Origin of the sequence: Bacillus sp. NSP9.1 (assembly GCF_000465465.2) — a bacterium.
In the GTDB taxonomy this organism is placed as follows: domain Bacteria; phylum Bacillota; class Bacilli; order Bacillales; family Bacillaceae; genus Bacillus; species Bacillus sonorensis_A.
In genome coordinates, this window is sequence record NZ_CP048273.1 from 3,330,539 (window position 1) to 3,388,209 (window position 57,671).

General features: G+C 47.2%; 56 protein-coding genes, 1 tRNA gene, 1 riboswitch and 1 other annotated feature (1 of these 59 cut by a window edge). Of the genes, 7 read left to right on the top strand and 50 right to left on the bottom strand.

What is annotated here, in order from left to right; all coding sequences use genetic code 11:
- The 6 genes in view from hemL to hemA are tightly spaced (at most 36 nt apart) and all read right to left on the bottom strand, a layout consistent with a single transcriptional unit that may run on beyond the window.
- Positions 1–214 carry the 5' end (the start) of a glutamate-1-semialdehyde 2,1-aminomutase gene (hemL, locus tag M654_RS17405; RefSeq protein ID WP_026588132.1) on the bottom strand. It extends 1,082 nt beyond the left edge of the window, so only the first 214 of its 1,296 coding nucleotides appear in the window; its start codon is at positions 212–214; its stop codon lies beyond the left edge, outside the window.
- Between the two features lie 25 nt (positions 215–239).
- Positions 240–1,214, bottom strand: coding sequence for a porphobilinogen synthase (gene hemB / locus M654_RS17410; RefSeq protein ID WP_026588133.1), 975 nt, complete (start codon positions 1,212–1,214; stop codon positions 240–242).
- 3 nt (positions 1,215–1,217) lie between these two features.
- A complete protein-coding gene (locus M654_RS17415) occupies positions 1,218–2,012 on the bottom strand; it encodes a uroporphyrinogen-III synthase (RefSeq protein WP_026588134.1) in 795 nt (264 codons plus the stop codon).
- On the bottom strand, positions 2,002–2,943 hold the full coding sequence (gene hemC, locus M654_RS17420) for a hydroxymethylbilane synthase (RefSeq protein ID WP_026588135.1): 942 nt from the start codon (positions 2,941–2,943) through the stop codon (positions 2,002–2,004). The genes M654_RS17415 and hemC overlap by 11 nt, the downstream gene beginning before the upstream one ends.
- Positions 2,944–2,979: 36 nt before the next feature.
- Positions 2,980–3,810 (bottom strand): cytochrome C assembly family protein, encoded by an 831-nt coding sequence (locus tag M654_RS17425; protein ID WP_026588136.1) that lies wholly within the window; start codon positions 3,808–3,810, stop codon positions 2,980–2,982.
- Between the two features lie 5 nt (positions 3,811–3,815).
- Positions 3,816–5,171, bottom strand: coding sequence for a glutamyl-tRNA reductase (gene hemA / locus M654_RS17430; protein ID WP_026588137.1), 1,356 nt, complete (start codon positions 5,169–5,171; stop codon positions 3,816–3,818).
- A gap of 180 nt (positions 5,172–5,351) precedes the next feature.
- Between hemA and M654_RS17435 the strand changes: the two genes are divergently transcribed.
- Positions 5,352–5,846, top strand: coding sequence for a hypothetical protein (locus M654_RS17435; protein WP_410207089.1), 495 nt, complete (start codon positions 5,352–5,354; stop codon positions 5,844–5,846).
- A 43-nt stretch (positions 5,847–5,889) separates the two neighbouring features.
- On the opposite strand, the gene yihA is transcribed toward M654_RS17435, so the two are convergent.
- The 14 genes from yihA to ilvE all read right to left on the bottom strand — a co-directional run bounded on the left by yihA (position 5,890) and on the right by ilvE (position 24,329).
- Positions 5,890–6,477 (bottom strand): ribosome biogenesis GTP-binding protein YihA/YsxC, encoded by a 588-nt coding sequence (gene yihA, locus M654_RS17440; RefSeq protein ID WP_026588139.1) that lies wholly within the window; start codon positions 6,475–6,477, stop codon positions 5,890–5,892.
- Complete coding sequence (lon, locus tag M654_RS17445) at positions 6,474–8,798, bottom strand: endopeptidase La (RefSeq protein WP_026588140.1); 2,325 nt, start codon at positions 8,796–8,798, stop codon at positions 6,474–6,476. Before lon ends, yihA begins: the two co-directional genes overlap by 4 nt.
- Positions 8,799–9,019: 221 nt before the next feature.
- Positions 9,020–10,675 carry an ATP-dependent protease LonB gene (gene lonB, locus M654_RS17450; RefSeq protein ID WP_026588141.1) on the bottom strand — a complete coding sequence of 552 codons (1,656 nt, stop codon included), beginning with the start codon at positions 10,673–10,675 and terminating at the stop codon, positions 9,020–9,022.
- Positions 10,676–10,807: 132 nt separating this feature from the next.
- Positions 10,808–12,073, bottom strand: a complete 1,266-nt coding sequence (gene clpX, locus M654_RS17455) for an ATP-dependent protease ATP-binding subunit ClpX (RefSeq protein ID WP_026588142.1) — start codon at positions 12,071–12,073, stop codon at positions 10,808–10,810.
- A 261-nt stretch (positions 12,074–12,334) separates the two neighbouring features.
- The gene (gene tig / locus M654_RS17460) at positions 12,335–13,609 is read right to left on the bottom strand and encodes a trigger factor (RefSeq protein ID WP_026588143.1); all 1,275 of its coding nucleotides are present in this window, start codon (positions 13,607–13,609) and stop codon (positions 12,335–12,337) included.
- 207 nt (positions 13,610–13,816) lie between these two features.
- A complete protein-coding gene (gene ddcA / locus M654_RS17465) occupies positions 13,817–14,824 on the bottom strand; it encodes a DNA damage checkpoint antagonist DdcA (RefSeq protein WP_026588144.1) in 1,008 nt (335 codons plus the stop codon).
- A 132-nt stretch (positions 14,825–14,956) separates the two neighbouring features.
- On the bottom strand, positions 14,957–15,556 hold the full coding sequence (leuD, locus tag M654_RS17470; RefSeq protein ID WP_026588145.1) for a 3-isopropylmalate dehydratase small subunit: 600 nt from the start codon (positions 15,554–15,556) through the stop codon (positions 14,957–14,959).
- 15 nt (positions 15,557–15,571) lie between these two features.
- Entirely contained in the window at positions 15,572–16,990 is a 1,419-nt protein-coding gene (gene leuC, locus M654_RS17475; protein ID WP_026588146.1) for a 3-isopropylmalate dehydratase large subunit, read from the bottom strand.
- Positions 16,991–17,023: 33 nt separating this feature from the next.
- On the bottom strand, positions 17,024–18,136 hold the full coding sequence (gene leuB / locus M654_RS17480) for a 3-isopropylmalate dehydrogenase (protein WP_026588147.1): 1,113 nt from the start codon (positions 18,134–18,136) through the stop codon (positions 17,024–17,026).
- A gap of 28 nt (positions 18,137–18,164) precedes the next feature.
- Complete coding sequence (locus M654_RS17485; RefSeq protein ID WP_026588148.1) at positions 18,165–19,721, bottom strand: 2-isopropylmalate synthase; 1,557 nt, start codon at positions 19,719–19,721, stop codon at positions 18,165–18,167.
- A complete protein-coding gene (gene ilvC, locus M654_RS17490; protein WP_026588149.1) occupies positions 19,708–20,736 on the bottom strand; it encodes a ketol-acid reductoisomerase in 1,029 nt (342 codons plus the stop codon). The genes M654_RS17485 and ilvC overlap by 14 nt, the downstream gene beginning before the upstream one ends.
- 22 nt (positions 20,737–20,758) lie before the next feature.
- Positions 20,759–21,277, bottom strand: a complete 519-nt coding sequence (gene ilvN / locus M654_RS17495; protein ID WP_026588150.1) for an acetolactate synthase small subunit — start codon at positions 21,275–21,277, stop codon at positions 20,759–20,761.
- Positions 21,274–22,998, bottom strand: a complete 1,725-nt coding sequence (ilvB, locus tag M654_RS17500; RefSeq protein WP_026588151.1) for an acetolactate synthase large subunit — start codon at positions 22,996–22,998, stop codon at positions 21,274–21,276. The genes ilvN and ilvB overlap by 4 nt, the downstream gene beginning before the upstream one ends.
- Before the next feature lie 152 nt (positions 22,999–23,150).
- Positions 23,151–23,411: a binding site (T-box leader), on the bottom strand.
- Positions 23,412–23,414: 3 nt separating this feature from the next.
- Positions 23,415–24,329, bottom strand: a complete 915-nt coding sequence (gene ilvE / locus M654_RS17505) for a branched-chain-amino-acid transaminase (RefSeq protein WP_026588152.1) — start codon at positions 24,327–24,329, stop codon at positions 23,415–23,417.
- Between the two features lie 459 nt (positions 24,330–24,788).
- On the opposite strand from ilvE, the gene M654_RS17510 reads away from it, so the two are divergent.
- Positions 24,789–25,046 carry a hypothetical protein gene (locus tag M654_RS17510; RefSeq protein WP_236251148.1) on the top strand — a complete coding sequence of 86 codons (258 nt, stop codon included), beginning with the start codon at positions 24,789–24,791 and terminating at the stop codon, positions 25,044–25,046.
- A gap of 26 nt (positions 25,047–25,072) precedes the next feature.
- On the opposite strand, the gene gdhA is transcribed toward M654_RS17510, so the two are convergent.
- Positions 25,073–26,455: an NADP-specific glutamate dehydrogenase gene (gdhA, locus tag M654_RS17515; RefSeq protein WP_026588154.1), complete on the bottom strand. Its 1,383-nt coding sequence runs from the start codon at positions 26,453–26,455 to the stop codon at positions 25,073–25,075.
- A gap of 57 nt (positions 26,456–26,512) precedes the next feature.
- Here gdhA and M654_RS17520 point away from each other — a divergent pair, with 57 nt between their 5' ends.
- Positions 26,513–26,749 (top strand): hypothetical protein, encoded by a 237-nt coding sequence (locus M654_RS17520; RefSeq protein ID WP_152520982.1) that lies wholly within the window; start codon positions 26,513–26,515, stop codon positions 26,747–26,749.
- Between the two features lie 118 nt (positions 26,750–26,867).
- The gene (locus M654_RS17525) at positions 26,868–27,125 is read left to right on the top strand and encodes a hypothetical protein (RefSeq protein WP_026588155.1); all 258 of its coding nucleotides are present in this window, start codon (positions 26,868–26,870) and stop codon (positions 27,123–27,125) included.
- A gap of 39 nt (positions 27,126–27,164) precedes the next feature.
- Here M654_RS17525 and M654_RS17530 read toward each other — a convergent pair whose 3' ends face one another.
- From M654_RS17530 to M654_RS17595, 14 genes are all read right to left on the bottom strand, one after another.
- Entirely contained in the window at positions 27,165–27,683 is a 519-nt protein-coding gene (locus M654_RS17530) for a hypothetical protein (RefSeq protein ID WP_026588156.1), read from the bottom strand.
- Positions 27,684–27,828: 145 nt separating this feature from the next.
- Positions 27,829–27,902 (bottom strand) — tRNA-Arg (locus M654_RS17535).
- Positions 27,903–28,004: 102 nt separating this feature from the next.
- The gene (locus M654_RS17540; protein ID WP_026588157.1) at positions 28,005–28,526 is read right to left on the bottom strand and encodes a YfcE family phosphodiesterase; all 522 of its coding nucleotides are present in this window, start codon (positions 28,524–28,526) and stop codon (positions 28,005–28,007) included.
- Positions 28,523–29,122 (bottom strand): XTP/dITP diphosphatase, encoded by a 600-nt coding sequence (locus M654_RS17545; RefSeq protein ID WP_026588158.1) that lies wholly within the window; start codon positions 29,120–29,122, stop codon positions 28,523–28,525. Before M654_RS17545 ends, M654_RS17540 begins: the two co-directional genes overlap by 4 nt.
- Positions 29,123–29,143: 21 nt before the next feature.
- The gene (gene rph, locus M654_RS17550) at positions 29,144–29,884 is read right to left on the bottom strand and encodes a ribonuclease PH (protein ID WP_026588159.1); all 741 of its coding nucleotides are present in this window, start codon (positions 29,882–29,884) and stop codon (positions 29,144–29,146) included.
- A 135-nt stretch (positions 29,885–30,019) separates the two neighbouring features.
- Complete coding sequence (locus tag M654_RS17555) at positions 30,020–31,129, bottom strand: GerMN domain-containing protein (RefSeq protein ID WP_026588160.1); 1,110 nt, start codon at positions 31,127–31,129, stop codon at positions 30,020–30,022.
- 180 nt (positions 31,130–31,309) lie between these two features.
- Positions 31,310–32,131 (bottom strand): glutamate racemase, encoded by an 822-nt coding sequence (gene racE / locus M654_RS17560; RefSeq protein WP_142246095.1) that lies wholly within the window; start codon positions 32,129–32,131, stop codon positions 31,310–31,312.
- Positions 32,132–32,138: 7 nt separating this feature from the next.
- On the bottom strand, positions 32,139–32,582 hold the full coding sequence (locus M654_RS17565; RefSeq protein WP_026588162.1) for a MarR family winged helix-turn-helix transcriptional regulator: 444 nt from the start codon (positions 32,580–32,582) through the stop codon (positions 32,139–32,141).
- 161 nt (positions 32,583–32,743) lie between these two features.
- A complete protein-coding gene (gene gerE / locus M654_RS17570; RefSeq protein WP_003184172.1) occupies positions 32,744–32,968 on the bottom strand; it encodes a spore germination transcription factor GerE in 225 nt (74 codons plus the stop codon).
- Between the two features lie 197 nt (positions 32,969–33,165).
- Positions 33,166–33,864 carry an SDR family NAD(P)-dependent oxidoreductase gene (locus tag M654_RS17575; RefSeq protein ID WP_026588163.1) on the bottom strand — a complete coding sequence of 233 codons (699 nt, stop codon included), beginning with the start codon at positions 33,862–33,864 and terminating at the stop codon, positions 33,166–33,168.
- Positions 33,865–33,900: 36 nt separating this feature from the next.
- Positions 33,901–34,347: an acyl-CoA thioesterase gene (locus M654_RS17580; RefSeq protein WP_026588164.1), complete on the bottom strand. Its 447-nt coding sequence runs from the start codon at positions 34,345–34,347 to the stop codon at positions 33,901–33,903.
- Between the two features lie 62 nt (positions 34,348–34,409).
- Entirely contained in the window at positions 34,410–35,174 is a 765-nt protein-coding gene (sdhB, locus tag M654_RS17585; protein ID WP_026588165.1) for a succinate dehydrogenase iron-sulfur subunit, read from the bottom strand.
- Positions 35,171–36,934, bottom strand: coding sequence for a succinate dehydrogenase flavoprotein subunit (gene sdhA / locus M654_RS17590; RefSeq protein ID WP_026588166.1), 1,764 nt, complete (start codon positions 36,932–36,934; stop codon positions 35,171–35,173). The genes sdhB and sdhA overlap by 4 nt, the downstream gene beginning before the upstream one ends.
- A gap of 33 nt (positions 36,935–36,967) precedes the next feature.
- Positions 36,968–37,576: a succinate dehydrogenase cytochrome b558 subunit gene (locus M654_RS17595; RefSeq protein WP_026588167.1), complete on the bottom strand. Its 609-nt coding sequence runs from the start codon at positions 37,574–37,576 to the stop codon at positions 36,968–36,970.
- 302 nt (positions 37,577–37,878) lie between these two features.
- On the opposite strand from M654_RS17595, the gene M654_RS17600 reads away from it, so the two are divergent.
- On the top strand, positions 37,879–38,322 hold the full coding sequence (locus tag M654_RS17600) for a YslB family protein (RefSeq protein ID WP_026588168.1): 444 nt from the start codon (positions 37,879–37,881) through the stop codon (positions 38,320–38,322).
- 111 nt (positions 38,323–38,433) lie between these two features.
- Here M654_RS17600 and M654_RS17605 read toward each other — a convergent pair whose 3' ends face one another.
- The 14 genes from M654_RS17605 to zapA all read right to left on the bottom strand — a co-directional run bounded on the left by M654_RS17605 (position 38,434) and on the right by zapA (position 54,259).
- On the bottom strand, positions 38,434–39,432 hold the full coding sequence (locus tag M654_RS17605; RefSeq protein WP_026588169.1) for a site-2 protease family protein: 999 nt from the start codon (positions 39,430–39,432) through the stop codon (positions 38,434–38,436).
- A 95-nt stretch (positions 39,433–39,527) separates the two neighbouring features.
- Positions 39,528–40,760, bottom strand: coding sequence for an aspartate kinase (locus M654_RS17610; RefSeq protein WP_026588170.1), 1,233 nt, complete (start codon positions 40,758–40,760; stop codon positions 39,528–39,530).
- Between the two features lie 151 nt (positions 40,761–40,911).
- Positions 40,912–41,093: riboswitch (Lysine riboswitch) on the bottom strand.
- Between the two features lie 64 nt (positions 41,094–41,157).
- Positions 41,158–42,930: an excinuclease ABC subunit UvrC gene (gene uvrC, locus M654_RS17615; protein ID WP_026588171.1), complete on the bottom strand. Its 1,773-nt coding sequence runs from the start codon at positions 42,928–42,930 to the stop codon at positions 41,158–41,160.
- A gap of 130 nt (positions 42,931–43,060) precedes the next feature.
- Entirely contained in the window at positions 43,061–43,375 is a 315-nt protein-coding gene (gene trxA / locus M654_RS17620; RefSeq protein WP_026588172.1) for a thioredoxin, read from the bottom strand.
- A 186-nt stretch (positions 43,376–43,561) separates the two neighbouring features.
- Entirely contained in the window at positions 43,562–44,539 is a 978-nt protein-coding gene (locus tag M654_RS17625) for an electron transfer flavoprotein subunit alpha/FixB family protein (protein ID WP_026588173.1), read from the bottom strand.
- A 39-nt stretch (positions 44,540–44,578) separates the two neighbouring features.
- The gene (locus M654_RS17630; RefSeq protein WP_026588174.1) at positions 44,579–45,352 is read right to left on the bottom strand and encodes an electron transfer flavoprotein subunit beta/FixA family protein; all 774 of its coding nucleotides are present in this window, start codon (positions 45,350–45,352) and stop codon (positions 44,579–44,581) included.
- A 31-nt stretch (positions 45,353–45,383) separates the two neighbouring features.
- The gene (locus M654_RS17635; protein ID WP_026588175.1) at positions 45,384–46,160 is read right to left on the bottom strand and encodes an enoyl-CoA hydratase; all 777 of its coding nucleotides are present in this window, start codon (positions 46,158–46,160) and stop codon (positions 45,384–45,386) included.
- 2 nt (positions 46,161–46,162) lie between these two features.
- A complete protein-coding gene (locus tag M654_RS17640) occupies positions 46,163–46,762 on the bottom strand; it encodes a fatty acid metabolism transcriptional regulator FadR (protein WP_026588176.1) in 600 nt (199 codons plus the stop codon).
- A 153-nt stretch (positions 46,763–46,915) separates the two neighbouring features.
- Positions 46,916–48,595, bottom strand: coding sequence for a long-chain-fatty-acid--CoA ligase (locus M654_RS17645; RefSeq protein ID WP_026588177.1), 1,680 nt, complete (start codon positions 48,593–48,595; stop codon positions 46,916–46,918).
- 217 nt (positions 48,596–48,812) lie between these two features.
- Entirely contained in the window at positions 48,813–49,217 is a 405-nt protein-coding gene (locus M654_RS17650; protein WP_026588178.1) for a DUF350 domain-containing protein, read from the bottom strand.
- A gap of 19 nt (positions 49,218–49,236) precedes the next feature.
- On the bottom strand, positions 49,237–51,594 hold the full coding sequence (locus M654_RS17655) for an endonuclease MutS2 (protein ID WP_026588179.1): 2,358 nt from the start codon (positions 51,592–51,594) through the stop codon (positions 49,237–49,239).
- Positions 51,595–51,610: 16 nt separating this feature from the next.
- Entirely contained in the window at positions 51,611–53,326 is a 1,716-nt protein-coding gene (gene polX, locus M654_RS17660; protein ID WP_026588180.1) for a DNA polymerase/3'-5' exonuclease PolX, read from the bottom strand.
- A gap of 130 nt (positions 53,327–53,456) precedes the next feature.
- Positions 53,457–53,993 (bottom strand): CvpA family protein, encoded by a 537-nt coding sequence (locus M654_RS17665; protein WP_026588181.1) that lies wholly within the window; start codon positions 53,991–53,993, stop codon positions 53,457–53,459.
- An 8-nt stretch (positions 53,994–54,001) separates the two neighbouring features.
- A complete protein-coding gene (gene zapA / locus M654_RS17670) occupies positions 54,002–54,259 on the bottom strand; it encodes a cell division protein ZapA (RefSeq protein WP_026588182.1) in 258 nt (85 codons plus the stop codon).
- Between the two features lie 151 nt (positions 54,260–54,410).
- Between zapA and rnhC the strand changes: the two genes are divergently transcribed.
- A complete protein-coding gene (gene rnhC / locus M654_RS17675) occupies positions 54,411–55,343 on the top strand; it encodes a ribonuclease HIII (protein ID WP_026588183.1) in 933 nt (310 codons plus the stop codon).
- Between the two features lie 348 nt (positions 55,344–55,691).
- Here the strand turns inward: rnhC and M654_RS17680 are convergent, their stop codons facing one another.
- Positions 55,692–56,024, bottom strand: coding sequence for a hypothetical protein (locus M654_RS17680; protein ID WP_026588184.1), 333 nt, complete (start codon positions 56,022–56,024; stop codon positions 55,692–55,694).
- A 763-nt stretch (positions 56,025–56,787) separates the two neighbouring features.
- On the opposite strand from M654_RS17680, the gene M654_RS17685 reads away from it, so the two are divergent.
- Positions 56,788–57,588 (top strand): zinc-dependent metalloprotease, encoded by an 801-nt coding sequence (locus M654_RS17685; RefSeq protein ID WP_026588185.1) that lies wholly within the window; start codon positions 56,788–56,790, stop codon positions 57,586–57,588.
- The last annotated feature ends 83 nt before the right edge of the window (positions 57,589–57,671 follow it).

A 57,671-nucleotide genomic window follows, 5' to 3' on the forward strand; every position in this document is an offset into this window, starting at 1 on the left:
CATTGCTGTGCCCTAAAATAAGCGGACCCCATGATAAGACGTAATCGATATATTCGTTTCCGTCAATATCATATATTTTTGAGCCTTTTCCCCGCTCCATAAAAATCGGGTCCATATTTACTGATTTAAAGGCGCGAACCGGACTGTTCACTCCGCCCGGCATGACTCGTTTCGCCTCTTTGAAAGCCGCATTAGACTTTTCATAGCTGCGCATCCTCTAAAACCCCCAGTTCATAATCTTATTCTGCCAGCCATTTGGCCGCATCTTTTGCGAAGTACGTAATGATGAGATCCGCGCCGGCCCGTTTCATGCTTGTCAGCATTTCCAGAACAAGCGCTTTTTCGTCAATCCAGCCGTTTTGGGCAGCCGCTTTAACCATGGCGTATTCCCCGCTGACATTGTATCCGACGACAGGCAGATTGAATTCATTTTTCACCTCGCGGACAATATCGAGATAGGAAAGCGTCGGTTTGATGATCAGGAAGTCGGCGCCTTCTTCCACGTCAGACTGCGCCTCCCTAAGGGCTTCACGGCGGTTGGCATAATCCATCTGATATGTCTTCCGGTCTCCAAACTGCGGACTGCTGCCGGCCGCATCGCGAAAAGGTCCGTAAAAAGCGCTCGCATATTTAACAGCGTACGACATAATCGGCACATTTGTAAATCCTTCCTGATCAAGCGCTTCCCTGATCGCGGCAACAAATCCGTCCATCATATTTGACGGAGCGATAATGTCCGCGCCAGCGCGAGCTTGGCTGACCGCTGTTTTCGCCAGAAGGACGAGCGATTCGTCATTTAAAATTTCCCCGTTTTCAACAAGGCCGCAGTGGCCGTGGTCCGTATATTCGCAAAGACATGTGTCAGCGATGACGACCAGCTCAGGAAAGTCTTCTTTAATTTTTGAAATCGCTTTTTGGACAATGCCGTGGTCATGATATGCTCCACTTCCGACATCATCTTTGTGCACAGGCACACCGAAAACAATCACCGATTGAATGCCGAGACGAACGACTTCCTCCATCTCTTCTTTGAGGTTGTCTAAAGACAGCTGATATACTCCCGGCATGGACGGCACTTCGTGTTTCGCGTTCTGTTCCTCCGTCACAAAAATCGGGTAGATGAAGTCTGCGGCCCCCAATTCGGTTTCTCTTACTAATTTTCGCATGCCTGCCGTCGTCCGCAGACGGCGGTGTCTGTGAAATGATGCTTCCATTTGTCATTCTCCTTTTCTTGAAATGCTGCACATCGCTTCCAGCATTCCGTCAATTGTGTATACTTCAGACATCAAGGAAGGGATTCCGTATTCCGCAAGCGCCTTCTTCGTCAAAGGGCCGATGCTGATAAACACGGTATGGCCCCGTTCGGCCCAATCCTTGCTTTCCTCTTTCAGAATGCTCATAAATGTATGTACCGTCGAGGAACTCGTAAACGTCACAAAATCAAATGCTTCGCGTTTTGCCACGCCTTTCAGATCACGAATTCCCCGCCGGTCAGGGACGGTTTCGTACAGCGTCCATTCCGAAACGTCAATCTCGAGGGGAGAAAGGGTTTTTTTGATCACATCGCGGGAGAGATTGCCTTTTATCACCGCGACTTTTTCACCCCGGTTCAGCTGTTGTTTTAAAGCTTCCGCCAGCTGTTCAGCCACATAAAGATCCGGTATGAGGTCGATGTCAAGGCGCCTGTCCCGCAAATACCGGGCGGTCTTTTCGCCGACGGCGGCCACTTTTACCCGCGGTGCCTCCGGCAGGTTGATTCCGTGATCTTCCAAGTATGAAAAAAAGAATTTGGCCCCGTTTACGCTTGTAAAGACCAGCCAGTCAGCGGCTTCAAGGCCCGCTTGAAAGAGAGACGCCTGCTCTCTTGGCAGGGCGGGGCGGAATGAAATCAATGAAGTTAAAACCGCTTCTCCCCCCAATTCCTCCACTTTTTTTGCAAAAGAGCGGGCCTGCGTTTTATTGCGGGTGATGAGCACCTTTTTCCCTTTTAAAGGAAGATGATCATCCTTCATGTTCATCAAGCTCCTGTTTGACGCGGTCAATTAACGCCTTTGCGCCTTTTTTAGACATGGCCAGCGCACATTCCCGGCCGACAGCCTCAGGATCCGTTCCCCTCGCTTTTTCTCTGTAGACCGTTTTGCCGTCGGGAGAGGCGACAAGTCCGGTCAGTTCGATGACATCTTCTTCATCCATCATCGCAAAGCCTGCAATCGGAACCTGACATCCGCCTTCCATCGCATGAAGGAAGCTGCGCTCAGCCATAACGGTCCGTTCGGTATAGCGGTCATTCAGCTTGGAAAACAGAGACAGCAGCTCCTTGTCGGACGCTCTGCATTCAATCGCCAAAGCGCCTTGTCCAACGGCGGGGAGACAGCTTTCCGGATCAAGAAATTCGCTAACGACATCGTCCTGCCACCCCATCCTTGACAGGCCTGCCGCCGCCAAAACAATCGCGTCGTAATCTTCCGTTTCCAGCTTTTTCAGCCTTGTATCGATATTACCCCTGATCCACTTGATCTCAAGGTCCGGGCGGATTTGCAAGAGCTGCGCGCTTCTCCGCAGGCTGCTCGTTCCTACCGCCGCTCCTTGTTTTAGATCCGCGAGCTTTTGATGTCCTTTGGAAATCAGCGCATCCCGGACATCTTCCCGCTTCGGAACACAGCCGATCATGAGCCCTTCAGGAAGTGCGGACGGCATGTCCTTCATGCTGTGAACCGCCATGTCGATTTCCCCAGCGAGCATCGCCTGCTCGATTTCTTTGACGAAAAGCCCTTTCCCGCCAACCTTTGACAAGGTGACATCCAATATACGATCGCCTTTGGTCACCATTTCCTTTATGTCAAACGTCATTTCGGGATTGAATTCCTTCAGTTTGCTGATCACCCATTTTGTCTGGGTCATCGCCAATTTGCTTCTTCTTGAGCCTACGATGATGTTTCTCATGTTTTTTCCTCCCACTTCACTACGGCCAGCCCGTTTTCAACTAAACCAATGAAATTGCGAAAAACTGCCGAGCAAAAAGAAATTGATCAAGAGAACAAGAAAAGACGCGGTATTCCACATCGCCGCAATCCGTCCCTGCAGCTCTTTGACAATCCTGATAAATAAATAGTATCCATATAAAAAAAGCAGCACGATTGAACCGAGCACCTTCGGATCCGTCCAGTAGAGCGTTTCAAGTGACACATAGGACCATATTATCCCCAGTATCAGGCTCAAAAGCAGCATCGGAACCCCGATAATGTTGAGAATGTATGCCATATGATCAAGCTTTGACAAGTCTTCAATTCTGAGGAGCCATTTCCCCCATTTTTTCCGTTTCAACAAACGGTACTGGAACAGGTAAAGCACCGAAAAGACGAAAGACAGAGAAAACGCTCCGTACGAGAGTATCGCCATTGTAATATGGATGATCAAAAGCTCTGATACAAGCCTCCCTGAAAGCTCCGCCGATTGCTGAGCAGTCGGTGTAAACGTATGAATCGCCACCATTGAAAATCCGATCACATTTGTAAAAAAGACAAGAAAATCCACCTTCAAAAGCTTTGTCAGCACAAGCGACAACGTGACAAGCACCCACGCGTAGAAATACAGACCCTGGACATTGTTCAAAACAGGAAATGCATCCGTATACCGCATGAAATAAAAAAGGTAGAACGTCTGAAGAATCCAGACAATAGAAAGCAACCAGAAGGCCATTTTCCCTGCCTTCCGGTTGTGTTGTAGAAAATCTATAAAATAAAAGAGAACACTGAGCGCATAAAACACGATTGTCACTTCATTAAGCCTTGCCAGCAATGTGTCCGTCATAACCGTCACTCACTCGCGATGGAAGTGATCCCCTGCAGCCTTTTAAAAACAGCAGCAGGCTGACGCTCATCTTGTTCCTGTGCAGCCGGAAAAGCCGCTTCTTCGATATCAAAGATTTGCATAAACAAAGCGAGCTTTTCTTCGGCAGCCGGTTCTGACGCCAATTCCTTCACCTTTAAAATCGGATCGCGCAAAAGCTGATTGATAATGCTTTTCGTATGCTTGTTTAAAAGCTTTTTCTCCCTCGTGCTCAAATGAGGAAGTTTTCGTTCGATGCTCTGCATCGTTTCCGACTGAATCGTCAAAGCTTTTTCCCTCAGAGCCGAGATAACCGGAACGACGCCGAGCGTATTCAGCCACTCCTTGAAGGCGACGATTTCAGACTCGATGATCAGCTCCACTTCCTCAGCAACAGCCTGACGCTCCTTCAAGTTTTCCTCTACGATGCCTTCGAGATCGTCGATGTCATACAAAAAGACGCCTTCCGCTTCGCTCAGTGCCGGGTCAAGATCACGCGGAACGGCAATATCCACCATAAAAAGCGGACAACCTTTGCGAAGCTTGTTGACTTGTTCGATCATGTCCTTTGTCACGACATACCCGTTTGCCCCAGTTGAGCTGATGAGTATATCGGCTTCCATTAAAGCGCACTGCAGCTCATTCAAGCTTTTCGCTTCACCTGAAAAACGGCCGGCAAGCTCTTTTGCCTTTGAAAAGGTTCGATTGATGACCGTAACCTGTCCGATTCCTTGGCCGTGAAGGTTTTGCACCGCAAGCTCCCCCATTTTGCCGGCGCCGAGAATAAGCACATGCTTATCGGAAAGATCACCGAAGATTTTTTTGGCGAGCTCAACAGCGGCATAGCTGACAGATACGGCATTGGAAGCGATATCTGTTTCAGAATGGCAGCGTTTGGCGACGGTGACGGCCTGCTTAAACAAATAATTGAAAACGGTGCCAATCGTTTTCTCTTCCTGAGCCAGCTTGAAACTTGAACGAACTTGGCCCAAAATCTGCGTTTCGCCGATAACCATCGAATCCAAACCGCAGGCTACCCTGAACAGGTGTTCAACGGCCCCGTCGTTTTCATAAAACTTTAAGTAAGGGGAAACTTCTTCTTTCGCCAGTCCAAACCAGTTCGCCAAAAACATTTTCATATAGTAACGTCCGGTGTGCAGCTGATCTACGACTGCATACAGCTCTGTCCGGTTGCATGTCGACACGATAATGTTTTCCAGTATGCTTTTTTCTTCTTTTAACTGCGACATGGCCTGCCCCAGCTCACTCGGCTGAAAGGTCAGCTTTTCGCGTATATCAACAGGGGCTGATTTGTAATCCAATCCCACGACAAGTATATGCATATTCCTGCTTGCACCCCCAACATCTATCTAAATTAGAATCATTATAATATAGAATTTATTATTCAAAACGATTATAACATATATTCACTATTTTCTCTTCACAAAATGTGAACAGATTTTAAAAAATTGATGTGATATAGTAGAAATTGCTTTCCTAGTTCTATTTACAACATCAAGAAGGTGATAACGTTGAAAAAGAAATCTGTTTTGCTTCCATTGCTGCTGCTCGCCGTATCCATTTACGCCTTTTTGCGAACGGGACAGATCAACCTGTTTGAAGGACAAGCTGAATGGTCTGTCCTGTCGGGATTGATCGGTCTGGCCTTTTTATATCAGGGCCAAAAAGAAGCCGATTCCGCCCACTTCTTTGCCGGCCTGCTGGTGACCGCCATCAGCGTTTATTTTACCTTTAAACAGGAGCTGTTTGGACATGCGGATGATTTTGCGGTGATCGTGCTGATTGTCGGAGCGGCCCTTCTCGTTAAATCAATGCGGACGAAGGAATACCAATATGAGAGTCTCTTGATGATCGCCGTCGCTTTATACCTCTATTTCTTTCAGCAGATTATCAGCTGGCTCCGTTCGCTGAAAATCGAGACGGCGTATGTGGAAACGTATTGGCCGGCCGCTTTCATACTCATCGGCCTCTTCTTATTATTCTTGAAAAGAAAGTAATTTATTCCAAAAAAGCACTTGCTCTGACGGCAAGTGCTTTTTTTCAGCTGTTGATCATGTGTTCAATGGCAGACCACGCTTCCTGTTTGCCCTTTTTCGTTTCCGAAGAAAACAAAATCAGCTGGTCTCCCTGTTCAATATTCAAGGTCTGTCTGACGACTTTGGCATGCTTTTCCCATTTTCCTTTCGGGATTTTATCCGCTTTTGTCGCGATCACGATCACAGGGATTCCGTAATGCTTTAAAAAGTCGTACATCATGACATCATCTTGAGAAGGAGCGTGCCTGAGGTCGACGATTTGGACGACCGCTTTCAGCTCTTCGCGTGATGTCAAATACGTCTCGATCATCCGGCCCCATGCTTCACGCTCTGTTTTTGACACTTTTGCAAATCCATAGCCCGGGACATCGACAAAATGGAGGACGTCATTAATAATATAAAAGTTCAATGTCTGTGTTTTTCCGGGCTTAGAAGACGTCCTCGCTAAGTTTTTCCGGTTGATCATCGTATTGATGAATGACGATTTTCCGACATTCGACCTTCCGGCAAGGGCGATTTCCGGCAGCCCCCCTTCAGGGTACTGCTCGGGTTTCACCGCACTGATGACGATTTCTGATTTTGTTACTTTCATTTCTCTTCTCCTACTAATGCATGCTTGAGGACTTCATCCAGATGGGCGACGGGTATGAATGTCAAGCCTTCCCGCACGCTTTTTGGAATATCCTCTATGTCTTTTTCGTTATCTTTCGGCATAATAATCGTTGTCAGGCCGGCACGATGCGCCGCCAGCGTCTTTTCCTTGAGACCTCCGATCGGCAGCACCCGGCCTCTCAGCGTGATTTCCCCTGTCATACCGACGCTGCGGGAAACCGGACGATCCGTCAGCGCGGATACGAGAGCGGTCGCCATCGTGATGCCTGCGGATGGGCCGTCTTTTGGAACTGCGCCCTCCGGCACGTGAATGTGGATGTCTTGTTTTTCATGAAAATCCGGGCTGATGTTTAATTCTTCCGCTTTTGAACGTACATAGCTGAAGGCAGCCTGTGCGGATTCTCTCATGACATCGCCGAGCTTTCCGGTTAAGATCAGCTTGCCTTTCCCAGGGGACAGCGACACTTCGATTGACAGCGTATCTCCGCCGACCGCCGTGTACGCAAGGCCCGTGACAACGCCGATTTGATCATCGAGCTCAGCCTGTCCGTATCTGAACATCCGTTTTCCAAGGTAGTCTTCAAGGTTGTTTTCCGTGACCGTGATCCTTTTTCTTTCGCCTGAGACGATCAGCTTTGCCGCTTTTCTGCATATCGATGCGATCTGGCGTTCAAGACTCCGCACACCGGCTTCCCTCGTATAATAGCGAATAACATCACGGACAGCGTTGTCGCGGATTTGCAGATTGGTTTTCTTCAATCCGTGCTCCTTCAGCTGTTTTGGAAGCAGATGGTCCTTTACAATTTCAACCTTCTCGACCTCCGTATAGCCCGCAATCGTGATAATCTCCATCCTGTCCCTCAGCGGGCCGGGGATCGTCGCTAAATTGTTCGCCGTTGCGATAAACAATACTTTTGATAAGTCAAATGTTTCTTCAATATAATGATCGCTGAATGTATGGTTTTGCTCAGGATCGAGCACTTCCAGCATCGCTGACGCCGGATCTCCCCTGAAGTCAGAAGCCATTTTGTCGATCTCGTCCAAAAGAAATACAGGGTTGTTCTTGCCGGCTTTTTTCATTCCTTGAATGATCCGGCCCGGCATCGCACCCACATATGTGCGGCGGTGACCGCGGATCTCCGATTCATCTCTGACGCCGCCCAGCGAAATGCGGACGAATTTTCGGCCGAGCGATTTGGCGATCGATTTGGCCAGCGACGTTTTCCCGACTCCCGGCGGTCCGGCCAAGCACAAAATCGGCCCTTTCAAAGAACGGGTCAACTTTTGCACGGCTAAATATTCGAGAACCCGTTCCTTCACTTTTTCAAGGCCGTGATGCTCTTCATCGAGTATTTTGCCGGCCAGTTTAATATCGAGCCTGTCTTCTGTCGCCTCATTCCACGGGAGGGAAACGAGCCATTCGATATAATTGCGGATCACCGAGCTTTCAGCGGAGCTTGACGGGATTTTTTCGTACCGGTTCAGCTCTTTAAATGCCGTCTCCTTTACATTGTCGGGCATCCCGGCCTGCTCGATTTTTTCAGTCAGCTTTTGGACTTCGCCGGTTTTTCCTTCCTTGTCGCCGAGCTCTTTTTGTATGGCTTTCATCTGCTCGCGCAGGTAGTACTCCTTTTGCGTTCTTTCCATTGAACGCTTCACACGCTGCCCGATTTTCTTCTCAATCTCAAGGACTTCTTTTTCATTGTGAATCAGGTCGATCACTTTATTTAATCTGGCTTTCACATCGATGGTTTCCAGCACTTCCTGCTTGTCTTTTAACTTAAGCGGAAGATGGGAGGCGACGATATCCGCCATTCGTCCGGGCTCTTCGATATCTGTCACTGCCGCAAATGTTTCAGCCGATATTTTTTTAGAAATCTTTATGTATTGATCGAAGTGGTCAAGCAGCGTACGCATAAGCGCTTCGTCTTCCACGTCTTTTTCGGTTTCTTCTTCGATTCGCTCGATTTTTACAGATGTATAGTCATCCATTTCATGATACTCGAGGATGCGGGCGCGCTGAATGCCTTCAACGAGCACGCGGATCGTTCCGTTCGGCAGCTTGAGCATCTGCTTGATTTTCGTATAGGTTCCGAACGTAAAGATCTCTTCTTCACTCGGTTCGTCTATGGATATGTCCCGTTGTGTGGCCAAAAAGATCATATGATCATTCATCATAGACTGTTCAAGCGCCTCAACCGACTTTTCACGCCCTACATCAAGGTGCAGAACCATCGTCGGATAGACAAGTAAACCTCTTAAAGGGAGGAGCGGGATGTTTCGTTTCGTTTCATCTGCCATTTTGACTGACACCTCCGTAGCTTTAGTATGAACCATTATAATATACTTTTTTTATCCCTGTACAATTGTAAGCCCGAAATAAAAGGGTCTACTGTAGTATACCCTTTCTTTCACTTCTGAAAAAGGAAAAGATGACCTTTGGAAAGAAAACTTGCCGCTTCCGAAAGGCTTTTGAAAACGCCTCTGACGCCGTTAAAAAAATCCCCATCTGATGATGAGGATTATACGGATTCTTTTTTGATTTGAGCTCCTTCCGGCATTTCCGTCGGCGGGTCCACTAAAGCGAGATCAAGGACTTCCTGCAAGGTTTTGACCGGTATGATATGAACGCCTTCAATCCGATTTAAGATCGACTGCACATTCTCATGCGGAATGATGACGGTTTTAGCGCCCGCATGTTTGGCGGCTTTTATTTTCGGAATCACACCGCCGATCGGCTTTACCCGGCCGTGCAGGCTGATTTCGCCCGTCATGGCAATCGTATGGTCAATCGGGATTTTATGGATGGCTGAAAAAATGCCGACCGCCATCGCAATCCCAGCCGACGGCCCGTCCACCGGAATTCCGCCCGGAAAATTGATGTGAATGTCATAGTCGGAAGCTTTCACTCCCATTGTTTTAAGGACGGTCATGACATTTTCAACAGACCCTTTCGCCATGCTTTTGCGGCGGATCGATTTTGACTGATTGCCGATATTCTCTTCCTCGGCTATGCCCGTAATATTAATCGTCCCTTTATCAGCCGCCGGATTGACGGTCACTTCAATTTCCAGAAGCGAGCCGCTGTTTGGACCGTGGACGGCAAGACCGTTGACAATACCGACTTGTGGTTTTTGAGCGATTTTTTGTTCGTATTTTGGTGTCAGCTGGCTTGAATGGATCACCCATTCGATATCCTCAAGGGTCACATCGCTGCGTTCTTCCGTTAAAGCCATTCCGGCGGCGATCTGCATCATATTGACGACTTCACGGCCATTACGTGCATAGCGCGTCAACAGGTCCAGCCCCTCATTTGCGACTTGTTTTTGGATTTTTTCAGCTGCTTTTTTTGCGACTGTTTTCAATTCGTGTTTTTCCAGGTCCCGGAAAAACACTTCCAAGCAACGCGAACGAATCGCGGGCGGGATTTCCTCAGGCATTCTCGTTGTTGCACCGATCAGCCTGAAATCAGCGGGCAGTCCGTTTTGAAAGATGTCGTGAATATGTTTTGGAATTTGCGTGTTTTCTTCACTGTAATAAGCACTTTCCAAAAATACTTTTCGATCCTCAAGGACCTTCAGCATTTTATTCATTTGAATCGGGTGAAGCTCGCCGATTTCATCGATAAATAAAACACCGCCATGGGCGTGTGTGACGGCGCCCTGCTTCGGCTGCGGAATACCCGCCTGTCCCATCGCCCCGGCTCCCTGGTAAATCGGATCATGGACCGAGCCGATTAACGGATCGGCAATCCCCCGTTCGTCAAAACGGGCCGTTGTCGCATCAAGCTCGACAAAGACGGAATGTTCCTGAAAAGGGGAGCGCTTATTTTTTTTCGCTTCCTCCAACACAAGCCGAGCGGCAGCCGTCTTTCCCACTCCGGGAGGGCCGTAGATGATCACATGCTGCGGATTCGGCCCGCAAAGCGCGGCTTTCAGCGCTTTAATCCCGTCCTCCTGGCCGACAATATCTTTAAATGTTGCAGGCCTTACCTTTTCTGACAAAGGTTCTGACAAATGGATCGATCTCATTTTCCGGAGCTGTTCCATCTCTTTTTTGGACTCTCTGTCTATTGTAACCTTTTGCGTTCTTTGGTTTTTAAGCAAATTCCAAAAATATAAACCGATGATGATTCCGAAAAATAGTTGTACAAAAAGTGCAATGCTCGTCCAGCTCAACTGATGGTCCCTCCTGAAATGGTTTCGTATCTTAAGTATGTCAGTTAGTATTTCCTGAACAGGGAGGGAATAAACGTAAGGACGGGATAATTTTGCAAAAGAAAAAACCCCCTGAAATCAAGGGGTTTCATCTTAAGCAGATGTCTTTTTATCTTTGTTGACGACAGTGCCGTCTTTCATAATCAGACGCGGCGGTTCGCCGTCAGTGACGGTTTTGCCTGTAATCACGCATTTTTCGATGTCTTCGCGTGACGGCAGGTCAAACATCACATCGAGCATGATTCCTTCGATAATGGAACGAAGTCCGCGCGCACCTGTTTTGCGTTCGATTGCTTTTTTGGCGATCTCCGTGAGAGCTTCATCTTCAAACACAAGCTCCACATTATCCAATTCAAGCATTTTCGAATATTGCTTCACGAGTGCGTTTTTCGGTTTTGTCAAAATATCGACCAACGCTTTTTCATCCAGCGGCTCAAGGCTGGCGATGATCGGCAGACGTCCGATGAATTCCGGAATCAGACCGAAGCGAAGCAGGTCTTCAGGAAGCACTTTTGAGAGCAGCGCTTCTCTTTCAAGATTGTCATGCTTGTTATCAGAACCGAAACCGATCACCTTTTGTCCGAGGCGGCGCTTGATGATTTGCTCAATACCGTCAAAGGCCCCTCCGCAAATGAACAGGATGTTGGTTGTGTCAATTTGAATAAACTCTTGATGAGGGTGCTTTCTTCCACCTTGAGGCGGAACGCTTGCAACCGTACCTTCAAGAATTTTAAGCAGCGCCTGCTGAACACCTTCACCCGACACATCGCGTGTGATGGAAGGGTTCTCGGATTTTCTCGCTACTTTATCAATTTCATCGATGTAAATAATGCCTTTTTCGGCTTTTTCAACATCGTAGTCAGCAGCCTGGATGAGCTTCAGCAAAATGTTTTCCACGTCTTCACCGACATAGCCTGCTTCTGTAAGAGATGTGGCATCCGCAATGGCAAACGGCACATTTAAGATGCGGGCCAGCGTTTGCGCAAGAAGCGTTTTCCCGCTTCCGGTCGGACCGATCATGGAAATATTGCTCTTGGACAGCTCGACATCGTCGACTTTGCTGTTGGAGTTGATCCTTTTGTAGTGATTGTAGACGGCCACGGCAAGGGATTTTTTCGCCTGATCCTGGCCGATGACATATTCATCAAGAATTTCGCGGATTTCCTTCGGCTTCGGAACGTCTTTAAACTCCACTTCTTCTTCTGAACCGAGTTCCTCTTCTACAATTTCAGTGCAAAGTTCGATGCACTCATCACATATATACACGCCTGGTCCGGCGACAAGCTTGCGTACCTGATCTTGAGTTTTACCGCAAAACGAGCATTTCAATTGTCCTTTTTCCTCGTTGAATTTAAACATTCTTTCACCCCTTATATCCTTGTCATTCCGTTTCTTCGCCTGAAAGAAACATACGCTGTAACATTCGTTCCATTATGTATTGCATTTTACCACACTTTCCGAAAAGGCGATAACGTTGTGTTTGCCTATCCGGCATATTCAATATGTATGTTCATCCGCTTGACATTATCCTTTCCCAAAGAAAAGCTGATAAGTCAAAATTGTATAAAACAAGGCACGAAACATTCGCGCCCTGTTTTATTATTATGATTATGAAACATATTAACGGTTTTCTACAAGAAAATCAATCGCTTTGCGAACTTTCAAATCCTCTTTCATTCCATCTGTAGAACCGATTGCTTGTTTGATATTTTCAACAGGCATATTGTAAGCTTCAGCCATTTTTGAAAGCTCTTCTTCGACTTCTTCATCCGTCACTTCAAGATTTTCAGCTTTGGCGATGGCTTCCAGCGTCAAGTTTGATTTTACGCGCTTTTCGGCATCTTCTTTCATTTGCTCTTTCAGCGCGTTTTCATCTTGGCCTGAGAATTGGAAGTAAAGCTCAAGATTCATGCCCTGCATTTGCAGACGCTGTTCGAATTCTTTCATCATGCGGTCAAGCTCTGTGTCGATCATCGCTTGAGGAATATCGGCTTCGGCATTTTCAGCAGCTTTTGTTACAAGCTCTTCGCGAAGTTTAGCTTCCGCTTCGTTTTCCTTTGCTTCTTCAAGACGTTTTTTCGTCTTTTCAGTCAGCTCGGCAAGCGTTTCGACTTCTTCGTCGACATCTTTCGCGAAATCGTCATCAAGCTCTGGAAGCTCTTTCGTTTTGATTTCATGGATTTTCACTTTGAATACAGCAGGTTTGCCCGCTAATTCTTCAGCGTGGTATTCCTCAGGGAATGTCACTTCAACGTCTTTTTCAGCACCTGCTTCAAGGCCTACAAGCTGGTCTTCAAAGCCCGGAATGAATGAGCCTGAGCCGACTTCAAGGGAATAGTTCTCCGCTTTTCCGCCTTCGAATGCTTCACCGTCAACGAATCCTTCGAAATCAAGAACAACGGTGTCTCCCTCTTCCACTTTTCCGTCTTCTTTCACGACCAGTTCAGCCTGGCGCTCTTGAAGGGATTTGAGTTCGTTTTGAACGTCTTCATCCGTTACGGCCGTATCGTCTTTTTCAACGCCAAGCCCTTTGTATTCGCCGAGCTTCACTTCAGGCTTAACCGTTACCTTCGCAGTGAAGATCAGGCTTTCGCCTTTTTCGATTTTTTCGACATCGATTTCCGGACGATCTACAGGCTCAATGCCCGCTTCTTCGATCGCTTTTGGATATTCGACAGGAAGCAGGATGTCCAATGCGTCCTGATAAAGAGCTTCAACACCGAAGCGCTGTTCGAACAAACCGCGCGGCACTTTCCCTTTACGGAATCCAGGAATGGATACTTGCTTCACAACTTTTTTAAATGCATCATCAAGGGCTTTATTAAAGGTATCGGCATCTACCTCAACCGTTAAAACGCCTTCGTTTCCTTCTTGTTTTTCCCATTTTACTGACATTTGTTTCCCTCCAAAATCTATTCAGGTTGTGTCGGTTTTCCATTTTAAAACAAGCAAACGGCTACGTCCATCAAAAGCTTCGCTCTAATGTCAGCCATCATTATGTATACAAAGATAAATAATGAATCTTTAGCGGCAAACGGATCAGCTCCGTTTTTCACAAATGCAACCACTATATTATAACACAATGCCTGCTGCTTTCAACAATTACAAATAAGAAATTTCTTCTATATCTTTGATCATCGCGCAGGCTTCTTCCAGCTGACTGTCATTGAATTCATAAAGCATATGAAGCTCCGCTTTATCGATGTCGATGCCATGCATTTCATATCCGACTTTATGAAGCGCGGCAGCCCAAAGTTCGCGGTTTGCGTATTTCGGCTGAAACGGATACAGCACATAAATATGCCTGCGCCACAGCTCTTCCACCGCCTGGTAAAGCGAGGGATTTTCATTCCCGAGCGTGTCGTCCAGCACATTCAGTACAGCTTTGAGAATCGTCATGTCTTCCGGTTTTACCGTTTCCTTCGGGTTGATTGTCATCGATTCGCCAAACTTTGCGACAAGCGTCGGTTTTTCATGGTCTGATTCTGCGAGCAGCTGCAAAATCATCGTTTTCACGACGGGATGCCCGTTCGGGTTTTGCAGAATCGTTTTCAATAAGCCGATGTAGTTCGTCAGATTGCGGTCTTTGAGCCCGTGAATCAGCTTTAACTGCTCGCCGGTGTCGGACAAAATCGTCTCCTGGTCGAGTTCTTTTGTCTCCGGCAGGTCTTCCATGACATCCTCCTGGCCGGGATCTTCCGTCATCTTGCGGCTGAAATCGAGCAATTTATAAAACTGTTCGGCGCTTTCCGGCGGCAGCTTGTTTTCTTCGAGAACAGCTTCGATCGTCTCTTTTACTTTTTCATACTGCCTGAGCTGGATTAAAATCGTCAGGTAGACCTGTAAAACCGTAAAATAGTGTCCGTGGCCTTCCTTCAGCATTTTTTCACAGATGTTCTTCGCTTCCTCAAGTTCGCCTATCTCCAAAAGGCAGATGGCCATTCCGAGATAAATGTCCGACTCCTCATCATCGTAGTGCTTCGCTTCTGAAAACAGCCGCAGCGCCTCGTGATAATCTTTTTCTTTAAGCGCGGACATCCCTTTATGCACCAAACGCTCCTTTACGTTGGGGAACGGGATGACTTTTGAGTTTTTCTTGTCATGCTTCATGCTTAAGTTCCTTTCAGGCACTTATTTTTTACAAGTGTATCAACCCGGCCCGCTAAAAACAAGAAAGAACCGATGACAATGTGTTTTGCCCCTTTAGCAAAAAAAGCCTCCGAAAAGGATCGGACAGCTTTTTTATGCTTGAAGCCAGGAGCTTCTTTGCTTCTCAAATTGTTCGATTTCTTCTTCGAGGAGCAATGTTAATGAAATTTCATCATGCCCGTTCAGCAGCATCTCCCGCCAATGCGGATCGACTTCAAAGGTGATCTGCTTTCCTCTGTGATCTGTAATCGTCTGTTTTTCAAGATCGACGGTCATGTTCAAAGACTGGTTTTCGTACTGTTCGGCAAGCCCTTTCCACGTCTCATAAGGAAGGCGGATCGGCAGCATTCCGTTTTTAAAACAGTTTTGATGAAAAATATCGGCGAATGACGGCGCGATGATGATTTTAAATCCATAGTCACCAAGCGCCCATGGCGCATGCTCCCGTGATGAACCGCAGCCGAAGTTTTCACCGGCGATGAGAATCGATGCTCCCTTATATTCGGGCTGATTGAGTTCAAATTCAGGGTTTGGCTCACCGCTTTCCAGGTATCTCCAATCAAAGAATGCAAAGCGGCCGTACCCGGTTCTTTCAATCCGTTTTAAAAATTGCTTCGGAATGATCTGGTCTGTATCTACATTAATTCTGTTTAATACCGCCGCTATTCCGATATGCGTCTTTAAAGGCTCCACTTTCGTTTCACTCCTTTACACAGCTGTTGTCTCTTGATAATGTTTTCTGACATCTACAAAGCGGCCGTGGATTGCGGCCATCGCCGCCATTGCCGGACTGACGAGATGGGTTCTCGCTCCTTTGCCCTGTCTTCCTTCAAAATTGCGGTTGGAAGTGGAAGCGCAGCGCTCACCCTCAGGTACAACATCGTTGTTCATGCTCAAGCACATGCTGCATCCGGATTCTCTCCATTCAAAGCCCGCTTCGATAAAAATCTCGTGAAGGCCTTCTTGTTCCGCCTCGATTTTGACGCTTTGCGAACCCGGAACGACGATCGCTCTCACGCCTTCTGCGACTTTCTGTCCTTTGATCATTTCGGCCGCCTGGCGGAGATCTGTCATGCGCGAGTTCGTGCATGAGCCGATAAAGACGTGTTCAATTGTAATGTCTTCAATTTTTTTATGAGGTTCAAGACCCATATATTCATAGGCGCGCAGCGCTTCTTTTTGATCGTCTTCCTGTGCGAATGCCTCAGGTCCCGGAATCGCTGCATCAACCGGGAGGACCATCCCCGGATTGATTCCCCATGTCACCATCGGTGAAATGTCATTTCCGTCCATTACAATTGAGCGGTCGTATTGAGCGCCGGGATCGGTTCTCAAACTTTTCCATTCTGCGACAGCCTTTTCAAATTCCTCGCCTTTTGGTGCGTATTTTTTCGATTTTACATATTCAAAAGTCGTTTCATCAGGTGCGATCAGCCCTGCCCTTGCCCCCGCTTCGATCGACATGTTGCAGACGGTCATCCGTTCGTCCATCGACATGTTTCGGAATACTTCGCCGGTATATTCAATCACATAGCCCGCGCCGAATTTGACTCCGTATTTTCCGATGATGGCAAGAATGACGTCCTTGGCGGTCACACCTTTTTGCAGCTTGCCGTCCACGCGGATTTCCAGCGTTTTAGGTTTTTTCTGCCAGAGTGTCTGTGTTGACAGAACATGTTCAACCTCGCTCGTTCCGATCCCGAATGCGAGTGCACCGAATGCCCCGTGTGTCGATGTATGACTGTCTCCGCAGACGATCGTTTTGCCAGGCAGTGTTAATCCAAGCTCCGGACCGATGACATGAACGATCCCCTGATCAACGCTTGACAGGTCGGCTAAGCGGATCCCGAACTCTTCGCAGTTCCGTTCAAGTGCGCTGACCTGCCGCTTTGCGACTTCATCTTTAATCTCAAACCGGTTCACAGTCGGAATGTTGTGGTCCATCGTAGCGAACGTATTTTCGGGCCTTCTGACTTTTCTATTTTTCTGTCGTAAGCCTTCAAAGGCCTGAGGCGAAGTGACCTCGTGTATCAAATGCAGGTCGATATATAAAAGGTCAGGCTTTCCTTCTCCTTTTTTAATGACGTGCTGATCCCAAATTTTTTCGATGATCGTTCGAGGCATCATCTTGTTTCCTCCCTCTACCAATATCCATTTTCCTTAAACGTAAGCGGTCATGATGTTTGAAATGGCATTGTCATCCGCCAATGCGGCTTTTACTTCCTCCGTGATCGACGTTGTCGTGCAATGCTCAGACCCTCTTGCGAGATCCTTCGTTCTTTTTCCTGAGCGGAGCACCTGATCGACCGCGTGTTCAACGGCTGTTGCTTCCGCTTCAAGACCGAATGACGTCCGGAGCATCATCGCAGCAGACAAAATCGCAGCAAGCGGATTGGCGATGTTTTGCCCCGCGATGTCAGGAGCTGAACCGTGCACAGGCTCATATAAATGAAGACCAGAACTTGACAGACTCGCTGACGGAAGCATGCCGAGCGATCCGGTCAGCATGGAAGCTTCATCACTTAAAATATCGCCGAACATGTTCTCTGTGACAACGATGTCAAATTGTCCGGGATTGTAGATGAGCTGCATTGCGGCATTGTCGACAAGCATATGCTCAAGCTTGACATCCGGAAAGCCTTGGGCGACTTCTTCGGCTGTTTTCCGCCAAAGTTTGCTGGATTCAAGGACGTTTGCTTTATCGACAGATGTGACTTTCCCTTTGCGCCCTTTGGCCATTCGAAAAGCTTCCCTGACAACCCTTTCGATTTCTGATTTTTGATACAGCAGCGTGTCGACGGCTTCCCGTTCACCGTCCTGATTCTCATACTGCATGCTCGGCTTTCCGAAATATAAGCCGCCCGTCAGTTCGCGAACGATGACAAAATCAACGCCTTCAATATGTTCGCTTTTTAAAGGGGATGCTTCAGCCAAGCTCTCGAACACCTTAACAGGCCGCAGATTGGCGAATAGGTCGAGCTGTTTGCGAATCCCAAGCAGCCCTTTTTCAGGTCTCAGTTCAGAAGGATTTTGATCCCATTTCGGCCCGCCAACCGCGCCGAGCAAAATGGCGTCCGCAGCTTTGCAGACAGCGACAGTTTCTTCAGGTAGCGGCACACCCGCCTCATCAATTGCCGCGCCGCCGATCAGACCGTATTCAAATTCGAACTCATGCTGATAATGTTCAGCAACGCTTTTCAGCACATCAACAGCCGCTTCCAATACTTCGGGACCAATTCCGTCACCGGGCAAAAGTGCGATTCGTTTTTTCAAATTAAACAAACTCCTTCCTTCTTAACTGTCATGATCCTACAGCTGCTTGTTTTGCCAAACCTATCGCATTCGATTGGAATACAAGATAACGGTTGACCGCGTTCAAATACGCTTTTGCAGAAGCTTCAAGGACATCCTGGGCGACTCCGCGTCCGCCTGATTCTTTTCCGTCAATGATCACCCTGACATAAACCTGTGCGAAGGCATCCTGCCCTTTGCGGTTGGATTGAATCCGGTAGTCGAGAAGCTGGACTTCTTTGTTCATGCAGCGTTTCAGCGTGTTGTAAACCGCTTCAACGCTTCCCGCTCCCGTCGCTGCTTCCTGAATGATCCGGTCGGTTTCCTGTTCCTTCAGAGAAACAGTAGCCGTCGGAACTTGCGAGGTCCCGTAGTGCACCTGAAGAGAAATAAAATCATAGCCGATTTTGCGGTCTGTCGCTTTTTCTTCGAGAATAAGGGAAATCAGATCTTCATCTGTAAATTCTTTTTTCTTCCCGGTCAGCTCTTTAAAGATTTTGAAGAACTTATTCACTTCCTCTTCCCCAAACTGGAAGCCCAAGGTTTGCAGCTTATCTTTAAAGGCGTGGCGCCCTGAATGTTTTCCGAGCACCAGCGCATCCGTTTTGACGCCGACAAGCTCTGGAGAAATGATTTCATATGTGGTTTTTTCTTTTAAGAAGCCGTCCTGGTGAATACCTGATTCATGGGCGAAAGCATTGTCGCCGACGACCGCTTTATTGCGGGGTACGGCCATTCCGGTCAGCTTGCTCACTAAATCACTTGTCCGTTTAATTTCATTCAATTGAATCGTTGATTCCGCCTGATAGAAATCTTTGCGGATATGCAATGCGACAGCGATTTCTTCAAGAGCCGCGTTCCCGGCCCTTTCGCCGATGCCGTTAATGACCGATTCCACCTGGTCCGCGCCGTTTTCAATCGCAGCCAAAGAGTTGGCGACAGCCATGCCCAAATCATCGTGGCAATGGGCTGAAAGCTGAACTTTGTCGGCGTTTGCGGCATTTTCTTTAATATAGCGGAAGATGTTTCCGTATTCGGCAGGAGTTAAATATCCCACTGTATCCGGAAGATTGATGACATCTGCACCGGCGGCGATCACTTCACTGACGATCTCGGCTAAAAACGGCAGGTCGGTCCGACATGCATCTTCGGCAGACCACTGGACGACCGGGAATCGCTCCTTGGCGTATTTCACCATTGCGACCGCCTGCTCAAGAACCTGTTCACGCGTTTTTTTCAGCTTGTATTTTAAATGGATGTCGGAAGTGGCGATAAACAAATGCAGCCTTGGCTCGGCTCCGTCTTTCAGCGCTTCCCACGCCGAATCGATATCGCCTTTCACAGAGCGTGCAAGCCCTGTGACAGAGCAGTTTTTAATCGTCCCGGCGATTTCTTTGACAGCGTTGAAATCCCCGGGGGATGAAGCGGGAAAGCCCGCTTCCATAATGTTAACCCCGAGTTTTTCGAGCTGCTGGGCAATCGCCAGCTTCTCCTGCGTATTTAAATTAACGCCCGGCGACTGTTCACCGTCACGGAGTGTTGTGTCAAAAAAATTAATTTTTCGCACCGGCTACCACCGCTTCCTTCTTCTTGCCCTGTTTGACAAACGGCATCATTTCGCGAAGCTTTCTGCCGACCACTTCAATTTCATGCTCGTTTTCGCTTGCATTAATCGCGTTGAAGCGAGGACGGTTGACTTGGTTTTCCACGATCCATTCTTTCGCGAACGTTCCGTTTTGGATGTCTTTCAATACTTCTTTCATCGACGCTTTGACGTTTTCATCAACAACGCGCGGTCCTGATACGAAGTCTCCCCATTGAGCCGTGTCGGAAATGGAGTATCTCATGCCGGCCAAGCCTTCTTCATACATCAGGTCGACGATCAGCTTCAGCTCATGCAGACACTCGAAGTATGCGAGCTCAGGCTGGTATCCCGCTTCTGTCAGCGTTTCAAAGCCGGCTTTGACAAGGGAAGTCAGTCCGCCGCACAGAACCGCCTGTTCTCCGAAAAGATCTGTTTCTGTTTCTTCTTTAAATGTCGTTTCCAGAACGCCGGCTCTCGCACCGCCGATCGCTTTTGCATAGGCCAGTGCTTTATCTTTCGCTTCACCTGTGACATCCTGATAGATCGCAAACAGTGCAGGAACGCCGGCACCCTGTTCAAATGTTCTTCTGACAAGATGTCCCGGTCCTTTAGGAGCGACAAGGAATACGTCTACATCCGCCGGCGGAACGATCTGATGGAAATGAACGTTGAAGCCGTGTGCGAAAACAAGTGAATTGCCAGCTTGGAGTTCGTCTTTAATTTCAGCTTCATATACCTTTTGCTGCTGTTCATCAGGAAGCAGCACCATGATGATGTCCGCCTGTGCCGCAGCTTCTCTGACCGTGTATACTTGATGGCCGTCTTCTTCTGCTTTTGTAAAGGATTTTCCTTTTCTGACGCCGACAATAACGTCCACTCCGCTTTCTTTCAAATTCAATGCGTGAGCATGGCCTTGTGAACCGTATCCGATAACCGCCACTTTTTTGCCTGCCAATACGTTTTCTTTGATATCACCGTTATAATAAACTTTTACCATTTCAATCTCTCCCTTTTATGTTTTATACAATAGATATTGTTTTAATAGAGGCCGGCTTTTGCTGTGTTCCCCTTGCAAATGCCGTGGTGCCTGTTCTGGCGACCTCTTTAATCCCGTATGGTTTCAACAATTCGATTAAGGCTTCAATTTTGCTTGATTCGCCTGTCACCTGAACGACGACGCTGTCTTTTGCGACATCGACGACAGAGGCTCGAAACGGCTCGATCACACCGTTTATTTCCGCCCTGCTGGAAGGAGGCGAAACGACTCTGATTAACGCCAGTTCCCTTTGGACGATTGATTGATTCGTAATATCTGTGACTTTCAACACATCAATTTGCTTATTTAATTGTTTTGTCAGCTGCTCCGTTTCTTTTTCATCTGCCACATGGACGACAAATGTGATCCTGGAGATGCCCTGTGTTTCAGTGTGGCCCACCGTAATGCTTTCAATGTTGTAATGCCGTTTTGTAAACAAACCCGTGATTCTGTTTAAGACGCCGGTCTGATTCAAAACCGTCAGCGTGATGATTCTTTTCAAGGTTTCACCCCCACCATTTCATGCAGCCCTTTTCCTGGCGCAACCATTGGAAAAACTTTTTCCGCCTGTGCTACCTGAACATCGATGACCATCGGCTCTTTCGATGTCAAAGCGGCTTCGAGCTTTTCTTCCGCTTCTTCATCAGATGTAATCCGCACACCTTTGATGCCGTAAGCTTCAGACAGTTTGATGAAGTCCGGCTGTGACGTGAATTTTGAGTGCGAATAGCGTTCATCATAAAAGATTTCCTGCCATTGCCGGACCATTCCGAGACAGCGGTTGTTCAGGACAACGACTTTAATCGGAAGATTCAGATCATGGATGACGGCGAGCTCCTGAAGCGTCATTTGAAATCCTCCGTCACCGAGAATGGAGACAACCGTTGCATCTTGATCAGCGAGCTGAGCGCCGATGGCCGCTGGAAGTCCAAATCCCATGGTTCCGAGCCCTCCTGAAGTGACCCATCTGTCAGCTTTTTGGAACGGATAAAATTGTGCGGCCCACATTTGATGCTGCCCTACATCCGTTGTCACAATCGCTTCACCTTTTGTAAAGCGGTGAATGTATTCGATCAGCTTCTGAGGTTTAAAGCCTTCTTCCTCATTCTCTTCATACCAGAGCGGATATTCGTTTTTCCAGTCCGCAAGCTGCTGTTTCCATTCATCAGAAGCGCTCGGCTTGCCGTTTTGCTTGATCAGCTCTCTGAGCACAAGCTTGCTGTCTCCGACGACAGGGATATGTGTCTCAACGTTTTTACCGATTTCAGCCGGATCAATGTCAATGTGGGCGACTTTTGCAAACTTGGCGAAATGCTTCAAATTCCCTGTCACCCTGTCGTCAAACCGGGCGCCGATGCTGATCAGCAGGTCGCATTCGTACAGCGCCATGTTGGCGGCATATGTGCCGTGCATCCCCGCCATTCCGAGAAAGAGCGGGTGATCGGCCGGGAAGCCTCCCAGACCCAAAAGCGTATGGGCGACCGGAATCTGCTGCTGTTCGACATAATTTTTTAATTCTTCTGACGCTTTTCCGTGCAAAACACCCGCACCCGCCAGAATGACCGGTTTTTTCGCTCCGCTGACCGCTTCAACAAGCTTTCTGATCTGCAAGTAATTCGGTTCTTTCGTCGGCTGATAGCCCGGAAGATGAATGTCATGGTCATAGCTGAATTCACCTTCGACGACAGCGATATCTTTCGGAATGTCGATTAAAACGGGACCCGGTCTCCCGGTTGTCGCAATGTGAAACGCTTCTTTGATGATCCTCGGCAGGTCTTCGGCATTCCGCACCTGATAGCTGTGCTTTGTAATCGGCATCGTAATTCCGATCACATCCGCTTCCTGAAAGGCATCAGAGCCGATGACCGATGTCGCCACCTGCCCCGTAAACACAACCAATGGCAATGAATCGATCATCGCGTCGGCAAGACCTGTCACAAGGTTGGTCGCGCCTGGGCCTGACGTGGCGACGACGACGCCGGGTTTTCCGGAAATTCTCGCATATCCTTCAGCTGCGTGAATGGCGCCCTGTTCATGGCGCGTCAGCACATGAAACATGCCTGACCCGTACAGCTTGTCGTAAATCGGCAGAACCGCCCCGCCCGGATAACCGTAGATTACTTCAACATTTTCCTGTTTTAAAGCCTCAATCAGCATTGACGCCCCTGCCATTGTTTGTGTACATTGGGCATTTTCTGCATCCAACTGTACATTCGTCCCCATTTTTCTTCCTCCTTATCAAGTGATGATCATCACTGTTCGTTCACAATTGTTTTGTCATTTTGCAATGTATGCTGTAAAGCATTCGTTTCCAAACTGCTTTTACAGCTAAAAAAGCCTTCCCGCCCACAATTGACGCTGCTCACCTCGCAGGCCAAAGGGGCGAAAAGGCTTTTCTTTCCGCGGTACCACCCTTGTTCACGGCTTTTTACAGCCGCCTTATGGATAATCGCTTATCCGGTTTAATAACGAGTGAACCTTCATGTGTTCACCCGGCCGGCCCTACTAAATCGAGAAAATCGTTCAGGCTGACGCTCAGAGGGGAGTTCACGGCGGATGCCATCACCGGTTCCCAGCACTCCCGGCTCTCTGCAGATGGCGTTTCCGCTGCTACTTATCCTCTTCTACGCTTATCCTATTCAGCTGACACTTAAACTTTGATCTTTGATGTTTACTTTTTCCCCTTCGCGCACGACGCGCTCGCGGAACTTTTCAAGCATCCGGTTTGTATGCACTCCCGGCTTGCCGTCTCCAATCTGTCTGCCGTCCACCTTGACAACCGCGATCACTTCGGCGGCGGTTCCGGTTAAGAACACTTCGTCCGCCGTATAAACATCATGGCGGGTAAACGGCTCTTCTTTCACTTCATAGCCAAGCTCTTCGGCAATTTCTATGATGGCATTGCGCGTAATCCCTTCCAGCGCTCCGATATAGCCCGGCGGTGTTAACAGTTTTCCGTTTTTATAAATGAATACATTATCCGCGGAACCTTCGGCCACATAGCCTTGGTCATTGAGCATGAGCGCTTCGCTGACACCCGCCATCTGCGCCTCGATTCGGACAAGAATATTATTTAAATAGTTTAGGGATTTCACTTTCGGGCTTAAGACATCGGGCCGGTTTCTTCTCGTCGGAACCGTGATGATATCAATCCCAGTTTCATATAAATGTTTCGGGAATATTGCCAATGGTTCGACAATAATAATGACACTCGGTTTTGAGCAATTGTTCGGATCGAGTCCGAGATCGCCCGCCCCTCTTGATACAACCAGGCGAATGTAAGCATCTTTAAGCCCGTTTTTTTCAACCGTTTTGAGAACGTGCTGTGTTAGTTCTTCCTGCTGAAAAGGGATTTCCAGCAAAATCGATTTTGCCGAATCATAGAGCCGGTCCATATGTTCCTTCATTCTGAAGATGTTTCCGTCGTATACCCTGATCCCTTCAAACACACCGTCCCCGTATAAAAATCCGTGATCATAGACCGATATTTTAGCGTCTTCTTTTTTAACGAGTTTGTCGTTTAGGAAGATCCACTGGTCTTTCTGGTCCCCCATGCCCTCTTGCACACCTTTCTGTTGTAAATGAACGCTTTAAACGAGTAAAAAATGATGATGCGGGAACCCGATTTCCCGCCGTCTTCCTCGGGAAAGATGAAATGTTTTCAATTGATTTGTTCTTTTGTTTGAACTCATATTACGCCCCTTTACAGGCAGTGTCAACCGTATTTTTTAAAATTATTAGACAATTTAGATTAATCAATCTACTTGTATACGCTTACATTATTGATATAAAAGGAAACGTAAAAATAAAAAACAATTTTAACTTTTTTCTTTAATCTATACACAATACACAATTCGAACAACGTTTCCTACGATTTTGTTATATTTTATGACACAAAAAATAAACACCGACCTGTTTAATCGGTGAGATTTTTTATCAATCAAGAAGTACAAACTCCATTTTTGTAAATTGTCATAAAATGTTAGAGAAATCAATATAAACGGGGGAATATGATGACAACCTTCATTTCATACAATCCGTATATTCGGATTCCAAGCTGGGATACCCGCCAGTATCCATATCCCGGGTATTTTGGATTTTCCCAGACATACGTGTATAACCCTTCCATGCATGCGGGCCAAACTGTGTTCTATCCGTTCGGCAACGTGTTGACCGGACCCATCCTCGGGGATTTCGGAATTGGTCATACCGGCGTTCCATTCATGGGAGCACACGGATTCACCGGATCGTTCGGCGGTTACAGAATGTAAGGAGGGGAGCAGCAGGCTTCCCCTCTTTAAACAACACCTTGAGCGATCATCGCATCTGCTACTTTGATAAACCCCGCGATATTGCAGCCGTCGATCAGATTCCCGGCTCTGCCATATGCAGAAGCGCACTTTTTACTGCTTCGGTAAATGTCCGTCATGATGGCGTGCAGTCTGGCATCCGTTTCTTCTGCCGTCCAGCGCCATCGCGCGCTGTTTTGCGCCATCTCCAGCGCAGAAACGGCAACACCGCCGGCATTTGCCGCTTTGGCGGGAGCGAATAAAATGCCCGCATCTAAAAACCGCCGGACAGCATCTTGATCACAAGGCATGTTCGCCCCTTCACCGATGGCTTTAACACCATTCATGATCAATGTTTCAGCTGCTTGTTCATCAATCTCATTTTGCGTTGCACAAGGAAGCGCGATATCGCACGGAACGGACCAGACACCTGAGCACCCCGGAACATAGCGTGCTTCAGGATGAGCTTTTACATATTCGCTGAGTCTTTTGTTCTCGCTTTCTTTAAGCCGTTTGACCGTATCAAGATGGATGCCGTTTTGATCATATACATACCCGTCAGAATCGCTGCAGGCTACAACTTTGGCGCCGAATGCAGCCGCTTTTTCCATGGCATAGATCGCCACATTCCCAGATCCCGAGACGACGGCGGTGCTGCCTTTAAAGCTCATCCCTTGGTCTTTCAGCATGTCTTCTACGAAATAGACAAGCCCGTAGCCTGTCGCTTCTTTACGTATCAAACTTCCCCCGTACTCAAGGCCTTTTCCTGTCAATACACCGGCATCATAACGGCTGCGGATTTTTTTATACTGTCCGAACATCCAGCCCACTTCTCTCGCCCCGACGCCAATATCCCCAGCCGGGATGTCCGTGTCAGGGCCGATATATTTGTACAGTTCATTCATGAAGCTTTGTGTAAAGCTCATGATCTCTCGGTCTGACTTGCCCTTCGGATCAAAATCTGCCCCGCCTTTACCACCGCCGATCGGAAGTCCTGTCAGCGAATTTTTAAAAATCTGCTCAAAGCCTAAAAATTTGATGATGCTGGCGTTTACCGACGGGTGAAATCGGATCCCTCCTTTGTACGGACCGATGGCACTATTGAATTGAACACGGAATCCGCGGTTCACCCGGACAATACCCTGGTCATCCACCCACGGAACCCTGAATACAATCATTCGCTCCGGCTCTGCGATCCGTTCCAAAATACGCTGCTCTATATACTTCGGATGCCTCGCGAGCACAGGGACGAGCGAATCAAATATTTCTTTTACCGCTTGAAGAAATTCGCTTTCATGACCATTTCGCTGTCGGACGGTTTCATAGGCTCTTGTCACATAATCTTTTGCCGCTTGCACATTGGTTTGTTCAGCTTTTTCAAGTACATGCACCTTTCTTCAGCCCCTTTTCTCAATCAATGTCTATCGTACATTGGAAGATTTTCTATCATGGTAAATTTTACATCTGAGAAAGGCGTTTCTTCAATCTGGAAAACAGATGAAACCGTTGCTTTTATGAGATGTTTACCAGAAAGCGAAAATAAGCGGGTACTAAGCCTTGGCGGCACTCGCCTTCAATCAGGGGCGGAACGGACTATAACCGTGAAAATGCCGGCCGCATGTTTCATTTTTTCTGCAGTCTGTATGGTTGTTTTCTCCGGTCTGACGCCATTTTTCGTTGATTGACAGATGAATATGCATCCCGGTTTTACCCCGCAAAAAAATGATGATTTCAGCATATAAAATAAAACACATAGCTCCCCGTATTTCAGGGCAACACTATGATTAAAAACGGGGTGTTGTGATGGATAAGAAATACGAAGATTTGTCAAATGTTGAGACGCAGCGAGAATTCCTTGCAGCCGAGGAATTTCCCGAAGGGGCCTATGGAGCCGCGGCGGGCAAAAACGAGCCTGTTGAAAACAAAGAAACGCCATGGCGGGAAGGTCAGCAATATTACAGCAATTTCACATATGAATTCAGAAATCTGCACCAAGGGCTGCCAAGGCAGTATCCGGGTGCACACCCAACTCATGACGAAGATGATCAAAACGAGGAATAATAATCAAAAAGAGCCGTTCTGCACGGCTCTTTTTCAATATTATTGAAGCGGTTGTTGGAAATTTTGATTTTGGTTTTGCTGCTGCTGGTTTTGCTGACCTTGTTGGCCTTGCTGTCCCTGCTGTCCTTGTTGCCCTTGCTGGTTAAAGGACTGCTGCGCCTGTTGCAGCGCTTGGCTCATTTGGTTCATCGCCTGATTTGTCTGGATGCCTTGGAGGGCTTGATTTAGCTGTTGGACAGCCTGCTGAATGCTTTGTTGAATCTGCTGATCTGTTTGCTGCATTTGCTGCTGAGATTGAGAGCTGAATTGCTGGATTTGCTGCTTTAATTGATTGATTCCCTGACTTAATTGAGAGCTCTGCTGGCCGCTTTGACCTTGCTGCTGTGAACCCATTTGAGAAACGGTTTGTTCCAGCTGGGCAAGCTGCTGCTGAATGTTCCCGAATTCTTGGGCGAATTCGGCATCCGTGATATTGGCCCCAAGCAGCTGTTCATGCTTTTGTTTTTGTTGTTGTTGTTTTTGCTTTTGCTGCTGCTGATTTTGCTGTTGTTTAGTCATACAACATCCTCCTTAAAGTTGATCACATCCTTTATCTTTGTCAATCTTGCCGAAAAAATGAAAGGGAATTTTTAGGATGTTGTTTTTTTGCAAAACAAAAGCCTCAAACTCTTGTATATCAAGGTTTGAGGCTTTCTTATGATGACGTCCCAGGAGAGATTCGAACTCCCGACCGACGGCTTAGAAGGCCGTTGCTCTATCCAGCTGAGCTACTGGGACATATTGAACTATCAGCGACAAGATTTATTATATTCGCATTGTACCAGAAAGTCAACAACTTTTTAGAATTTTTTTCATCACGAGGAAGAAAAAAATTCTTCCTCATGATGGCGTCTGAAGTTGGACATGGTTTGCCAAGCTTTCAATTTCCCGTCCGTTTGTATCGTAAAAACGGACGGACACATCGTCTTTGTCAATGCTTAGTATAGCATAAGTTTTGTCTTTCCGCACCCGCGGAAGGCGGATGCTGCCGGGGTTGATCAAGAGTTTGCCGTCCATCAGCTCACTTCCCGCGATATGGGAATGACCGAAGCAGATGATATCGGCGCCGAGCTCGGCGGCTCTATAGTAAACGTTTAACAGCGACTCTTTAATGCCATACAAGTGTCCGTGTGTGAAAAAGAGCTTGTGTGAGCCGATCGGGACGACGATTTCATCTTTAAAATCCCCGTAGAAATCGCAGTTCCCTTTTACCGTCAAGTAAGAGGCAAGGGCCGGGTGGGAAAAATCCAGCTCGGAATCTCCGCAGTGAATGCTGAGATCCACATCATTCTCATGCCGTTCTGCGATCGTTTGCAGCTCATTTTCAAGGCCGTGGCTGTCGCTGACAATCAACACCTTCATTCCGGCTCCCCCTCATCCAATAAAGCGGTCAGCTTTTTCAGCGCATCCGCCCTGTGGCTGATTTTATTTTTTTCTTCGCTTGAAAGCTCGGCCATCGTTTGATCTTTATCCTTGACGAGAAAAATCGGATCGTAGCCAAAGCCGTTGGTGCCGCGGGGCTCTTCGGTAATGTATCCTTCCACTGAGCCTTCAACCGTTTTCGTTTCCTCTCCGGGAACACATAGGGCAAGCGCACACCTGAACCTTGCCGAACGGTCTTCCTTTTCCACTCCTTCAAGCTCATTCAAAACCTTTTTTAAATTGGCGAGGTCGTTTTTCTCTTCACCGGCATAACGCGCGGAATAAACGCCCGGACTCCCGCCGAGAAAATCGACTGAAAGACCTGAATCATCCGCAATGATCATTTTGCCGGTCTCTTTAGAGATGGTTTCCGCTTTAATGATGGCGTTTTCTTCAAATGTTTGTCCGGTCTCTTCGATTTCGTCCGTATAGCCGATATCCAATAATGATTTGACATCGTAGCCTCTCGGTTCGAGCATCTCTTTGAATTCCCTGACTTTCCCTTCGTTTTTTGTGGCAATGATGACTTCCTTCATTCATATCAAGCCTTTCTCAAGTTATTGTTGAATGGACGCCGCAATATCTCCGAGCATTTCTTTTTGTTTGTCGATGAGTTCTTTGATTCCTTTTTCGGCAAGCTCCAAAAGCCCGTCCAGTTCGTTTCTGGAAAACGTCGCTTCCTCCCCTGTTCCCTGCAGTTCGACAAAGCGGCCGTCGCCTGTCATGACGACATTCATATCGACCTCTGCACTTGAATCTTCCTGATAGTTCAAATCCAGAATGAGTCCGTGTTCCTGATCAATTCCTACAGATGTGGCGGCCAGAAAATCCGTGATCGGCATCTCTTTGATTGAGCCGTCTTCTACAAGCCGTCCGACGGCCAAGGCCATCGCCGTAAAGGCTCCGGTGATCGATGCCGTCCTTGTGCCGCCGTCCGCCTGAATGACATCACAGTCGATCCAGATGGTCCGCTCACCCAGCTTCTCCAAATCAATGACTGCACGCAGGGCTCGTCCGATCAGCCTTTGGATCTCCATCGTCCGGCCGGACACTTTTCCTTTTGACGATTCCCTGATCGTCCTTTGATTCGTCGCACGGGGCAGCATGCTGTATTCCGCCGTCACCCAGCCTTTTCCTTCCCCTCTTAAAAAGGGCGGGACGCGGTCTTCTACAGAAGCGTTGCATATGACCTTTGTATCGCCGACTGTGATCAGGACCGATCCTTCGGGATGCGTGATAAAGTCAAGCTCCATCGATATGGGTCTCAGTTCATTGTTCTCTCTTCCATCGTATCTCATGTTTTACCTCCGATTATATGTACATAAACATTCCCAATCATTCCGCTTTACACACATGTATTTGAAAAGCTGAATAAAGAAAGAGGCAGCTTTATACGCTCACCTCTTTTTATATAGTATATCAAAAACCTGCGGTTAAAAACTACCTGTGTTCACCCGGCTCGGCCTTGTGACAGGCTTGGAAAGCTTTTCGCCTTCTTCATTCACAAGCTCGGCTTTGCCATTTACCGTGACGGAAACGCTCTTAATATCCGGAAGTTCGGTCAATGTCAAAACGATGCTGTTTAAAACCTCGTCTGAAATCACTTTCTTTTCGCCGTCTGCACTGCCGTAAATGGCTTCATTAAAGTCGAGGGTGACATGACCGTCTTCAATTTTCGGCTTGCTTTCAAGTTTTACGTTTCCTTGGAAATCCGACAGCAGCCCGCTTTTGAGGCTTGGGCCCTCCGTCAATTCTTTAATCGCCGCCGTCACCGGATCGCTTTCTGTGCCTGATGTGCGCTTTGTCACCGGTACATAATACTCACCTTCATCCGACTCCGCCAAATAATAAACGGTCACAGGTTCTGTCGCCGTTATATCGGTCACTCCGGCTGTCTCGATGTTAATACCGTCTTTACGGCTGAGCTCTTCTGAAAGCGGTGTGCCGTTGACAGGCATTTCTTTTAAATCATGGCCGTTCATGCGGATTTTCACTTTATCAATCGAGTTGAACTGGGTCAGTGTCCATGTGATCGCCTGAACGATTTTTTGTTCATCTTCGGCCTTATAGTTTTTAAATTCATTCGAGAAATCGGCGATCGCTGTCCCGTCTTCTTTAATATCGACATTGACGGCTGTGTCCGCCGGAAGCACGGCTCTGAATCCATTCGGCAGTATGTTTGAGACCGGGCCTCCTTCAACAAGGTATTCGAGCGATTGTTTGGCCGTTCCCTCCTTTTTTGGAAGCGGCAGCGTCTGGGCTGTCACATAACCGTTTTTATCTATCAGATAAAGCTCTCTCATGACTGTATCACTATTTTCTGCAGCTTTATGATCACCGGTCGTTTTGTCTTCTTTGTCCTCTTTCTTGTCTTCCATCTTATCCATTTGGTCTTGATTCTTCTCCTCTTTTACATATGTGATATCCTGCGGCGGATCTATTTCCTCTGAGGCCTGATCTGACTGAAATAATCCGCACCCGGAAAGAAGCAGCGCGGAAGCTGTGACTGTGACCGCGATTCCTTTCATTCCTTTTTTCAGCATACTTTTCCCTCCTAAGGCAGTTTGTACTATTATGTATACGAGCCCATTTGTGAATTAGACCGTTTTTTAAAAATTCGTTTTCATGTATGAAAGCTTGCTTTAAAAAAGAAAAACCTCTTCTTTTTCAGAACAGGTCTGCTTTAGGGAGAAGATGCAAAAAAGCTGCCGTTTGCGGCAGCTTTATTTCAGTATGCTTGTTTCATTAAGCGAGATACTTTCAACATTTTTCACTTCATATCCAAACCAATCGTTGGCGATTTTTTTAAAGCGGTCGCGTTCTCCGGTTGTTAAAAATTGATGTTCTGGCGGCAGCGGGTTTTGGTTTAACAGTCCGTTGTAGGACAAAATCGTGCTGACCTCTCTCGCCGTCTCATCCCCGGACGAAATGATGCTGACCCGCTCCCCCATATAGCGCTGAATCGGCTCTTTTAAAATCGGATAATGCGTACATCCGAGAATCAGCGTATCAATGGAGGAATCCCGGAGCGGATAAAGGGAAGATTTCACAATCTCATCGGCCGTTTCATCCAAAAATTGACCGCTTTCCACAAACGGTACGAACATGGGACAGGCCAAATTTTCCACCGTCAGATCGCTGTTCAATGAAAGCAGCGCTTCTTCGTATGCTCCGCTTTTGATCGTATTTTCCGTTCCAATGACACCGATCCGCTGATTTTCCGTCACTTTAATGGCGGTTCTGGCGCCCGGCTGCACCACACCGATGACGGGAATCGCGACCTCCCGGCTGATTTCCTCCAAAGCAATCGCCGTTGCTGTATTGCAGGCGATGACGAGCATTTTAATGTGGTGGCGGGATAACAAGTAGTTTGTCATTTCCCATGTATATGACAGGACTTCTTTTCTGTCCCGCGGTCCGTATGGACATCTCTTTGTATCTCCGAGATAAATGATGTTTTCTTTTGGCAGCTGTCTCATGATTTCTTTCGCAACGGTCAAACCGCCAACTCCCGAATCAATGACTCCTATCGGTTGATCCAACAAAATCGCCTCATTTTCTGTTCATTTCCTGCTGAAGTTTGATTAATAATTTTTCGAAATCGGCTGTCTCCTCTTCCGAAAACGCTTCTAACATGTTTTCAAGATAATCCTGTCTTTTTTGAATAACCTCCTGGATGATCCGTTCTCCTTCCGATAAAAGACGAATCCGGACAACACGCCTGTCTGACGGGTCTTTCACCCGTTCAACAAGGTTGTTTTTCTCCATTCGGTCAATTAAATCTGTCGTGGTGCTGCACGCCAGATACATTTTTTGGGATAATTCGCCGATCGTCATGTCCCCGTATTCATACAGCCACTGCAGACCGACAAACTGGGGAGGTGTAATCGTATATTGGGTAAGAATTTCTCTTCCTTTTTGCTTAATGATGCCCGCGATATGGCGGAGAGATTTCTCAATATCTGCAATGTGATTCAAAGAAGCTTTTGAATTCATGTCCTCTACCTCGCTCAACTCGTTGTTTTGTTTGCAAAACACTCGAGTCTATTTTCCTTCTTTTCTACAGAAATTGCAAGGCTTCAACATGAATATACAACTTGCGCGGGCAAAACAAATAACCGGTTCCCTTCTTATTCAAGAAGGAATACCGGCTCAATTTAGAGCTCTAGCTCACCCATTCGAAGAAGTTCAACAACAGCTTGCGAACGGCCTTTCACACCCAATTTTTGCATTGCATTGGATATGTGATTACGAACAGTCTTTTCACTTATAAAGAGCTCGCTTGCGATTTCCTTTGTTGTCTTGTCTTGAACGAGCAATTCGAACACTTCTCTTTCTCTTTTTGTTAGCAGCGGCTTTGATTGAAACTCTTTCTCCTTCAAGTATTGTAACCCTCCTTGCTAAGGTGAGAGCTGATCTGAAACGAATGGGTTTCGATATAGTCGTGATATCATATGAAGCAAACGCAAGGTCGGTGACGTTTCTGAAGGAGAAAAGGGGCCGCTTCTGCACCTATTTTTTTGGCGAAAACGATTGGCAGGCGTACAGGGTCACCCGCCTCTGGCTCCACTGGAAGTGTTTAAGGTAAGCATTTCATGATCCAGGCGATCAGCCGCCATCTTTTTGTAATATATGCATGTGATTTCTTTTTTTGAACAGCCCCGATGATTTGTGCGGCAGCCTTTTCAGGAGAAGCCGCCCAGAACAGCTTTTCTCCCTTAGCAAGTTTTGTTTGCACAAAGCCGGGCTGAATATCGGTCACATATATGTCAGCGTATCCGCGCTTGTTCATTTTTTGTCTAAGGCCTTGCAAATAATTTGAGACGAACGCTTTTGAGGCGCTGTAGATAACGGCTGATCCATTGCCTCTCAAAGCGGCAACAGATGAGATGCCGATCAAATGGCCGCTTCTGTTTTCCGTGAAATGATCCACAAACACGTTTGCACAGGAAATAAAGCCGGACACATTGACATCAATCGTTTCTCTTTCCTTTTGCGGGTCCATCTCGCTTTCCAAATAGCCGACACCTGAACAGATGAAAACCGCATCCACCCTTCCCATCTCAAAAATCAGATCGTTTAACTGCATCTTCGCACGTTCACCGTCAGCCACGTCTATCTTTTTGATATACGAATGACCCGGCAGTGCATCCCGCAATTTGACAAGCCGCTCTTTCCGTCTTGCGGCAAGTCCTAATATTACGCCTTCCGCTGACAGCCTTTCCGCCAGCGCTTTGCCGATTCCGGAGCTGGCGCCGATGATGACCGCTTTTTTCATCTCGTTCTCCTTACAGATTATTTCTCAGGAAATGAGTTAATGCCCAAGCCATTTCACTTTTTGTTCATCTGTCCAGTTTTCTGGCTTCCCTGTATCTTTTGCAATCTGCACCATGACAGCCTTTCCGGTGAAACACGGCTCACCGGCGTCATTAATCGCCAAGTAGTGAAGGGTAAGCGAGGCATTGCCGACAGCTGCCGTTTTGACGCCGATCTTTAAATTCTCGTGCAGCATCACCTGCCGAAAATAATCGCATTGCTGGCTGGCGACAACGGGAATCGTCCGGCTCTCTCCAAGACGATCCATTGTCTGAAGGTGTTTAAAATAAGAAATGCGTGCTTCTTCAAAATAAATAAACGGTGTCACATTGTTCATATGACCGAACATATCCGTTTCCGAAAAGCGGACGGACACTTCATCAAAAAAAGAAAATGACCGGCACCATTTCTCAAACGGTTCCTCAATATATTCCGGCAGCTTCAATGTTTTCCATCCCCTTTTCATCATGAAAACACCTCTTCAAACTGAAGAGGTGCGTTTTCCAATTATTCTGTGTTGTCGCTTCCAAAGAAGTTTTTAAACGCCTGCACGGTTGTATCCCTGTTTAAAGCAGCGATTGATGTCGTAAGCGGAATTCCTTTCGGACATGACTGCACACAGTTTTGCGAATTTCCGCATTCCGCCAGTCCGCCGTCTCCCATAATCGCTTCAAGCCGCTCAGACTTGTTCATCGCTCCTGTCGGATGAGTGTTGAATAAGCGTACCTGTGAAAGCGGAGCAGGTCCGATAAAGTTCGTTTTGTCATTGACGTTTGGACAAGCTTCAAGGCAAACGCCGCATGTCATGCATTTTGACAGTTCATAAGCCCACTGCCGTTTCTTTTCAGGCATTCTCGGTCCAGGACCCAAATCGTATGTGCCATCGATCGGAATCCATGCTTTAACCTTCTTCAACGAATCGAACATCCGGCTCCGGTCGACCTGAAGGTCGCGGACAACGGGGAATGTTTTCATCGGTTCGAGACGAATCGGCTGTTCAAGCTTATCGACCAGCGCAGTACACGATTGTCTCGGCTTTCCGTTAATGACCATGGAGCAAGCGCCGCATACTTCTTCAAGGCAGTTCATATCCCATGCAATCGGCGTTGTTTTTTCCCCTTTTGCATTAACCGGATTCCTTCTGATTTCCATTAAAGCGGAAATGACGTTCATGTTCGGACGGTAAGCAAGTTCAAATTCTTCCTGATAAGAGTCGGAATCTGCCGTATCCTGACGAGTGATGATAAACTTGATTGTCTTATTTTCACTCATGATTTCGCCACCTTTTTCTTCGAGTAATCCCGTTTGCGCGGCGCGATTAATGAAACATCGACATCCTCATAATGGAATTTCGGAGCTTCAGTATCGCCTGCATGTTTCGCCATTGTCGTTTTCAGCCATTCTTCATCATTTCGTTCAGGGAAATCCGGTTTGTAATGGGCTCCGCGGCTTTCGTTCCTGTTGTATGCACCGAGCGTGATCACCCTTGCCAGCTGCAGCATGTTTTTCAGCTGACGGGTAAAGACAGCGCCTTGGTTGCTCCATTTTGCCGTGTCATTAATATCGATGTTCTGATAGCGCTCCATCAGCTCCTGGATTTTTTCATCCGTCTGCAGAAGCTTGTCATTGTGGCGCACAACCGTCACATTGTCGGTCATCCACTCGCCAAGCTCTCTGTGAAGGACGTAGGCATTTTCTTTGCCGTCCATCTTCATGATGTCCGCCCATTTTTCTTCCTCTTGTTTGACATAGGCATCGTAAATAGAGGAAGATAAATCCTCGGCGGATGCTTCCAGCCCTTGTACGTATTTCACCGCATTTGGACCAGCCACCATGCCGCCGTAGATGGCGGACAAGAGCGAGTTCGCCCCGAGGCGGTTTCCTCCGTGCATGGAATAATCGCACTCTCCCGCGGCAAACAGCCCTGGAATGTTCGTCATTTGATCATAGTCAACCCATAAGCCGCCCATTGAGTAATGGACCGCAGGGAAAATTTTCATCGGCAACTTGCGCGGGTCGTCGCCCATAAATTTCTCATAGATTTCGATAATGCCGCCAAGCTTAATGTCAAGCTCTTTCGGATCTTTATGGGAAAGATCAAGGTAAACCATGTTTTCGCCGTTGATTCCGAGTTTCTGTCTGACGCAGACATCGAAAATTTCGCGTGTCGCGATATCGCGCGGGACGAGGTTTCCGTATGCCGGATATTTTTCCTCAAGGAAATACCAAGGTTTACCGTCTTTGTATGTCCAGACTCGTCCTCCTTCACCGCGCGCCGATTCGCTCATCAGCCTGAGCTTGTCGTCCCCCGGAATCGCCGTCGGGTGAATCTGGATGAATTCTCCGTTCGCGTAATACGCTCCCTGCTGATAGACGACCGAAGCCGCTGATCCCGTATTGATCATGGAGTTCGTCGATTTTCCGAAAATGATGCCCGGTCCGCCGGATGCCATGATGACGGCGTCCGAACGGAAAGAATCGATTTCCATTGTCGTTAAATTCTGAGCGACAATCCCTCGGCACTTGCCGTCATCGTCAAGCACCGCTCCAAGGAACTCCCAGCCTTCATATTTTGAAACAAGCCCTGCGACTTCATAGCGGCGAACCTGTTCATCAAGCGCATACAAAAGCTGCTGTCCTGTCGTTGCACCAGCATACGCCGTTCTGTGGTGCTGCGTTCCTCCGAAACGCCGGAAATCGAGCAGCCCTTCCGGCGTTCTGTTGAACATGACGCCCATGCGGTCGAGCAGATGGATGATCGAAGGCGCGGCTTCACACATTGCTTTGACCGGCGGCTGGTTGGCCAAAAAGTCGCCGCCGTATACCGTATCGTCAAAATGCTCCCACGGAGAGTCGCCTTCACCTTTCGTATTGACCGCACCGTTGATTCCGCCCTGCGCACATACAGAATGTGAGCGCTTTACCGGAACGATGGAAAATAATTTTACATTTGTTCCTGCTTCCGCAGCTTTAATGGTCGCCATCAGACCCGCAAGTCCTCCGCCGACAACGATGATGCTTGAATTGCTCATGCCAGCCCCACTCCCTCTAGTAATCTAGTTCTTTTACACAAATGCCAAAATCGCTCTCAGCCCTACATAGGACAGCACAACAAAGACTCCCATTGTCACAAACGTAGCGATTCGCTGCGAACGCGGAGAAACGGTAATTCCCCAAGTAACCGCAAACGACCATAAACCGTTTGAAAAGTGGAAGATTGTTGAGAGGACACCTACAATGTAAAAGCCGAGCATGATCGGGGAGCTCAAAATATCAGCCATCATGTCAAAGTTTACTTCAGCCCCCATTTGGGCGGCGATCCGCGTTTCCCAGACATGCCAGCTGACGAAAATTAACGTAATGATTCCTGTGACACGCTGCAGAACGAACATCCAGTTTCTAAAAAATCCGAATCTGCCCGCATTGCTTTTCGCTGTAAACGCTATGTACACACCATAAACGGCATGGTAAATCAGCGGAAGGAAAATCACAAAGATTTCCAAAGCGTACCTAAACGGCAGGTTTTCCATAAAATGAGCGGCATTGTTAAACGCCTCTTCTCCGCTTGCCGCAAAATGGTTGACAACTAAATGCTGAATCAAAAAAATGCCCACCGGTATAACGCCAAGCAAAGAATGCAGTCTTCGATACACAAATTCTCTGTTCCCGGCCATTGCTTAACCCCCTAGTTGAAAAGTGCCGTAAAAATGAATGGTCTCCTATCCCCCGTCCTGTTTCAAATATCGCACTTTGTTAAGTTTTTATGACAATTTCATTTTACTCCTATGAGAAATAGGCGTCAAGAAAACGCGTACATAAATTGAAATTTTCTAAAATTTAATCATATTTTTGAAAATTTTATTTTATCAAAATATAAATATATCAGATTTTTTTCTTTTCAAACGCATCTCTCCGCTGTCATCTTCCCCCCCGTTTGGGCTATAATAAACGGAGGAAAGAGGGGAGACATTGGACAATGAACAAATATGAAGCAAATTTAGCGCAATTAAAAGATCTGGAAGTCTCCGCATATGGATATGAGCTGATCAGGGAAGTGCTGCTTCCCGATATGCTGGGACAAGAGTACGCAGATATGATGTATTGGGCCGGCAAAAACTTGGCCCGCAAATTCCCGCTTGATTCATGGGAGGATATCCCTGGATTTTTTCATGATGCAGGCTGGGGAACGCTTGCGATCGTCCATTCAAAAAAGCAGGAGCTCGAATTTGAACTGGAAGGCCCTTTGGTCTCCAATCGCCTCAAATATCAGAAAGAGCCCTGCTTCCAGCTTGAAGCCGGGTTTATCGCCGAGCAGGTCCAGCTGTTGAATGAGCATATTGCCGAATCGTATGAGCAGGTAAAAAAAAGAGCCGGAAAAGTTGTGTTGACAGTCAAATGGGATATGAAAGATCCGGCATGATAATCGAAAGGCTGCATTTTCAGCAGCCTTTTTCAATAAAGCCTAAATCAACGCGCGCTTATTCAATCGGCTGTTGACAATGTCCACAGTCTTCCAACAACAATGTTATCGTCATGCAGAATCTTGATTTTTGTGTATGTGTTCCCTCGCTTTCTGTATAAATTGTTCTTCAATTTTGAGAAGCAATGTATTGCGTTTAAAAATGTCAGAGCTTAATTCGTTAATATACAGATCTTTTGCCTTATCATCATGATCGATGATGGAATTGCGCTTCAGCCTGTTTAAACGGTCGTCATCTCCAGCAATCAGCTTTGAATACAGCTTCCCTGTCTCTTCTTTGTTATTTTCTATCAATAAATTGATTTCTTCCAAATAAGCAATTGCGTTCAGAACAGACCTTTTTTGTTTATTTTTAATGGAGCCGAGCCCTTCCGCTTCTAATTCATTCAAGACATTTTGAAATATCTCGAGCCTTTTGCGGCTCTCCATATCAAACTTCACTTGCATAAAATATAAATAAAAAAACAATGCATGCAGACAGGTCAGGCTCAATTTTCCAATGGAGGCATCCTTCTCTTGCTGCAGTTCTTCCTCCAATTCCTTCAGCAAAAAATCAAATTGCTTCTCCGTTTTATATGACAGCAATTCCACGTTCAGAAAATGCAGTTTTGCATACAGGCTATTGGTTAAAATCGACAATACAGCCAATCCGTCCGTAAATAACAATGTGACTGTCCCTATTACATATGAGAACATGCCAAAATATAAAGCATATTCATGATGAGGTATAAAGTTCAGAAAGATCCATCCCGTCAAAAAGCTTGTGAGTGGACCACCCAGCAGACCCGCGACGAATTTCCCCTTTTCTTTTTGATACGTTTTTTTGTTTTTAATGGATTTACCATATAAAAAAACTGCGCCGCCAAAATATTTGTGTTTCCATCGAAATGTTATTTTCTTATTTTTAAACATGATGAACGGTCCGACTGCCAGCCATTGTACATGATGCCTGACGATGCATCCGAAAAGAACGTGCCCCAGCTCATGTACAACAATGCTGGCAATAGCTGCCACGAACACTGGACCTATTGTATGTATTAATGCAGTCATAATGTAATTCCTTTCTCCGCCCTTATTATGGTAATTGTAGCACACCCCGCCCTCGGGCAAAAAAAGAAACCCTAGAGAGAGCTCTAGGATTATTTTTATTTGGCAGCCACGCTTATTTTCGATAGTTCAAACGCATCATGAAGCGCTTCAACAGCTTTCACCATGTCGCTGTCACTGATGACGGTGGAGACTTTGATCTCGGACGTGCTCACCATTTTGACCTGGATGTTCTTCTCTGCCAGCACCGCAAACATTTCCGCGGCTACGCCCGGGTTTGAGATCATGCCGGAGCCGACGATCGACACTTTGGCGAGCCTGTTTTCCGTCTCGATCTGTTCGTAGTCGAGCGCGTCTTTGTATTCTTCAAGCACTTCTACCGTTCTGGACAGGTCTTCCGTTTTCACTGAGAAAGAAATCGACGTTTTGCTTGTGGCTGTCACCGATTGAATGATGATGTCCACGTTGATGTTCTGTTTAGCGAGCGTTGTAAAAATCGTTGACAGCGTCGTCAGGCCGCTCGCCAGGCCGCATACAGTCACGCGTGTGATCTGATCTTCAAATGCAATTCCTCTTACGATTAAATTCTGCTCCATGGATGATTCCTCCTCGATTAATGTGCCTGCTTCTTTTTCCATGCTTGAGCGCACTTCCAGCGGCACCTGATAGTTCTTTGCAAATTCGACGGCTCGCGGGTGCAGGACGCCTGCTCCAAGGTTGGCAAGCTCAAGCATTTCATCATAGGAGATTCCGGCAAGCTTCCGCGCTGTTTTCACATAGCGGGGATCGGTTGTGAAAACCCCCGGTACATCGGTGTAAATATCGCATTTATCGGCTTTCAGGGCTGCTGCGAGGGCAACGGCTGTCGTATCTGATCCGCCTCTGCCGAGCGTTGTGATTTCGCCTTCCGCTGTCGTGCCCTGGAATCCGGCGACAACGGCGATTTTCCCTTCATTCAGGCGCTCTTTCAGCTTGTCTGTATCAATGTTCGTAATCCTTGCGTTACCGTGAATATTTTCGGTTTCGATGCCGGCCTGCCAGCCTGTATATGAAACCGCATCATACCCTTTTTCCTCTAAAGCCATTGTTAATAAAGAAATCGTCACCTGCTCTCCTGTGGAAAGCAGCATATCCATTTCCCGCCGGCTCGGCTGATCTGTGATTTCCCTGGCAAGTGCGACGAGGGAATCCGTCGATTTTCCCATGGCGGAAACAACGACGACGACGTCATGCCCCCGCTTTTTTTCTTCGATGACCCGATTTGCGACATTCAAAATTTTTTCCACTGATCCGACGGAAGTTCCGCCAAATTTTTGGACGATGAGACCCATCAAATACCACCCTTTTTGTTTTCGTTCGTGCACGTTTATGTATGAAGAGGAAAGCCTTGATCTTCCGGCTTGTACGGTTTTAGCGTACAAAAAAAGCAATGAGAGAATTCCCTCATTGCTTGAATCAACAAAAACAGCCGATGATCTAAAACAACGAGATAGCTCTCCAAGAAAATGACTTTCTTGACAGCCCCACATTTGTTCAATGTAAAGCCAGCAGATAAAACGAATGGATTTTTACCCGCTTCGGCGACGCTCCCCTTTCAGCTTCCTTCTTTGAAATCCATCTTTCTCCGAAAGCCTACTCTTGAAGTTCGCACCTCTATCTTCACCATATAACACGATCTTATTATGAAATTAGTACAAATTCTATCAGATTCTTTTTAAAAATTCAACGTTATTTTTTCAAGGCCTCTATAATCAGCTGTGCGGTCTTCAGCGGAATTCCGGCACTGCGGATATCTTCGACAGTCGCTTCCTTCATTTTTCTGACGGAGCCAAAATGTTTTAACAGCAGCTTTTTCCGCTGCTCGCCGACACCCGGTATCCCGTCCAGCACCGATTGAAAAGCGCTTTTTCCCCTGAGCTGCCTGTGAAAGCTGATCGCAAACCGGTGCACTTCGTCCTGGATCCGCTGCAACAGGTAAAATTCCTGGCTGTTCCGTTCAAGCTGAACGATCTCAAGCGGATCACCGATCAAGAGGTTCGATGTTCTGTGCTTGTCGTCCTTCACCAAGCCGGCCACCGGGATGTCAAGGCCAAGCTCATTTTCAAGCACGTCGACCGCTGCTGAAACCTGTCCTTTTCCCCCGTCGATCAAAATCAAATCAGGGAGCGGCAAATTTTCTTTCAGCACCCTTGTATACCTTCTTTTAACGACCTCGCGCATTGAACCGTAGTCGTCAGGCCCTTCAACCGTCTTAATCTTATATTTCCGGTACTCTTTTTTATGCGGTTTTCCGTCGAGAAAGACGATCATGGCCGAAACCGGATCCGCTCCTTGAATATTCGAATTATCAAACGCCTCAATTCTATACGGCGTGTAGATGCCCAGCGCTTTGCCGAGCTTTTCAATCGCACCGATCGTCCGCTCTTCGTCGCGTTCGATGAGCAAAAACTTTTCTTTCAGGGCGAGCTTTGCGTTTTTATGGGCGAGAAGCAGGAGGTCTTTTTTCTGTCCCCTTTTCGGCTGGTGAACTTTCACGTCCAAAAGCTCCTCGATCATGTCCCTGTCTACGCTGTCGGGCACTAAAATTTCCTTCGGAAGGAAGTGATTGTTTTTCGAGTAGAACTGGCCGATGAATGTCAAAAATTCTTCATCCGCTTCCCTATACAGCGGAAACATGCTGACGTCTCTTTCAATCAGCTTCCCTTGCCTGATAAAAAAGACCTGTACACACATCCAGCCTTTATCATACGAATAGGCAAATACGTCGCGGTCGATCATATCGTTCATCGCCATTTTCTGCTTCTCCATCGTCGATTCGATGTGGGCAATCTGGTCGCGGTATTCCTTCGCCCGTTCAAACTGGAGGTTTTCAGATGCTTCGAGCATTTTGGCTTCAAGCTCTTTCTTGACTTCGTTATAGCCGCCTTTTAAAAAGCGTGTGATTTCTTCAGTGAGCTGCCTGTTTGTCTCTTCAGACACGTCATAGACACACGGTGCCAGGCATTGCCCGAGATGATAGTACAAACAGACGCGGTCGGGCAGCTTGGCGCATTTTCTGAGCGGGTAGAGACGGTCCAGCAGCTTTTTCGTTTCCCTTGCGGCCTGAACGTTTGGATAAGGACCGAAATAGCGGCCTTTATCTTTTTTGACTTTCCGCGTCACGATCAGCTTCGGATGGCGCTCATTGGTGATTTTGATAAACGGGTAGCTTTTATCGTCTTTCAGCATCACATTGTATTTCGGGTCGTACTTTTTGATTAAATTCATTTCCAGAATGAGAGCTTCGATGTTCGAGGATGTGACGATGTATTCAAAGTCTTCGATTTCGCTGACGAGCCGCTGTGTTTTTGCATCATGGGAGCCGCTGAAATAGGAGCGGACCCTGTTTTTTAAGATTTTCGCTTTCCCGACATAGATCACGGTCTCCTGCCGGTCTTTCATCAAGTAGCAGCCCGGCTGATCCGGAAGAAGGGCAAGCTTTTCTTTGATTGTTTTGTTCATCAAAAATCCTTCCTTATTTCGGCGTTTTTCTTCTTATAGTTTATCATGACCGACCACACGTTCGCTACAATTGGAGGAGCTGCTAAGAAAAAAGCGATCCCCTGGGAATCGCCTTTTCTCGTTCTATATTTTACAAATGCTTGTTGATCAGTTCTTCAAGCGCTTCTTTCGGTTTAAATCCGACAGATGTTTCAACCACTTCACCGTCTTTTAGTACGAGTAAAGTCGGGATGCTCATGACGCCGTATTTGCCGGCTGTTTCCTGGTTTTCGTCAACATCGATTTTGACGATTTTCAGTTTGTCTCCCATTTCTTGATCCAGCTCTTCAAGGACTGGCGCAATCATTTTGCAAGGTCCGCACCAAGGAGCCCAGAAGTCGGCAAGGACTACGCCTTCGCTTGTTTCAGTTGAAAAAGTTTGATCAGTTGCTTTTACGATAGCCATTCTTTCATTCCTCCAATTGTGAAATTATGCTTTTTAGTATAGCATCTCCCTTTGGTTCACGCTAACATAATGCTTGAATATACGTTTCCCCATCAGGCCGTGTTTTACACATGCACATATATCCCATTTTATTTGTCCGGCCGTCAAGATGTGCGATCAAAAAAGCCGGCGATCAGGCCGGCTTTTTTAAGTGCTGACACTCAGCTTTTTAAATTCTTCCGTCAAAAGCGGAACGACCTCAAACAGGTCTCCGACAATGCCGTAATCGGCGACTTTGAAGATGTCGGCTTCAGGATCTTTGTTGATGGCGACGATGATTTTGCTGTTTGACATCCCGGCAAGGTGCTGAATCGCTCCCGAAATGCCGCAGGCGATGTAAAGGTCCGGTGTGACCACCTTTCCGGTCTGGCCGATTTGCAGCGAATAGTCGCAGTAGTCCGCATCACACGCGCCTCTTGAAGCGCCTACAGCGCCGCCGAGCACATCGGCGAGCTCCTGAAGCGGCTTAAACCCGTCTGCGCTTTTCACACCGCGTCCGCCGGCAACGATGATTTTCGCTTCTGACAAGTCGACGCCTTCTGACGTTTTTTTGACGACATCGCGGATCACCGTTCTGATGTCCTGGATGCTGACTTCGGCTTTTTCAACAGCTCCGGTGCGCGCGTCATCTTTCGCGAGCGGTGCGATATTGTTCGGCCTGATCGTCGCAAAAATCATCTCGTCTTCAGAAATGATCCGTTCAAACGCTTTTCCAGAGTAGATCGGCCGTGTAAACACGGCGTTTCCGCCTGCCACCTCGACATCGATGGCATCTGAAATCAACCCTGTTCCCAAACGGGCCGCAAGCTTTGGAGACAGATCTTTTCCCATTGATGTATGGCCGATGATGAGCGCATCCGGTTTTTCTTTTTCCAGAATCGGCATCATCGCTTGTGCGAAGCCGTCCGATGTGTAGTGTTTCAGCATTGGATCCTCGGCTGTCAGCACTTTGTCGGCGCCGTAGCGGATCATATCATCCGCATGATTTGAAACGCTTTCACCGACCAGGATACCGATCACCTCTCCCCCTTCGGCAATCGTTTTTCCAGCGGCTATCGCTTCAAAGGTGACGTTTCTTAATGTGCCGTCCCGGCATTCTCCCAATACGATAACTTTTTTGCTCATATCATTTCCCCCTGTATGTTGATGACCGTGCTACTCCCCTTAAATCACTTTCGCTTCGCTTCTCAAAAGAGACACAAGATCTGCTGCCTGCTGCTTTGGCTCCCCTTCAAGAATCTTCCCGGCTTCTTTCTTCGGCGGTAAAAACCGTTCGATTGTTTTCGTTTTACTGGCGACATCGTCTTCATCCACATCGAGATCATCCAGCTCCAATTCTTCAAGCGGCTTTTTCTTCGCCTTCATGATTCCCGGAAGAGACGGATAGCGGGGCTCATTTAATCCCTGCTGAGCGGTGGCAACGATCGGCAGAGTCGTTTGCACCACCTCAAGATCGCCTTCTACATCGCGTTCTGCCTCAACATCCCTGCCGCTTACGGAAAGCTTAGTGATCGTTGTAAGGCACGGGATTCCAAGCAATTCAGCCAAGCGCGGCGCTACTTGTCCTGAGCCCCCGTCAATCGCCACATTTCCTCCGAGAATGATGTCGTATTCCTTCTCTTTCAAATAGTGAAAGAGGATGTGGGACGCCGTATATTGGTCGGCTTCTTCCAAATCGTCTTCGATATTGATCAGCACAGCTTTGTCACACCCCATCGCAAGCGCCGTCCTGAGCTCTTTTTCAGACTCCTCTTCACCGACCGTGACAACCGTAATCTCGCCGCCGTGCTGTTCCTTAAGCTGAAGCGCTTCTTCAATCGCGTATTCGTCGTACGGATTAATGATGAATTCCGCTCCGTCGGTTGCGATTTCCCCTTGTTCTATCTGAATTTTCTCCTCTGTGTCAAACGTGCGTTTCATTAAGACATAAATGTTCATGCTCTTTTCATCCCCTTTGTTTTCACGCTTGTTATTTCCCTTTAAAGTGCGGCTTCCGCTTTTCGAGGAACGCCTGAATCCCTTCCTTCGCATCTTCGGACTGGAAGACTTCGCCGAAATACTTGCCCTCAAGCTTCAGGCTGCCTTCATAAGAGTAAACTTTGCCGGTATTCAAAAGCTCGATGACATAAGCCATGGTTTGCGGACTTTTCTCCGCAAATTTTTGCGCCAGCTCTTTTCCTTTCGTTAGCACTTCAGCTTCATCGGCGGCCAAAATGGTGACAAGGCCGTAATCAAAAGCTTCTTTCCCGGTAATCGGTTCTGATGTTCCGATCATCTCAAGGGCTTTCGCTGTTCCTACGTATTTCGGAAGGCGCTGTGTGCCGGCGAATCCCGGAATGATGCCAAGGTTCAGCTCTGGAAGGCCAAGCTTGGCATTTTCCTCGGCAATCCGGATGTGACAGGCCATTGCGAGTTCAAGCCCGCCTCCGAGGGCAGCTCCATGTATGGCGGCAATAATCGGCTTTGGAAAAGACTCCACTTTTTCAAAGATTTGCTGACCCTTATCTGCAAGACCGGCAGAATCAGATCCATCCATCAATGATGTAAATTCCTTAATATCGGCACCCGCTGAGAAAAACCTTCCTTCTCCGTGAATGATGACGCTTCTGACCTGTTGATCTTCGGCAAGTTCATCAAGAGCAGCCGAAAGATCCTCAAGGACTTTTGATGAAAGCGCATTGGCCGGCGGATGCTGGATCGTAATGACAGCGACATGTCCGTCTATGGATGTTTGTAATGTTGCCATGTTTATTCCCCCTCTTTCTTCGTTTCGCTGAAGCCATGTATCAGCAATTCATGAATGCTGTCTGCCAAATGAGGCAGATCGTATTTTTGGTCATTCATCACCCAGGTTGTCACCGTTTCATCCACTGTGCCGAAAATCATCTGTTTCGCTAAGCGGACATCGAGCGATTTTTTGAATTCGCCCGCTTCTTTTCCTTCTGTGATGATGTCTTCCAAAATCATTAAGTAGCCTTTCAAAATTTCATTGATTTTCAGCCGCAGCTCGCGATGGGACTGCCTCAGCTCAAGCTGGGTGACAATCGCCAGGTGCCGGTCGCTGCTCAGCAGTTGAAAGTGCTTTTTGATGAACAAAGACAGCTTCTCTGTCGCCGAATTTTTCGCTTTCATTTCTTCGTTCATTTGCTCGATAAACTGGCCCATTTTCTCTTTAAACAGTGAGATGAGAATGTCCTCTTTGTTTTTGAAATAAAGATAGATGGTGCCGTCGGCCACACCTGCCTGCTTGGCAATCTTGGAAACCTGAGCCTGATGGTATCCGTTTTCTGCAATCACAATGACAGCTGCATCAATAATCTGCATATACTTTGGTCTCTTCTGTTTCAATTGGCTTCGTTCCTTTCACATTAATGAATGAGGATTCATTCATGATTTAATCGTAAATAAATCCGCAGGCTTTGTCAAGATCAGAACATGAAATTCCTTCTTCAGAGCCTTACATAAAAGCATGCCGCCAAAATCGACGGCAGACTCCGCTGTTCATACGTTTGCCTTTTCCTCATGGACCAGCGCTCGTCTTAAAATTTTCCCGACCGCCGTTTTCGGGAGTTCGTCCCTGAACTCATACACTTTCGGAACTTTATAGGGCGCCAGACGGGACCTGGCATATTCGTCCAATTCCTTCTCCGTTATTGTAGCATGATCTTTTAAAACAACAAAGGCTTTAACGGTTTCTCCTCTGTATTCGTCAGGGATGCCGCAGACAACGGCTTCCTGAATGGCCTCATGCTCATAGAGCACCTCTTCGATTTCGCGCGGGTAGATGTTAAACCCTCCTGCAATGATCACATCTTTCTTGCGGTCGACAATATAAAAGAAACCGTCTTTATCCATGTACCCGATGTCCCCGGTAAAAAACCATCCATCCCTGAGGGAAGCAGCGGTTTCTTCATCATTGTTCCAATAGCCTTTCATCACTTGAGGACCTTTGACGACGATTTCTCCATGCTCATAAGGCTCGAGAAAACCGGACGCATCATCCGAATAGATGGCGGCATCCGTGCCCGGCCATGGACAGCCGATGCTTCCCGCTTTATTCAGATCCCAAATAAAATTGGCATGGGTGACCGGGGATGTTTCAGATAATCCATATCCTTCAACAAGCTTTCCTCCCGTCACTTTTTCAAATTGCTGCTTGACTTCAACTGGAAGCGCGGCTGATCCGCTTAAACAGCATTTAATCGATGAAAGATCATATTGATGGATCTCGGGATGGTTCAAGAGAGCAATATAAATCGTGGGTGCGCCCGGAAATATGGTCGGCTTTTCTCTATCGATCGTCTTCAGCGCCGTACGCGCGTCAAACCTTGGCAAAAGGACCATTTCATAACCTTGCTTGATCGTGAAGTTTAAGACCGCCGTCATTCCGTATACGTGGAAAAACGGAATGATCCCGAGCACTTTTTCTTCGCCTTTTTTCAATTTGTAAAACCAGGCGGCACACATTTCCATATTGGCTAATATATTGCGGTGGGTGAGCATCACGCCTTTTGGCGTCCCTGTGGTGCCTCCGGTATACTGAAGGACGGCAATGTCGTGTGCGGGATCAATATCAATGGCTGGCGGATCGTCGGGAGCCGGGCGCTTCATGATTGTGCGAAAAAGGTGGGTCGTGTCATTTTCGAAGATTTCAACCGTCATCTGGTTCTGCTTTTTTTGGACAAACGGATACAGCAGGTTTTTAGGAAAAGGCAGATATTCTTTAATGCTTGTTGCAATGATATGCTTCAAATTTGTTAACGCTTTCATTTTATGTGCCGCCGGATACAGCACATCGAGCGTGATGATGATTTCCGCTCCGCTGTCCTGAAGCAAATGTTCAAGCTCCCTTTCTGTATAAAGAGGATTTGTCTGGACGATGATGCCTCCTGAGAAAAGCACCCCGTAATAGGCGATAACCGCCTGTGGACAGTTCGGCAGCATGATCGATACCCTGTCTCCTTTTTTCATGCCGAGGGACCATAAATAGTCTGCCATTTTTAAAGCTTCCTCGTATACCTGCCGATAGGATCGCTTCTTTCCGAGAAAGTGAATGGCTGTTTTTTCAGAAAACTGTTGGGCGGATTGCTGCAGGATGGATTGGAGCGTTTGATCATGAAACTCCAGGTCATGAGGAATTTGTTCAGGATAATGAAGCAGCCACGGTTTTTCAGTCGGCATAGGAGCCCCCCTTTAACAAATATAGTCTCAATTTCAGTATAGCAAAACAATATTCAGAAAGTAATGATTTTTTCAACTTTCAAAAAAGCCGCCCGGAAACCATGTACCGGGCGGCATTCTTCTTACATATAAAACACAATATAGATAAAGCCGATGATCATAAATATCCCTGCTGTGCAAAACAGGATTTTCGCTAATTTTTCCATGCTGATCCCCTTTAGATTCCGGAGGCTACGACAAATGACAGACCGACAGAGATGACGAATGAGATGAAGCCGACGGCGCGGTTGTCATTTTCAATCTCCTTGTCGATTTTAAAACGCGGCGTCAAAAATTCAAAAATGAAATAGCCGATGAGCAGCAGCATAAAACCAAATAATCCCCATCCCATCATTTGCAGCAGAGAATTGTGCTGACTGATCGATTTTTGCAGCACATTGGCGATGCCTAAAATTTTTCCGCCCGTGGCCATCGCCACAGCCAAGTTCCCTTTTTGAATTTGTTCCCAATTTTTATATGCGGTGACAAGCTCAAAGACAGACAAAAAGATCACCAGGCAAAGAACGGAAACACTGTAATAGGCGGCAATTTCGACGAGGTCGTTTTCCCAAAACTGTTTCATGCTTTCCAGACTCCCTTTTTTATTTTAATTCGACAATGGTGACTCCTGATCCTCCCTCTCCCGCTTCGCCGAACCGGGAGTTTTTCACATTGCGGTGGGATTTCAACAGGTCCTGAACGCCTTTTCTCAGAGCGCCTGTTCCTTTTCCATGGATGATCGACACCCTTGGATATCCGGCCAGCACCGCATCATCCAAATATTTTTCAACCCTGTGAAGCGCGTTTTCATACCGTTCTCCCCTGAGGTCGAGCTCAAGTGAGACATGATAATCCTTGCCTTTGACAGCGGCAATCGATTTTTGTTTTTCGGGCTCCGGCGCCGATTTCACAAACTCCAGATCCTTTTCCTTCACTTTCATCTTCAGGATGCCGATTTGCACATTCCATTCATCTGCACCCGTTTTTTCAAGCAGTGTCCCTTTTTGGCCAAAGGTCAAAACCTTGACTTCATCCCCCGGCTTAAAGGTGCGCTTATCCGTTGTTTTCTTCGCCGGCTTTTTCGTCTTTTCAAACGAAGGCACGGCTTCTTCAAGACGCTTTTTCGCCTCGATTAATTCATGGTCTTTAAACGCTTTATGGTCTTCTTTGATCATGCGCAGCGACTGGATGATCTCGTCTGCTTCCCGCATGGCTTCCTTGACTTTCTCGGCCGCTTTTTTCTCAGCTTCTTCATAGAGCCTGTCTTTTTGCTCCTGCCATTCGCTGAGCTGCTTCTGCAGGTCGCGGTGCAGGGCCCCGGCCTCCGTTCGGATCGCTTCGGTTTCGGCAAGCTCTGCTTCGGCGCGTTTTTTGCTGTCTTCAAGGGAGGCGATCATCGTATCGACTTCATTGTGCTCATCCGTCATCTCGGATTTGGCACGGCCGATCAAATGATCAGGCAGACCGAGGCGCTTCGAAATTTCAAAGGCATTGCTTCGGCCCGGCACACCGAGCAGCAGTTTATAGGTCGGGGACAATGTTTCAATATCAAACTCAACGCTCGCATTGATGACATCGCCGCGGTTATAGCCGTATGCTTTCAGCTCGGGATAGTGAGTCGTGGCAATCACGCGGGCGCCCGTCTGACAGACCTCGTCAAGGATGCTGATCGCAAGGGCCGCCCCCTCCTGCGGATCTGTTCCGGCCCCGAGTTCATCAAAGAGCACAAGGCTGTTTTCCGTCATGTCCTGCAATATATCGACAATGTTCACCATATGTGAAGAAAATGTACTTAAACTCTGTTCGATCGACTGTTCATCGCCGATATCGGCAAACACCTGGTCAAACACAGCGGTTTCCGAGCCTTCCCCGGCCGGCACATGCAGTCCGGACTGCGCCATAATCGTCAAGAGCCCGAGCGTTTTCAACGTCACCGTTTTCCCCCCTGTGTTAGGTCCGGTGATCACGATGGCTGTGTATTCTCCGCCGAGCTCGATATCGTTGGGAACGACCTCACCTTGGGGCAAAAGCGGATGGCGGGCTTGGATAAGGCGCACATAGCCGTCGGCATTGACAGCCGGTTTAACCGCTTTTGTCGCTTTTGCGTATTTCGCTTTGGCGAAAATAAAGTCAAGGGTTTGCAGGATGTTCACATCGTGAAAAAGCTCGTCCGTATGCTCTGCCGTTTTTTCTGTCAGCATCCGCAGAATCCGTTCGATCTCCTGTTTTTCTTTGACCTTTGCCTGGCGAAGCGAGTTGTTCATATCCACGATCACCTGTGGTTCGATAAACAGGGTCGCCCCGGAGGATGACTGATCATGCACAATTCCCCCGTAGCTTGATCTGTACTCCTGTTTCACGGGAATGACGAAGCGGTCGTTTCGAATCGTGATAATCGTGTCCGAGAGCATTTTTTGTGCGGAAGAAGACCGCAGCATCGCTTCCAGCCGGTCCCTGATTCTTGACTCAAGGGTCCTCAGCTGCGTCCTGATTCCCCGCAGTGTTTCTGACGCATGGTCAAGCACTTCTCCGTGGTCGTCGATGCAAGAATTGATGTCTTTTTCCAACTCAGAAAGCGGAATCAGCTGTTCCGCATACTGATGCAGAAAAGGGATCTCCACGCCGTCCTCAAACAAACCTTCAAGAAAATGCTTCATCTGTTTGGCGGCATATAAAAGCCCCGAAATCTCCGTAAACTCCCCAGGGCTTAACAGACTGCCGATTTCAGCTCTCCGCAACGCTTTTCTAATGTCTGTCAGGCCGCCGAACGGGGCGCTGCCTTTTAATCGCAGCACGGTCCCCGCCTCATCGACTTCTTCCTGCAGCTTACGGACTTCTTCCAGTGAAACCGAGGGCTTGAGCTCAAAAAGCATCTCCTTCCCTAAAGAAGAGGCCGCATGCTCTGCTAGCTGTTCTTTTACTTTATGAAATTCAAGTGCTGATAGCGCTTTTTGCTGCAAAATCAATTAAACCTCCTTAAGTTCGATGGCGCGACAAAAAGGCTTGGACTTCTTCAAAGGAACGGGCATTCAAGACGTTCGCTTTCCCTGTCCATCCTTTTCTCGCTGCCGTAACGCCTGTTGTCATATCATCAAGCATCGCCGTATTGTGGGCATCCGTATTAATGACCAGTGTCACCCCTGCGGCATTCGCTTTGATCAAATGTTCCATTCTCAGATCAAGCCGCGCCGGGTTGGCGTTCAGCTCCAACGCTGTATTCGTTTTTTTCGCCAGCTCGATCAGCTGGTCAATATCCACTTCATAGCCGGCTCTTTTTCCAATCAGCCGGCCCGTCGGATGGGCGATAATGTCAACGTGCTGATTCTTCAGCGCGGTTTCGAGCCGCTTCATGATGACATGCTGCGGCTGTGAAAAGCTCGAATGGATTGATGCGATGACAAGATCCATCTCGCTCAGCAGTTCATCATCATAGTCAAGCGTCCCGTCAGGCAGGATGTCCATCTCAACGCCTTTAAAAATGTGAAAATCGCTAAATTCCTTGTTCAGTTCGTCAATTTCTTTCGCCTGCATGCGCAGCCTTTCCGGGGTCAAGCCGCCTGCCACTTTTAAATATTGCGAGTGGTCGGTGATCGCCATATAACGGTACCCTTTTGCCATGCAAGCTTCAGCCATTTCCCTGATCGAAAACGCGCCGTCGCTCCACGCCGAGTGCATATGGAGGTCTCCTTTAATATCTTCCGCACAAATCAGCCCGAGATCATCGCTGTATTCCTCGACTTCTTTTCCCGTCTCCCTCAGCTCCGGCGGAATAAACGGAAGTCCGAAATGGGCGAAAAACTCTTTTTCGCTTGAAAATGTCCGGATATCACCCGTTTCGACGTTTTCGACGCCGTATTCACTGATCCTTTCGCCTCTTTCTTTGGCGAGCTGGCGCATTTTGATATTATGATCTTTTGATCCTGTAAAATGATGGAGTGTCGTTGAAAACTGTTCTTCGGTTACAAGCCGGAAATCGGCGCTGATTTCGTTTTCGAAGGAAAAAGTCAATGACACCTTTGTATCTCCGCTGGCAATGACCTCCTTGATGTTGGAAAGCTTCAAAAGCCCGTCGCGAACAAGGGCCGGATCAGTGACAGCCATAATATAGTCAAGGTCTTTCACGGTTTCCTTAGCCCGTCTTAAACTCCCTGCCCGCGAGAATTTCACGAGGCCCGGCAACCCTTTAAGCTGCTCTTCGATCACATCGGCGACGGCCAAAGCGACCGCGATCGGGTACCGTTCAGGGCGTTTTCCGGCTTCTCCCAAAGCTTGGAGGATTTTTTCTTCCGTTTTTTTCCCGAATCCGGCAAGCCCCTGAACCTTCTGCTGTTCGCAGGCTTCTTTTAAGGAAGCCGCATCACAAACGCCCAGCTCCTGATACAGCTTGGCGATCTTTTTACCGCCAAGGCCGGGAAGCTTCAACAGCGGCACAAGCCCTTCCGGAACCTCTTCTTGCAGCCGTTCAAGCGTGCCGGACACACCGTGGTCCATATATTCTTTGATAACGGCGTATGTCCCTTTGCCGATGCCGGAAAGAGACATCATATCATCAATTTCCGAGAGGCTGCGGTCATCCTGTTCAAGCGCCGCCGCGGCCTTTCTGAACGCTGATGTTTTAAACGGGTTGTCCCCTTTCAGTTCCATATATATTGCAATCGTTTCAAGCAATCTGATAACATCTTTTTTGTTCACTTTTTTCACCTCTTGTTTCCCCGTATACATCCTGTTTCAATCATACAAATTTTTGGCTGTTCCGACAACAAACAGCCGCCTTTCGACAACTCTTTCACTGAAAAAAAACTTCCCTTAAAGCAGAGAAGTTTTACAAAGACCCGTACTCATTCATCAGATTGTTGAGCATGTTTGACAGATACGGCGTTTTATGAATAATCAAATCGGCCAATACCGAGTTCGACATCATGCTTTGCAGCGCATCAATCGGCAGCAGCGCACCGATGAACAAGACGACAAACACAAATAAATAAATCTCGGCGAAACCGAGCACAGCCCCGAGAATCTGGTTGATTTGCTTAATGATCGGAATGCTTGCCACTGCGTCCAGAAATGATGCGGCAATTCTAAGCAGGATGATCGTCAGGAAAAAGAGAATCAGAAACGCGATCATGTTGTAATAGGCGCCTTCAATACTCCCGCTCACAAATGCGAGCGCCGCCTGGCCGCCTGAAAAATCCGGAGACGGAATCCAGCCGAGCTTCGGCGCAAGATCGCCGTAATAGGTTCCGGCTACAGCGATCGCGGCGATAAACGTGATCAGACGGATAAACTGTCTGATAAACCCTCTTTTCAATCCGATAAACAGACCGGACAAAAGCAAAATGATAATGATGATATCTAACATCGTGATGTTCAATCCTTTTCTTTAATTTGTCCTTTTAATCTTTCAAGCTCTTCCTTCAGCTTCAAGTAATCGTGAACCACGTTCACAGCGGTCAGAACGGCAAGCTTATTTATATCAAGATACGGATTTTTTTCATTGATTTCTCTCATTTTATCATCCACAATTGAAGCAACGTGCCTCATATGGCTCTTCGTTTCTTCGCCGACAATTGTGAAGTGCTGACCGTAGATGTCAACTGTTGTTTTTGTTTTACGACCATCAGACAACGTTTCTCCTCCATTCCACTTGTGCGAGAATCCTAGTCTATATCATAACATGATTACAGATTGAATGGAAAGACGAGCCCTCCGCTGTTATGATACACTTATAAAAATGTTGATAAAGCCTGTTTTATCAGCTGAAAAAGGAGATTGAACCGTGTCACATTCCGTTTTAAAAGTTCCCTATCCCGTTATTGAACGAATGCAGGACCACTACCGTTCTGATTTGACCTCCCAATCGGTGCAGGGAGCGGTTTTCCAGGCCAAACCCCAAGGCTGCACCATTACAGCATATCGCTCAGGAAAGGTTTTGTTCCAAGGAAAAAACGCCGAAAAAGAAGCTGAGCGCTGGGCGGCTGCGGCCGAAGCACCGGCGGAAAAAAAGCCCGCTTCCAAAAAAAGCGCCCCGTCCGTCTATCAGCCGCCTGAAGGCATCGGCTCCATGTCTGTGATCGGCTCTGATGAAGTCGGAACAGGCGATTATTTCGGTCCGATGACAGTCGCGTGCGTATACGCCGATAAAACAAAGCTTCCTCTTTTAAAAGAGCTGGGCGTCAAAGATTCAAAGCATTTAAAGGACCCGCAGATCATCCAAATCGCACGCGATTTAATCAAGACGGTCCCCTACAGCCTGCTCGTTTTAAGAAATGAAAAATACAATGAGATGCAGCAAAAAGGCATGAGCCAGGGAAAAATGAAAGCCCTCCTGCACAACCAGGCGATCACGAATCTGCTCAAAAAAATGGACGGCATACGCCCAGAGGCCATTTTGATCGACCAGTTCGCCGAGCCGGCCGTCTATTTTAAACACTTGGCAGGCAAGACCGCCATCAAAGAACGCACATATTTCAGCACAAAAGCGGAAGGCATCCACCTCTCCGTCGCCGCGGCTTCAATCATCGCCCGCTATTCATTTTTAATGGAGATGGATAAGCTGTCAAAAGAAGCCGGATTCCCGCTTCCGAAAGGCGCCGGACCGCTCGTCGACGAAGCGGCGGCAAAGCTGATCAGAAAAAAAGGCGAAACTGCCCTGCGGCAGTTTACAAAGCTGCATTTTGCGAATACGCAGAAGGCGAAGCGGATGGTTTAGCGGTGAAAAGTACTCCTGTTGTGCAGGGGTGCTTTTTTGTTCGGCGGGAGTAACCGAGAGGGAGTGGATACGGTGCCACTTATGAAGCTGACGCCTATATTGATAAGGAAAAGGTGCGTCTTCTGGTCATTAAAACAGCGGCCGCCCATCAGTATACAACATCAATGTACAAAAGATCAGTATCTGCATTTGGACTAAATACTCACGTCGTTTTCCTTCTCTCTATCGCATGATAAAATGGAATAGAAAAAGATCCCCTTTTTGTCGGATTTGAATATCAAAAAACCTTGAAAGGCAGTAGCCAATCAAGGTAGAAGAGATGAACACTATATTCATCACCTATAAGCATTAATCATCATCACCAAATAATAACTCATCCATTTCTTCTCGATCTTTTGCAATACCTTCATAAGTTTCGATCAAGTTCTTTACCATTTCAAGTGTTATTTCTCTGTTATTTTCATTAATTTTAATGCTGGCTCCCAATGATAGTAACTGTTCTATTATGTTTACTAATGATTTTAATTCTCCCGTGTCATAGTAATCACATTCAATAACAGGTTTTCCAGATTCAATTGCCTGCTTTAGTTCCTTAATAGGTTTGGACGATGTTTTTCTTAATAACGAAATGTACTTAGTAATATTTGAATCATTGAGTACTTCCACATCAATCAAGTTCATCATAATAACTCCCTTCTAAAATAAAAATCTTTAATATCTTTTATCGGTTTTCCCGGGAGACTATCCTCCATGCTATCACTATAAATGCTCGCTTGTTGTTACTGGATATACCACTTCTCCATTATCGCTTAAGTGAGGGAATTTAGAAGTACTATAACTGTGATGTCCTTGCATGGTTTTCCCTTCAAATTTAGGTCTCTTATTATTTAAAATATCTTGTGCCTGCTCTTTTGACCAATTTCTTGTCACCGTTAGGTATTTTTGTTTTTTCTTGTTTCCAAAAAACTTAACACTTTTGTCTCGCTTAGCAAAATAATGTAGATTTAAAGATATTCAGATCACCGTAATAAACGATTTTGAATAGGAATTAATCATCCTTGTTTAGTTCAGAATGTGATGTTCAAAAACTGCCTTTAAATAATCCCAAGAGCTGTCGCCAAAAGGATGACAGCAACCTCTCCCGTCTTATCATAGACGGAGCGATCTGCTTTAAGCTTTTGATTTTTCAAATTTCTCTTTCTGCATTTGTTATGTGTGACAGCCACTAAAAGCGCAAAATTCTTTTCACTTCTCCATGTTCAAAGACCTGTCAAACGGCAGGTTTTTTTGTCTATATATTTTGTCGAAACACTGTGATTTGCAGGAATATCGAAAGAGCAACAAAAAGAACGTATGATTTATGTCCTCTTTTCGGATGAATTGAAGGAATTTTTAGATGATTCCTAGAATTCCTGATTTGTTCAAAATAAAGGAGGGGTACAAAGTGAAAAAGCGTTCTTTATTTTTATCGTTATTACTTACCGCCGGCATCATTCCCGGGGTAACGGCGGGAGCCGCGAAAGACAGCGGACACGATCACACGCATGCGGCCGAAGGGACTTATATCGATTCATTACCTAAAGCGAAAACCTTTAAAGATTTGCATGGCAAAGTTCAGATTGAAAAAACGACGAAAACGAAAATACTTAATGAAAAAGGAAATGTCGTCGGACAGAAAACCTTCAAAAAGAATACAGGCAATGGAAAGTTTTCGACACAGGCGAACACAGGCAGCCAAAAGGTGAGCGTGTTGGCGGTGGCAGACGCGCAGTACCGGGCAAAATACAGCGACTGGCAGACGAGGATCGTCCAAATTGTTGAACAGGCGGATGTGATGTTCAACCGCGATCACAGCATTGATTTTGTCGTAGAGGCAGTTGCCCCTTGGACATCCTCCGGCAGCAACAGTTCTCAGATTCTATCAAACCTTCAGCGCAATTTTAGCGGGAAAAATTATAAATTCGTCGTCGGATTTACAGCCAACAGCCATTTTGACGCCGGCGGCATCGCTTATGTATACAGCGGCAAACCGGGTGGCAGCGCCTTCAGCGTCAACCTTGATCAGGGAACGGCTAATACGGCAAAAGCAGCCACACATGAGTTCTCCCATAACTTCGGGTTACACCATGATGCGCAAGGAAGCGGCATTCGCTGCATCATGAATTACGATTACGCATACACAGTCGATGTCTGGGATTCGTCGCATAACAGCCAGATTGAAAACAATAAAGCTTGGTACAAGTAAAAAAAGGGCGTCCTGCATGAAGCGGCAGGCGCCCTTTTTGCACTTTCAAAAACACCGGCCCCCAACAGGGACCGGCCGTTTTC

What these genes read in the sequence shown, in the direction of transcription:
- hemB (WP_026588133.1), bottom strand. Translation starts at nt 1,214, where the DNA reads ATGGAAGCATCATTTCACAGACACCGCCGTCTGCGGACGACGGCAGGC.
- M654_RS17415 (WP_026588134.1), bottom strand. Translation starts at nt 2,012, where the DNA reads ATGAAGGATGATCATCTTCCTTTAAAAGGGAAAAAGGTGCTCATCACC.
- hemC (WP_026588135.1), bottom strand. Translation starts at nt 2,943, where the DNA reads ATGAGAAACATCATCGTAGGCTCAAGAAGAAGCAAATTGGCGATGACC.
- M654_RS17425 (WP_026588136.1), bottom strand. Translation starts at nt 3,810, where the DNA reads ATGACGGACACATTGCTGGCAAGGCTTAATGAAGTGACAATCGTGTTT.
- hemA (WP_026588137.1), bottom strand. Translation starts at nt 5,171, where the DNA reads ATGCATATACTTGTCGTGGGATTGGATTACAAATCAGCCCCTGTTGAT.
- yihA (WP_026588139.1), bottom strand. Translation starts at nt 6,477, where the DNA reads ATGAAAGTAACAAAATCAGAAATCGTCATCAGTGCGGTGAAACCCGAG.
- lon (WP_026588140.1), bottom strand. Translation starts at nt 8,798, where the DNA reads ATGGCAGATGAAACGAAACGAAACATCCCGCTCCTCCCTTTAAGAGGT.
- clpX (WP_026588142.1), bottom strand. Translation starts at nt 12,073, where the DNA reads ATGTTTAAATTCAACGAGGAAAAAGGACAATTGAAATGCTCGTTTTGC.
- tig (WP_026588143.1), bottom strand. Translation starts at nt 13,609, where the DNA reads ATGTCAGTAAAATGGGAAAAACAAGAAGGAAACGAAGGCGTTTTAACG.
- ddcA (WP_026588144.1), bottom strand. Translation starts at nt 14,824, where the DNA reads ATGAAGCATGACAAGAAAAACTCAAAAGTCATCCCGTTCCCCAACGTA.
- leuC (WP_026588146.1), bottom strand. Translation starts at nt 16,990, where the DNA reads ATGATGCCTCGAACGATCATCGAAAAAATTTGGGATCAGCACGTCATT.
- ilvC (WP_026588149.1), bottom strand. Translation starts at nt 20,736, where the DNA reads ATGGTAAAAGTTTATTATAACGGTGATATCAAAGAAAACGTATTGGCA.
- ilvB (WP_026588151.1), bottom strand. Translation starts at nt 22,998, where the DNA reads ATGGGGACGAATGTACAGTTGGATGCAGAAAATGCCCAATGTACACAA.
- ilvE (WP_026588152.1), bottom strand. Translation starts at nt 24,329, where the DNA reads ATGGGGGACCAGAAAGACCAGTGGATCTTCCTAAACGACAAACTCGTT.
- M654_RS17510 (WP_236251148.1), top strand. Translation starts at nt 24,789, where the DNA reads ATGACAACCTTCATTTCATACAATCCGTATATTCGGATTCCAAGCTGG.
- M654_RS17520 (WP_152520982.1), top strand. Translation starts at nt 26,513, where the DNA reads ATGGTAAATTTTACATCTGAGAAAGGCGTTTCTTCAATCTGGAAAACA.
- M654_RS17525 (WP_026588155.1), top strand. Translation starts at nt 26,868, where the DNA reads ATGGATAAGAAATACGAAGATTTGTCAAATGTTGAGACGCAGCGAGAA.
- M654_RS17530 (WP_026588156.1), bottom strand. Translation starts at nt 27,683, where the DNA reads ATGACTAAACAACAGCAAAATCAGCAGCAGCAAAAGCAAAAACAACAA.
- M654_RS17540 (WP_026588157.1), bottom strand. Translation starts at nt 28,526, where the DNA reads ATGAAGGTGTTGATTGTCAGCGACAGCCACGGCCTTGAAAATGAGCTG.
- M654_RS17545 (WP_026588158.1), bottom strand. Translation starts at nt 29,122, where the DNA reads ATGAAGGAAGTCATCATTGCCACAAAAAACGAAGGGAAAGTCAGGGAA.
- rph (WP_026588159.1), bottom strand. Translation starts at nt 29,884, where the DNA reads ATGAGATACGATGGAAGAGAGAACAATGAACTGAGACCCATATCGATG.
- M654_RS17555 (WP_026588160.1), bottom strand. Translation starts at nt 31,129, where the DNA reads ATGCTGAAAAAAGGAATGAAAGGAATCGCGGTCACAGTCACAGCTTCC.
- M654_RS17565 (WP_026588162.1), bottom strand. Translation starts at nt 32,582, where the DNA reads ATGAATTCAAAAGCTTCTTTGAATCACATTGCAGATATTGAGAAATCT.
- M654_RS17575 (WP_026588163.1), bottom strand. Translation starts at nt 33,864, where the DNA reads ATGAAAAAAGCGGTCATCATCGGCGCCAGCTCCGGAATCGGCAAAGCG.
- sdhB (WP_026588165.1), bottom strand. Translation starts at nt 35,174, where the DNA reads ATGAGTGAAAATAAGACAATCAAGTTTATCATCACTCGTCAGGATACG.
- sdhA (WP_026588166.1), bottom strand. Translation starts at nt 36,934, where the DNA reads ATGAGCAATTCAAGCATCATCGTTGTCGGCGGAGGACTTGCGGGTCTG.
- M654_RS17595 (WP_026588167.1), bottom strand. Translation starts at nt 37,576, where the DNA reads ATGGCCGGGAACAGAGAATTTGTGTATCGAAGACTGCATTCTTTGCTT.
- M654_RS17600 (WP_026588168.1), top strand. Translation starts at nt 37,879, where the DNA reads ATGAACAAATATGAAGCAAATTTAGCGCAATTAAAAGATCTGGAAGTC.
- M654_RS17605 (WP_026588169.1), bottom strand. Translation starts at nt 39,432, where the DNA reads ATGACTGCATTAATACATACAATAGGTCCAGTGTTCGTGGCAGCTATT.
- M654_RS17610 (WP_026588170.1), bottom strand. Translation starts at nt 40,760, where the DNA reads ATGGGTCTCATCGTCCAAAAATTTGGCGGAACTTCCGTCGGATCAGTG.
- uvrC (WP_026588171.1), bottom strand. Translation starts at nt 42,930, where the DNA reads ATGAACAAAACAATCAAAGAAAAGCTTGCCCTTCTTCCGGATCAGCCG.
- trxA (WP_026588172.1), bottom strand. Translation starts at nt 43,375, where the DNA reads ATGGCTATCGTAAAAGCAACTGATCAAACTTTTTCAACTGAAACAAGC.
- M654_RS17625 (WP_026588173.1), bottom strand. Translation starts at nt 44,539, where the DNA reads ATGAGCAAAAAAGTTATCGTATTGGGAGAATGCCGGGACGGCACATTA.
- M654_RS17630 (WP_026588174.1), bottom strand. Translation starts at nt 45,352, where the DNA reads ATGAACATTTATGTCTTAATGAAACGCACGTTTGACACAGAGGAGAAA.
- M654_RS17635 (WP_026588175.1), bottom strand. Translation starts at nt 46,160, where the DNA reads ATGGCAACATTACAAACATCCATAGACGGACATGTCGCTGTCATTACG.
- M654_RS17645 (WP_026588177.1), bottom strand. Translation starts at nt 48,595, where the DNA reads ATGCCGACTGAAAAACCGTGGCTGCTTCATTATCCTGAACAAATTCCT.
- M654_RS17650 (WP_026588178.1), bottom strand. Translation starts at nt 49,217, where the DNA reads ATGAAACAGTTTTGGGAAAACGACCTCGTCGAAATTGCCGCCTATTAC.
- M654_RS17665 (WP_026588181.1), bottom strand. Translation starts at nt 53,993, where the DNA reads ATGTTAGATATCATCATTATCATTTTGCTTTTGTCCGGTCTGTTTATC.
- M654_RS17680 (WP_026588184.1), bottom strand. Translation starts at nt 56,024, where the DNA reads ATGAACTTGATTGATGTGGAAGTACTCAATGATTCAAATATTACTAAG.